Source organism: Planomonospora parontospora (genome assembly GCA_014647935.1).
Taxonomy (GTDB): Bacteria; Actinomycetota; Actinomycetes; order Streptosporangiales; family Streptosporangiaceae; genus Planomonospora; species Planomonospora parontospora.
Genome location: BMQD01000001.1, coordinates 508996 through 565406 on the forward strand (window position 1 = coordinate 508996; position 56411 = coordinate 565406).

General features: G+C 72.6%; 53 protein-coding genes and 1 tRNA gene (2 of these 54 only partly in view). 43 read left to right on the top strand and 11 right to left on the bottom strand.

Annotation, left to right across the window (positions count from 1 at the left end):
• Together IEZ07_RS02295 and murA are read right to left on the bottom strand one after the other, a co-directional pair.
• A protein-coding gene (locus IEZ07_RS02295; RefSeq protein ID WP_204054221.1) for a transglycosylase domain-containing protein crosses the window boundary here: on the bottom strand, nt 1–1451 show its 5' portion. 886 nt of this gene lie to the left of the window's left edge; only the first 1451 of its 2337 coding nucleotides appear in the window; its start codon is at nt 1449–1451; its stop codon lies beyond the left edge, outside the window.
• A 53-nt stretch (nt 1452–1504) separates the two neighbouring features.
• Nucleotides 1505–2821 (bottom strand): UDP-N-acetylglucosamine 1-carboxyvinyltransferase, encoded by a 1317-nt coding sequence (murA, locus tag IEZ07_RS02300; protein WP_068894132.1) that lies wholly within the window; start codon nt 2819–2821, stop codon nt 1505–1507.
• Nucleotides 2822–2939: 118 nt separating this feature from the next.
• Between murA and IEZ07_RS02305 the strand changes: the two genes are divergently transcribed.
• Nucleotides 2940–3500, top strand: coding sequence for a hypothetical protein (locus IEZ07_RS02305; RefSeq protein WP_191893226.1), 561 nt, complete (start codon nt 2940–2942; stop codon nt 3498–3500).
• A 49-nt stretch (nt 3501–3549) separates the two neighbouring features.
• On the opposite strand, the gene IEZ07_RS02310 is transcribed toward IEZ07_RS02305, so the two are convergent.
• Nucleotides 3550–4944 carry an amidase gene (locus tag IEZ07_RS02310; protein WP_191893396.1) on the bottom strand — a complete coding sequence of 465 codons (1395 nt, stop codon included), beginning with the start codon at nt 4942–4944 and terminating at the stop codon, nt 3550–3552.
• Nucleotides 4944–5444, bottom strand: a complete 501-nt coding sequence (gene ybaK / locus IEZ07_RS02315) for a Cys-tRNA(Pro) deacylase (protein WP_191893227.1) — start codon at nt 5442–5444, stop codon at nt 4944–4946. Before ybaK ends, IEZ07_RS02310 begins: the two co-directional genes overlap by 1 nt.
• Before the next feature lie 100 nt (nt 5445–5544).
• On the opposite strand from ybaK, the gene hisD reads away from it, so the two are divergent.
• From hisD to IEZ07_RS02365, 10 genes are all read left to right on the top strand, one after another.
• Nucleotides 5545–6879, top strand: coding sequence for a histidinol dehydrogenase (hisD, locus tag IEZ07_RS02320; protein ID WP_191893228.1), 1335 nt, complete (start codon nt 5545–5547; stop codon nt 6877–6879).
• A 110-nt stretch (nt 6880–6989) separates the two neighbouring features.
• The gene (locus IEZ07_RS02325) at nt 6990–8063 is read left to right on the top strand and encodes a histidinol-phosphate transaminase (protein WP_191893397.1); all 1074 of its coding nucleotides are present in this window, start codon (nt 6990–6992) and stop codon (nt 8061–8063) included.
• Nucleotides 8060–8701: an imidazoleglycerol-phosphate dehydratase HisB gene (gene hisB, locus IEZ07_RS02330; protein ID WP_191893229.1), complete on the top strand. Its 642-nt coding sequence runs from the start codon at nt 8060–8062 to the stop codon at nt 8699–8701. Before IEZ07_RS02325 ends, hisB begins: the two co-directional genes overlap by 4 nt.
• Before the next feature lie 6 nt (nt 8702–8707).
• The gene (locus IEZ07_RS02335) at nt 8708–8863 is read left to right on the top strand and encodes a CG2302 family histidine operon protein (protein ID WP_191893230.1); all 156 of its coding nucleotides are present in this window, start codon (nt 8708–8710) and stop codon (nt 8861–8863) included.
• Nucleotides 8864–8870: 7 nt separating this feature from the next.
• Nucleotides 8871–9506, top strand: a complete 636-nt coding sequence (gene hisH / locus IEZ07_RS02340) for an imidazole glycerol phosphate synthase subunit HisH (RefSeq protein WP_191893231.1) — start codon at nt 8871–8873, stop codon at nt 9504–9506.
• Nucleotides 9507–9525: 19 nt separating this feature from the next.
• Nucleotides 9526–9879: a hypothetical protein gene (locus tag IEZ07_RS02345; RefSeq protein ID WP_191893232.1), complete on the top strand. Its 354-nt coding sequence runs from the start codon at nt 9526–9528 to the stop codon at nt 9877–9879.
• Between the two features lie 5 nt (nt 9880–9884).
• Nucleotides 9885–10604 carry a bifunctional 1-(5-phosphoribosyl)-5-((5-phosphoribosylamino)methylideneamino)imidazole-4-carboxamide isomerase/phosphoribosylanthranilate isomerase PriA gene (gene priA / locus IEZ07_RS02350; RefSeq protein WP_191893233.1) on the top strand — a complete coding sequence of 240 codons (720 nt, stop codon included), beginning with the start codon at nt 9885–9887 and terminating at the stop codon, nt 10602–10604.
• Nucleotides 10605–10650: 46 nt separating this feature from the next.
• Nucleotides 10651–11421: an imidazole glycerol phosphate synthase subunit HisF gene (gene hisF / locus IEZ07_RS02355; protein ID WP_068894123.1), complete on the top strand. Its 771-nt coding sequence runs from the start codon at nt 10651–10653 to the stop codon at nt 11419–11421.
• Nucleotides 11422–11574: 153 nt separating this feature from the next.
• Nucleotides 11575–13638: a sensor histidine kinase gene (locus tag IEZ07_RS02360; protein ID WP_191893234.1), complete on the top strand. Its 2064-nt coding sequence runs from the start codon at nt 11575–11577 to the stop codon at nt 13636–13638.
• 192 nt (nt 13639–13830) lie between these two features.
• Complete coding sequence (locus tag IEZ07_RS02365; RefSeq protein ID WP_068894121.1) at nt 13831–14013, top strand: hypothetical protein; 183 nt, start codon at nt 13831–13833, stop codon at nt 14011–14013.
• A 97-nt stretch (nt 14014–14110) separates the two neighbouring features.
• On the opposite strand, the gene IEZ07_RS02370 is transcribed toward IEZ07_RS02365, so the two are convergent.
• On the bottom strand, nt 14111–14293 hold the full coding sequence (locus tag IEZ07_RS02370; protein WP_153054047.1) for a hypothetical protein: 183 nt from the start codon (nt 14291–14293) through the stop codon (nt 14111–14113).
• 494 nt (nt 14294–14787) lie between these two features.
• Nucleotides 14788–15420, bottom strand: a complete 633-nt coding sequence (locus IEZ07_RS02375; RefSeq protein WP_191893235.1) for a TIGR03085 family metal-binding protein — start codon at nt 15418–15420, stop codon at nt 14788–14790.
• 175 nt (nt 15421–15595) lie between these two features.
• Between IEZ07_RS02375 and IEZ07_RS02380 the strand changes: the two genes are divergently transcribed.
• The 16 genes from IEZ07_RS02380 (at nt 15596) to IEZ07_RS02455 (ending at nt 31409) form a co-directional block, all read left to right on the top strand.
• Nucleotides 15596–17449: an ABC transporter ATP-binding protein gene (locus IEZ07_RS02380; RefSeq protein WP_191893398.1), complete on the top strand. Its 1854-nt coding sequence runs from the start codon at nt 15596–15598 to the stop codon at nt 17447–17449.
• Nucleotides 17446–19245: an ABC transporter ATP-binding protein gene (locus IEZ07_RS02385; protein WP_191893236.1), complete on the top strand. Its 1800-nt coding sequence runs from the start codon at nt 17446–17448 to the stop codon at nt 19243–19245. Before IEZ07_RS02380 ends, IEZ07_RS02385 begins: the two co-directional genes overlap by 4 nt.
• Before the next feature lie 95 nt (nt 19246–19340).
• Nucleotides 19341–20270, top strand: coding sequence for a polyphosphate kinase 2 (gene ppk2 / locus IEZ07_RS02390; protein ID WP_191893237.1), 930 nt, complete (start codon nt 19341–19343; stop codon nt 20268–20270).
• A 138-nt stretch (nt 20271–20408) separates the two neighbouring features.
• Nucleotides 20409–20756: a phosphoribosyl-AMP cyclohydrolase gene (hisI, locus tag IEZ07_RS02395; RefSeq protein ID WP_191893238.1), complete on the top strand. Its 348-nt coding sequence runs from the start codon at nt 20409–20411 to the stop codon at nt 20754–20756.
• Nucleotides 20753–21514, top strand: a complete 762-nt coding sequence (locus IEZ07_RS02400; RefSeq protein WP_191893239.1) for a Trp biosynthesis-associated membrane protein — start codon at nt 20753–20755, stop codon at nt 21512–21514. The genes hisI and IEZ07_RS02400 overlap by 4 nt, the downstream gene beginning before the upstream one ends.
• A 185-nt stretch (nt 21515–21699) precedes the next feature.
• Complete coding sequence (locus IEZ07_RS02405) at nt 21700–22095, top strand: DUF4190 domain-containing protein (protein ID WP_191893240.1); 396 nt, start codon at nt 21700–21702, stop codon at nt 22093–22095.
• A gap of 133 nt (nt 22096–22228) precedes the next feature.
• A complete protein-coding gene (locus IEZ07_RS02410) occupies nt 22229–22657 on the top strand; it encodes a DUF2752 domain-containing protein (protein ID WP_239319317.1) in 429 nt (142 codons plus the stop codon).
• A gap of 227 nt (nt 22658–22884) precedes the next feature.
• The gene (trpC, locus tag IEZ07_RS02415; RefSeq protein WP_068894115.1) at nt 22885–23694 is read left to right on the top strand and encodes an indole-3-glycerol phosphate synthase TrpC; all 810 of its coding nucleotides are present in this window, start codon (nt 22885–22887) and stop codon (nt 23692–23694) included.
• A gap of 44 nt (nt 23695–23738) precedes the next feature.
• Nucleotides 23739–24947 (top strand): tryptophan synthase subunit beta, encoded by a 1209-nt coding sequence (gene trpB / locus IEZ07_RS02420; protein ID WP_239319374.1) that lies wholly within the window; start codon nt 23739–23741, stop codon nt 24945–24947.
• Nucleotides 24948–25017: 70 nt separating this feature from the next.
• Nucleotides 25018–25812: a tryptophan synthase subunit alpha gene (gene trpA / locus IEZ07_RS02425; RefSeq protein WP_068894114.1), complete on the top strand. Its 795-nt coding sequence runs from the start codon at nt 25018–25020 to the stop codon at nt 25810–25812.
• A gap of 407 nt (nt 25813–26219) precedes the next feature.
• Nucleotides 26220–26774: a MauE/DoxX family redox-associated membrane protein gene (locus IEZ07_RS02430; RefSeq protein WP_239319319.1), complete on the top strand. Its 555-nt coding sequence runs from the start codon at nt 26220–26222 to the stop codon at nt 26772–26774.
• The gene (locus IEZ07_RS02435) at nt 26774–27523 is read left to right on the top strand and encodes a DsbA family protein (RefSeq protein WP_191893243.1); all 750 of its coding nucleotides are present in this window, start codon (nt 26774–26776) and stop codon (nt 27521–27523) included. The genes IEZ07_RS02430 and IEZ07_RS02435 overlap by 1 nt, the downstream gene beginning before the upstream one ends.
• A 26-nt stretch (nt 27524–27549) precedes the next feature.
• Entirely contained in the window at nt 27550–28698 is a 1149-nt protein-coding gene (gene lgt, locus IEZ07_RS02440; RefSeq protein ID WP_191893244.1) for a prolipoprotein diacylglyceryl transferase, read from the top strand.
• Complete coding sequence (locus IEZ07_RS02445) at nt 28695–29414, top strand: VIT1/CCC1 transporter family protein (protein WP_204054223.1); 720 nt, start codon at nt 28695–28697, stop codon at nt 29412–29414. Before lgt ends, IEZ07_RS02445 begins: the two co-directional genes overlap by 4 nt.
• The gene (locus IEZ07_RS02450) at nt 29411–30565 is read left to right on the top strand and encodes a hypothetical protein (protein ID WP_191893245.1); all 1155 of its coding nucleotides are present in this window, start codon (nt 29411–29413) and stop codon (nt 30563–30565) included. Before IEZ07_RS02445 ends, IEZ07_RS02450 begins: the two co-directional genes overlap by 4 nt.
• Before the next feature lie 226 nt (nt 30566–30791).
• Nucleotides 30792–31409: a hypothetical protein gene (locus tag IEZ07_RS02455; protein WP_191893246.1), complete on the top strand. Its 618-nt coding sequence runs from the start codon at nt 30792–30794 to the stop codon at nt 31407–31409.
• A 34-nt stretch (nt 31410–31443) separates the two neighbouring features.
• Here IEZ07_RS02455 and IEZ07_RS02460 read toward each other — a convergent pair whose 3' ends face one another.
• Nucleotides 31444–33018: a bis-aminopropyl spermidine synthase family protein gene (locus IEZ07_RS02460; protein ID WP_191893247.1), complete on the bottom strand. Its 1575-nt coding sequence runs from the start codon at nt 33016–33018 to the stop codon at nt 31444–31446.
• A gap of 274 nt (nt 33019–33292) precedes the next feature.
• Here IEZ07_RS02460 and gltB point away from each other — a divergent pair, with 274 nt between their 5' ends.
• The 6 genes from gltB (at nt 33293) to IEZ07_RS02490 (ending at nt 43755) form a co-directional block, all read left to right on the top strand.
• On the top strand, nt 33293–37810 hold the full coding sequence (gltB, locus tag IEZ07_RS02465) for a glutamate synthase large subunit (RefSeq protein WP_191893248.1): 4518 nt from the start codon (nt 33293–33295) through the stop codon (nt 37808–37810).
• Nucleotides 37811–37824: 14 nt separating this feature from the next.
• Nucleotides 37825–39303 (top strand): glutamate synthase subunit beta, encoded by a 1479-nt coding sequence (locus tag IEZ07_RS02470; protein WP_191893249.1) that lies wholly within the window; start codon nt 37825–37827, stop codon nt 39301–39303.
• A 122-nt stretch (nt 39304–39425) separates the two neighbouring features.
• A complete protein-coding gene (locus tag IEZ07_RS02475; RefSeq protein ID WP_191893250.1) occupies nt 39426–41207 on the top strand; it encodes a S8 family peptidase in 1782 nt (593 codons plus the stop codon).
• Nucleotides 41208–41354: 147 nt separating this feature from the next.
• Nucleotides 41355–41774 carry a DUF2784 domain-containing protein gene (locus IEZ07_RS02480; protein WP_191893251.1) on the top strand — a complete coding sequence of 140 codons (420 nt, stop codon included), beginning with the start codon at nt 41355–41357 and terminating at the stop codon, nt 41772–41774.
• Nucleotides 41775–41863: 89 nt separating this feature from the next.
• A complete protein-coding gene (gene pyk, locus IEZ07_RS02485) occupies nt 41864–43282 on the top strand; it encodes a pyruvate kinase (RefSeq protein WP_068894103.1) in 1419 nt (472 codons plus the stop codon).
• 167 nt (nt 43283–43449) lie between these two features.
• Nucleotides 43450–43755, top strand: coding sequence for a DUF6401 family natural product biosynthesis protein (locus tag IEZ07_RS02490; protein WP_191893252.1), 306 nt, complete (start codon nt 43450–43452; stop codon nt 43753–43755).
• Nucleotides 43756–43855: 100 nt separating this feature from the next.
• On the opposite strand, the gene IEZ07_RS02495 is transcribed toward IEZ07_RS02490, so the two are convergent.
• Together IEZ07_RS02495 and IEZ07_RS02500 are read right to left on the bottom strand one after the other, a co-directional pair.
• Nucleotides 43856–44695, bottom strand: coding sequence for a mechanosensitive ion channel family protein (locus tag IEZ07_RS02495; protein WP_204054232.1), 840 nt, complete (start codon nt 44693–44695; stop codon nt 43856–43858).
• A 216-nt stretch (nt 44696–44911) separates the two neighbouring features.
• Nucleotides 44912–44984 (bottom strand) — tRNA-Leu (locus IEZ07_RS02500).
• 114 nt (nt 44985–45098) lie between these two features.
• On the opposite strand from IEZ07_RS02500, the gene IEZ07_RS02505 reads away from it, so the two are divergent.
• From IEZ07_RS02505 to IEZ07_RS02530, 6 genes are all read left to right on the top strand, one after another.
• Nucleotides 45099–45716, top strand: a complete 618-nt coding sequence (locus tag IEZ07_RS02505; RefSeq protein ID WP_275413742.1) for an ANTAR domain-containing response regulator — start codon at nt 45099–45101, stop codon at nt 45714–45716.
• Nucleotides 45717–46087: 371 nt separating this feature from the next.
• Nucleotides 46088–47242 (top strand): branched-chain amino acid ABC transporter substrate-binding protein, encoded by a 1155-nt coding sequence (locus IEZ07_RS02510; protein WP_191893254.1) that lies wholly within the window; start codon nt 46088–46090, stop codon nt 47240–47242.
• 159 nt (nt 47243–47401) lie between these two features.
• On the top strand, nt 47402–48370 hold the full coding sequence (locus IEZ07_RS02515; RefSeq protein ID WP_191893255.1) for a branched-chain amino acid ABC transporter permease: 969 nt from the start codon (nt 47402–47404) through the stop codon (nt 48368–48370).
• Nucleotides 48367–49515 (top strand): branched-chain amino acid ABC transporter permease, encoded by a 1149-nt coding sequence (locus tag IEZ07_RS02520; RefSeq protein ID WP_191893256.1) that lies wholly within the window; start codon nt 48367–48369, stop codon nt 49513–49515. Before IEZ07_RS02515 ends, IEZ07_RS02520 begins: the two co-directional genes overlap by 4 nt.
• Nucleotides 49512–50324, top strand: coding sequence for an ABC transporter ATP-binding protein (locus IEZ07_RS02525; RefSeq protein WP_301549297.1), 813 nt, complete (start codon nt 49512–49514; stop codon nt 50322–50324). Before IEZ07_RS02520 ends, IEZ07_RS02525 begins: the two co-directional genes overlap by 4 nt.
• Complete coding sequence (locus tag IEZ07_RS02530) at nt 50314–51078, top strand: ABC transporter ATP-binding protein (protein ID WP_191893257.1); 765 nt, start codon at nt 50314–50316, stop codon at nt 51076–51078. The genes IEZ07_RS02525 and IEZ07_RS02530 overlap by 11 nt, the downstream gene beginning before the upstream one ends.
• A 60-nt stretch (nt 51079–51138) precedes the next feature.
• Here the strand turns inward: IEZ07_RS02530 and IEZ07_RS02535 are convergent, their stop codons facing one another.
• The gene (locus IEZ07_RS02535; protein WP_191893258.1) at nt 51139–51699 is read right to left on the bottom strand and encodes a DUF4352 domain-containing protein; all 561 of its coding nucleotides are present in this window, start codon (nt 51697–51699) and stop codon (nt 51139–51141) included.
• Nucleotides 51700–51840: 141 nt separating this feature from the next.
• On the opposite strand from IEZ07_RS02535, the gene IEZ07_RS02540 reads away from it, so the two are divergent.
• From IEZ07_RS02540 to IEZ07_RS02550, 3 genes are read left to right on the top strand one after another with little or no spacing between them, the layout of a single operon-like run.
• Nucleotides 51841–52713, top strand: coding sequence for an ABC transporter substrate-binding protein (locus IEZ07_RS02540; protein ID WP_301549298.1), 873 nt, complete (start codon nt 51841–51843; stop codon nt 52711–52713).
• Between the two features lie 4 nt (nt 52714–52717).
• Nucleotides 52718–53575, top strand: a complete 858-nt coding sequence (locus IEZ07_RS02545; RefSeq protein WP_153054044.1) for an amino acid ABC transporter permease — start codon at nt 52718–52720, stop codon at nt 53573–53575.
• 5 nt (nt 53576–53580) lie between these two features.
• Entirely contained in the window at nt 53581–54333 is a 753-nt protein-coding gene (locus tag IEZ07_RS02550) for an amino acid ABC transporter ATP-binding protein (RefSeq protein WP_191893260.1), read from the top strand.
• Nucleotides 54334–54679: 346 nt separating this feature from the next.
• On the opposite strand, the gene IEZ07_RS02555 is transcribed toward IEZ07_RS02550, so the two are convergent.
• Entirely contained in the window at nt 54680–55027 is a 348-nt protein-coding gene (locus IEZ07_RS02555) for a PaaI family thioesterase (RefSeq protein ID WP_230881618.1), read from the bottom strand.
• A gap of 143 nt (nt 55028–55170) precedes the next feature.
• Between IEZ07_RS02555 and polA the strand changes: the two genes are divergently transcribed.
• Nucleotides 55171–56411, top strand: the beginning of a protein-coding gene (gene polA, locus IEZ07_RS02560; protein WP_191893261.1) for a DNA polymerase I. The gene runs 1489 nt beyond the window's last position; 1241 of the gene's 2730 nt are visible here — the first part of the coding sequence; its start codon is at nt 55171–55173; its stop codon lies off the right edge, out of view.

Genomic DNA, 56411 nt, shown 5'->3' on the forward strand with positions numbered 1-56411 from the left:
CCGGTGGAGAGGCTGAACGCCCCGCCCCGCCCGCCGCCGTCGGCGTTGAAGATCCTGGCGCCGGGGTCGTTGACCGGCCGGCCCCGGCAGTCGGCGAACCCCTGGCGGGGCACGAACCGGCCCGGGGTCACGAAGCCCCGGCCGAACCTCCAGCCCTGGCGCAGCGCGGTGGCCAGGGTGAACACCTTGAACGTGGAGCCGGCCTGCAGGCCCATCCCGCCGCCGTGGACCACGTCGGCGGGCAGGTTGAAGGTGGTGCGGGGGCCGTTCCTGCGGTCGCCGGGATTGCGGCCGTACTCCTTGCTCGCCGCCAGCGCCCGGATCCGCCCGGTGCCCGGCTCGACCATGGCCTCGGCCGCCACCTCGGTGTCGCGCGGGGAGACCCGCGCGCGGATGGCCCGCTCCGCCGCCCGCTGGGCGACCGGGTCCAGGGTGGTGCGGAGCACCAGTCCGCCCCGGGCCAGGCGGCGCTCGCGCTCGGCGCGGGTGTGCCCGAAAGCCGGGTTGGTCAGCAGCTCCCGGTGGACGTAGACGCAGAAGTAGGGGTAGGCGCTCGCGGCGCAGCCGCCCGGCTCCGGCCGCAGGCGGATGCCCAGCGGGGCCCTGCGGGCCGCGCGGGCCGCGGCCGGGGTGACGGCCCCGACCTCGGCCATCCGGTCGAGCACCAGGTCCCTGCGCTGCTTGAGCCGCCGCCGCTGCCGCTCGCCCAGCGACGGGTCCGTCCCGTACGGCGTGCGGACCGCCCCGGCCAGCGCCGCCGCCTGCGGCAGGGTCAGCCGGGAGGCCGGGACCGAGAAGAACCGCCGGGCGGCGGCCTCCACCCCGAACGCCCCCGCGCCGAAGTAGGCGATGTTGAGGTAGCGCTCCAGGATCTCCGGCTTGGTGTACTTCTTCTCCAGCGCCAGCGCGTACCGCAGTTCGGTGATCTTCCGCCGCAGGTTCGGCGCCTGGGCGCGGGCCCGCTCGGCGTCCGTCTCGGCGTTCGCGACCAGGATGTTCTTCACCAGCTGCTGGGTGAGGGAGGAGCCGCCCTGCCGCACCCCGCCCGCCTGGGTGTTGGTGATCAGCGCGCGCAGGGTGCCCTTGACGTCCAGGCCGCCGTGCTCGAAGAACCGGGCGTCCTCGACGGCCACGATCGCCTTGCGCATCACGGGCGCCACGGCGTCCAGGCCCACGACCGTCCGGTTCTCCGTGTAGAACTGGGCGAACGGGCGGCCGCGTGAGTCCAGGAGCACGGTGCGCTCCGGGAGCGGGTCCTCGCGCGGCCCGGACGGCAGGTCGGCGAAGACGCCCGCCGCCTGCTCCGCCGCGAGGTCCGCGGCGCCGACCAGGGGCAGCGCCGCCGCCGTCGTCAGCAGCCCCGCGAGCAGCCCGCAGACCGCCAGGACGCACAGGCACGCGACGGGGCCGCGCCTGGCGTCGTCGTCTCTCCGGTCACGTCGCGATGTCACAGAGAGTAAGGTGCGATCGGACGATCACCCCCAAACCCCCCGATCGCGAATCCTTACCCGCTCTGCACCTTCTCTCGACTGATCTGCAGTCCCAGCGAGGCGAACTGCTCGAACGGCCGGTGGTAGCCGCGCTCGATGTGGTGGACGCCGCGCAGCGTGGAGGTGCCCTCCGCGGCCGCGGCGGCGAGGACGGCGGAGAAGCCGGCCCGGATGTCGGGCAGCGTCACGTCGGCGCCGCGCAGCTTGGACACGCCCCGCACGACCGCCGAGTGCTTGGCGTTGGTGTCGTGGTAGCGGCACGCCGGGCCGCCCAGGCACACGTCGAAGACCTCGATCTCGCAGCCCATCTTCTGCAGCGCCGGCACGTACACCAGCCGGTTCTCGAAGACCGTCTCGTGCAGCACCGACATGCCCCTGGCCTGCGTGAAAAGCACCATCAGCGGGGTCTGCCAGTCGGTCATGAAACCGGGGTGGGTGTCGGTCTGCACCGCGGCCGCGCGCAGCCCGTCGGGGGCCGAGGCCGACAGGTAGTCGTCGGTGATGTCCAGCTGGGCGCCCATCCTGGCCAGCGTGGTGATCGCGGTGACCAGCCGGTCCTGCGGGCAGCCGTGCACCCGGACCTGGCCGCCGGTGATCAGGCCGGCCGCGAGGTAGGAGAACGCCTCGATCCGGTCGCCGTTGAGCCAGGTGGAGGCGCCGTGCAGCTTCTCCACGCCCTCGATCACGATGCGCCGGTCCGGGCTGAGCTCGATGAGCGCGCCCATGCGCTGCAGGAACAGGGCGAGCTCGACGACCTCCGGCTCGGTGGCCGCGCCCTTGAGCACGGTCTTGCCCTCGGCCAGCACGGCCGACATCAGGATCGTCTCGGTGGCGCCGACGCTCGGGTACGGCAGCTCGATCCGGGTCCCGCGCAGCCGCTTGGCCTTGGCGTGGATGCCGGTGTCGCTCACCTCGATCTCGGCGCCCATCGCGCGCAGCGCCTCGACGTGGAAGTCGACCGGCCGCCGCCCGATGGGGTCGCCGCCGACCAGCGGCACGAACGCCTCGCCGGCCAGGTGCAGCAGCGGGCCGAGCATCAGGATGGGGATCCGGTTGAGACCGGTGAACGCCGCGGGCACGTGCGGGTTGATCTCGGCCCCGGGGGCGATGACGATCTCGCGCGGGGTGATCTCCACCTCGATGCCGAGCGCCCGCAGCATCTGCGCGGTGATGCCGACCTCGCCCACGTCGGGGGCGTTCTGGATCATGCTCTCGCCGGCCCCCAGCATGGCGGCCACCATGTGCTTGGAGACGCCGTTCTTGGACCCGCGGACCTCGACGTCACCGCGGAGCGGGCCGGAGGGCTCGATCAGCCATACCTCTTCGTTCACCTGGACAGAGTAACGGGATTCGAACCGGTGCTTTGGTCTAGACAACTGGATGACTCTGGATGACCCCGGATGACTGGGTAACATCGGGCAGAGCATCACATAGTGGGGGAGGTGCGGATTGCGCCACGCGCGCGACTTCGCCGTCACCGTGCTGGCCCTGGCGGCGCTGGGAGTCGTCGCCGGCGTCCTGTGGTCGATCCTCGCCCCGCGCCCGCCGTACGTCGTGACCGGGCGGGGCCCGGTCCTGGCCGACCCGTCCACCCAGGCGCTCATCGCGGCCGACGGCTGGTTCGCCGTCGTCACCGGCGCGTTCGGGCTGGCCTGCGGCGCCGCGGGCTACAGCCTCTCACGCCGGGGCCGTCCGCTGGCCGTGGTGGCCGGCCTGGCGGCGGGCGGGCTGCTGGCCGGACACCTCGCGACGGTGGTCGGCGGGGCGGTGAACCTCGGCGCGGTGAGCGTGGCCGCCGCCGGGCGGAACCTGCCGACGGTCGCCGGGCCGCTGGAGCTGACCGCGCAGGGCGTGCTGGTGGCCTGGCCGATGCTGGCCGCCGGGGTCTTCGCCGCGCTGGAGGGCCTGGCGGGCTACCGGGACTCGCCGCTGCGCCGCCCCTTCGGCGGCCGGGACCCCTACGGGCCGATCTCCTCCTACGACATCAGCGGCGGCGGGCCGGCGCGGTAGGAGCCCCCGCCGCCGGGCGTCGACGCCCGGCGGCGGCCGCCAGCGGCCGTCAGCGGCAGTCCGGCCTGCGCGACCCGTGCCCGGTGGCCTGCTCGAAGGCGTGCGCCAGCCGGAGCACCCGCAGGTCGGCGAAGGGCCGCCCGACGATCTGCACGCCGACCGGGAGCCCGCCGGAGGTGAACCCGCACGGCACCGAGGCGGCCGGGGCGTGCAGCACGCTGACCCAGTAGGCCGAGCGCATCCACGCCAGGTAGTCGGGGAGCGGCTCGCCGCCGATCTCCGTGACGTACGGCGCGTCCACCGGGAACGGGGGCACCTGGCTGACCGGCGCGAGCAGGAAGTCGTAGGCGTCGAAGAACGCGCTCATCCGCTGGTACAGGCGGCTGCGCAGCCGCTCGGCGCGGGCCAGGTCCGCCCCGGTCACCTCGCGGCCCCGCTCGACGTTCCAGCGCACGTTGCCGCCCAGCCGCTCGGCCGGCAGGTCGCCGTAGGAGAGCAGGTAGTACCAGGCGCGGTAGGTGCGGAACGCCTCCTCGGCGCCGGACAGGTCGAGGTCGACTCGCTCGACGCGCGCGCCCAGCCCCTCCAGCACCGCCGGGGCCGTCGCGGTGACCCGCGCGGTCTCGGCGTCCACCGGAAGGCCGCCCAGGTCCGGGCTCCAGGCCACCCGCAGCCCGGTCAGGTCCAGCAGGTCCAGCGGCTCGGTGAAGACCGCGCCGCTCTCGGCGACCGACAGGGGCGAGGCGGGGTCGAACCCGGCCACCACGCTCATCAGCAGCGTCAGGTCGGCGACGGTCCTGGCCATCGGCCCCGACACGCCCAGGGTGAACCAGGCGGCCGTCGGGGACGGCGACGGCACCCGTCCCGGCGTCGGCCGCAGCCCCACCACGTTGCAGAACGAGGCCGGGTTGCGCAGCGAGCCGCCCATGTCGGAGCCGTCGGCCAGCGGGACCATCCCGCAGGCCAGCGCGGCGGCGGCCCCGCCGCTGCTCCCGCCGGCCGACCGCGACAGGTCGTAGGGGTTGCGGGTGGCGCCGAAGACCTCGTTGACCGTGTGCGAGCCGGTGCCGAACTCGGGGGTGTTGGTCTTGCCGATCGTGATCGCCCCGGCCTCGCGCATCCGCCGCACGATCAGCGCGTCGTGCGCGGGCACGTGGCCCGCGAAGATCGGCGAGCCGTACGTGGTGCGGATCCCCGCGGTGTCGGTCAGGTCCTTGTGCGCGACCGGCAGCCCGTGCAGCGACCCGCGCCAGACCCCGCGCGCCAGGTCGCGGTCGGCGGCCTCGGCCTCGGCGCGGGCGCGCTCGGCCGCCAGCGTGACGATCGCGTTGACCGCCGGGTTGACCTCCTCGATCCGCCGCAGGTGGGCCTCGAGCAGCTCCACCGCGCTGACCTGCCGGGCGCGCAGCAGCTCCAGCATCTCGACGGCGGTCAGGTAGTGCATCATCCACTCCTGCCGATGGGGGCGGTGACCGCCTGCGTCAGCCGTACCAGCTCGGCGGGGGCGGTCTCGATCTGCAGCCCGCGCCGCCCGGCGGAGAAGTAGACCGTCTCGAACCCGAGCGCCGAGGCGTCGACCACGGTCGGCAGCCGCCTGCGCTGCCCCAGCGGGCTGATCCCGCCCACCACGTAACCGGTCACCCGCTCGACCTTGGCCGCGTCGGCCATCGCGGCGCGCTTGCCGCCCAGCGCCGCCGCCAGCGCCTTGAGGTCCAGCTTGCCCGCCACCGGCACCACCGCGACCGCCAGGCCGCCGTCGACCTCGGCCACCAGCGTCTTGAAGATGCGGCCGTACGGCACGCCGAGCGCGTCGGCGGCCTCCTCGCCGTAGGCCTGCGCTCCCGCGTCGTGCTCGTAGGGGTGCAGGGTGAAATCCACTCCGGCCTGGCTCAGCGCCACCGTCGCCGGGGTGCCCTGGCCTCTGGCGTTCTTCGGCTTGCCCATGGCGGGAAGCGTAGCGACTCAGCGGAATCTACAGCGTAAAGGTCGTCCGCATGGTGGAATGCGGACGGGAGCGGGTCCCGGGGCTCCGTAGACTGTTCAGGTGATTTCCCGTACCGACCTGCGCGGTGCCCTCCCCGAGGACCTGCGCCACGTGCTGCCCCGTGCCGAACTCGACGTCGAAGCCGCCCTGGAGAAGGTCCGGCCCATCTGCGAGGACGTGCATCATCGCGGGGTCGCGGCGGTGCGGGAGTGGACGGCCCGGTTCGACGGCGTGGAGCTCGGCTCCACCCGGGTGCCCGCCGAGGCGGTCTCCCACGCGCTGGCCGGGCTCGACCCCAGGGTCCGCGCGGCCCTGGAGGAGTCGATCCGCCGCGCCCGCCTGGTCCACCGCGACCAGCGCCGCACCGACGTCACCACCCGGGTCGTGCCCGGCGGCACCGTCACCGAGCGCTGGGTCCCCGTCGAGCGCGTGGGACTCTACGTCCCCGGCGGCCAGGCGGTCTACCCCTCCAGCGTCGTGATGAACGTGGTGCCCGCCCAGGAGGCCGGCGTCGCCTCGCTGGCGGTCACCTCGCCCGCGCAGAAAGAGTTCGGCGGGCTGCCGCACCCGGCGATCCTGGCCGCCTGCGCGCTGCTCGGCGTCGACGAGGTCTACGCCGTGGGCGGTGCCCAGGCCGTGGCGATGTTCGCCTACGGCACCGAGGAGTGCGCCCCGGTGAACCTGGTCACCGGTCCCGGCAACATCTGGGTCGCCGCGGCCAAGCGGCTGCTCAAGGGCCGCATCGGCATCGACTCCGAGGCCGGGCCCACCGAGATCGCCATCCTCGCCGACGCCACCGCCGACCCGGCGCACGTCGCCGCCGACCTGATCAGCCAGGCCGAGCACGACCAGATCGCCGCGGCGGTCCTGGTCACCGACTCGCCCGAGCTCGCCGACGCCGTGGAGAAGGAGCTGCCGGGGCAGGTCGCCGCGACCAAGCACTCGGCGCGCATCGCCGAGGCGCTGTCCGGCCGCCAGTCCGGCATCCTCCTCGTCGACGACCTGGAGGCCGGCCTGCGCGTCGTGGACGCCTACGCCGCCGAGCACCTGGAGATCCACACCGCCGACGCCGCGGCGCTCGCCGCCCGGGTCCGCAACGCCGGGGCGATCTTCGTCGGCCCCTACGCGCCGGTCTCGCTCGGCGACTACCTCGCCGGCTCCAACCACGTGCTGCCCACCGGGGGCTGCGCCTGCCACTCCTCCGGGCTGTCGGTGCAGACCTTCCTGCGCGGCATCCACGTGGTCGAGTACGACCGCGAGGCGCTGGCCGGGGCCGCCGCCCACGTCTCCGTGCTCGCCGACGCCGAGGACCTGCCCGCGCACGGCGCCGCCGTCCGCGCCCGCTTCGCCCCGGGCGAGCTGCCCGCGCTCACCGACTGGGAGACCCCCGCATGAGGCCCGACGACGCGACCGGCACGCCGACCGGTGGTCCCGGCACGAGGCCCGGCGACGCATCGGGCGCGGGGCCCGGCGACGCTCCCGGCGCGGGATCCGGCGGTCCCCGCGTGACGCTGGCCGACCTGCCCGTCCGCGACGACCTGCGGGGCCGCACGCCGTACGGCGCCCCGCAGATCGACGTCCCGGTCCGGCTGAACACCAACGAGAACCCCTACGGGCCCTCCGCGTCCCTGGTCGCCGGCCTCGCCGAGGCCGTACGGCACGGCGCGGCCGACCTCAACCGCTACCCCGACCGCGACGCGGTCGCCCTGCGCGAGGACCTGGCCGCCTACCTCGGCCACGGCCTGACCGCCGAGCGGGTGTGGGCCGCCAACGGCTCCAACGAGGTGCTCCAGCAGATCCTGCAGGCCTTCGGCGGGCCCGGCCGCAGCGCGCTGGGCTTCGAGCCGTCCTACTCGATGCACCCGATCATCACCACCGGCGCCTCGACCGAGTGGATCCCCGGGGCGCGCGAGGACGACTTCGGGATCGACCCGGGCAAGGCCGTCGCGGCGATCGAGGAGCACCGGCCCGACGTCGTCTTCCTGACCTCGCCCAACAACCCGACCGGCACCGCCCTCGACCCGGCGGTGATCGCCCGGATCGTCGAGGCGGCGCCCGGCATGGTCGTGGTGGACGAGGCCTACTTCGAGTTCGCCCGCACCGGCACGCCGTCCGCGCTGACCCTGCTGCCCGACCACCCGCGGCTGATCGTCACCCGGACCATGTCCAAGGCCTTCGCCATGGCGGGCACCCGGCTCGGCTACCTCGCCGCCCATCCGGCGGTGATCGAGGCGCTGCTGCTGGTGCGCCTGCCGTACCACCTGTCCACGCTCACCCAGGCGGCGGCGCGCGTCGCGCTCGCGCACCGGGCCGAGCTGCTCGGCACCGTCGACACGCTGCGCACCGAGCGGGACGCGACCGTGGAGTGGCTGCGCGGGCACGGGCTGAAGGTGGCCGACTCGGACGCCAACTTCGTGCTCTTCGGCGTCTTCGACGACCGCCGCGCGGTCTGGGAGGGCCTGCTGGAGCGGGGGGTGCTGATCCGCGAGGTCGGCCCGCCCGGGTGGCTGAGGGTGTCCATCGGAACGGCCGAGGAGATGGCGGCGTTCCGCGCCGCCCTGGAAGGAATTCTGCGATGAGTCTCACCGAAGACCGACCCGGCGGTCTCGCCGGAGGCGAGCGCGGGCAGCGCCGCGGTCGCGTCGAGCGCTCCACCAAGGAGACCTCGGTGCTGGTCGAGGTGAACCTCGACGGCACCGGGATCGTCGACGTCTCCACCGGCGTGGGGTTCTACGACCACATGCTGAACCAGCTCGGCAAGCACGGCCTGTTCGACCTCACCGTGAAGACCGAGGGCGACCTGCACATCGACTCGCACCACACGATCGAGGACACCGCGATCGCGCTGGGCGTGGCGTTCCGCGAGGCGCTGGGTGACAAGTCGGGCATCCGGCGGTTCGGCAGCGCGTCCTGCCCGCTGGACGAGTCCCTCGCACAGGTGACCGTGGACCTGTCCGGCCGGCCGTACCTCGTGCACAGCGAGCCGGAGACCATGGCCCCCATGATCGGCCCCGACTACGACACGACGCTGACCCGGCACATCCTGGAGTCGTTCGTCGCGCACGCGGCGATCTGCCTGCACGTGCACGTGCCGTACGGCCGCAACGCCCACCACATCGTGGAGGCCCAGTTCAAGGCGCTCGCGCGGGCGCTGCGCGAGGCTTCCGAGCCGGACCCCCGCTCCACCGGGGTGCCCAGCACCAAGGGCGTCCTGTGAGGGGCGATGACCGATAACTGGACGGCCGTTGCGATGGCCTTCGCCGCCCTCTTCCTGGTGGGCGGCATCGTCTCCTTCCTCAAACAGGGACTGAAGAAGGGCGCGCTCCTGCTGGCCGCCCTCGCGGCCCTGGCGACCACAGCGGCGGTGCTCTGGTGGTGAAGCTCTGGTGAGCAAGAACGTCACGGTCCTCGACTACGGCTCGGGCAACCTGCGCTCCGCGGAGCGCGCCCTGGCCCGGGTCGGCGCGGACGTCACGGTGACCTCCGACTACCAGGCGGCGATGGAGGCCGACGGCCTCGTCGTCCCCGGCGTCGGCGCGTTCGCCGCCTGCATGGCCGGGCTGAAGTCGGTGGTCGGCGACCGGATCGTCGCCCGCCGCCTGTCGGCCGGCCGGCCGGTGCTCGGCATCTGCGTCGGCATGCAGATCCTGTTCGAGACGGGGGTGGAGCACGGGGTGACGACCTCCGGCTGCGGCGAGTGGCCCGGCACGGTCGAGCGCCTCGACGCCCCGGTCCTGCCGCACATGGGATGGAACACCGTCAAGGCCCCCGAGGGCACGGTGCTGTTCGACGGGATCGACGCCGACGAGCGGTTCTACTTCGTGCACTCCTACGGCGTGCGCTCCTGGGAGCTGCAGGCCGGTCCGGGCTTCACCGACCCGCTGGTGACCTGGGCCGAGCACGGCGTGCCGTTCGTCGCTGCGGTGGAGAACGGGCCGCTCACGGCGACCCAGTTCCATCCCGAGAAGTCGGGCGACGCCGGGGCCCGCCTGCTGGCCAACTGGCTCGGCACACTCGGATGAACGTTCCGGCGGGCGCCCCGTGAGCAAGGAGCGGGCCCGGCGCCGGGCCGAGCGGGAGGCCGAGCAGACCCGGCAGGCCGCGCTGCGCGCCGAGCGGCAGGCCCGGCTCGCCCGCCGGCGGCGGCTGCTGGAGAGGGTGACGGCCCCCGCCGCCGCGCTGCTGCCGCGCCGGCCCGTGCGGATCGCCGGACAGCGCGGCATCATCGCCCGCCGCCGCCGCACGCAGAACGGCGTGGTGGCGGTGCTGTTCCTCATCGTCCAGGTGATCGCATGGCTGCTCTGGTCCTCGTGGGCCGCGAGGCTCGGTGCGCTCCTGCTGTCCCTGTTGCTCGTCCCGGTGCTCGTCACCGTCGTATTCGACCGGAGGTCCTGAACAAGATGTCGCTAGAGCTGCTGCCCGCCGTGGACGTCGCCGACGGCCGGGCGGTCCGCCTGGTCCAGGGCGAGGCCGGAACCGAGACGTCCTACGGCGACCCGCTCTCGGCCGCGCTCGCCTGGCAGGAGGCCGGGGCCGAGTGGATCCACCTGGTCGACCTCGACGCTGCCTTCGGCCGGGGCTCCAACCGGGAGCTGCTCGCCTCCGTGGTCAAGGCGGTCGACGTCAAGGTCGAGATGTCCGGCGGCATCCGCGACGACGCCTCGCTGGAGCTCGCCCTGGCCACCGGCTGCCGCCGCGTCAACATCGGCACCGCGGCCCTGGAGAACCCCGCCTGGTGCTCGAAGATCATCGCCGAGTACGGCGACCGCGTCGCGATCGGCCTGGACGTGCGCGGCACCACCCTGGCCGGCCGCGGCTGGACCAAGGAGGGCGGCGACCTGTGGGAGGTGCTGGAGCGGCTGGAGGCCGACGGCTGCTCCCGCTACGTCGTCACCGACGTCACCAAGGACGGCACCCTGACCGGCCCCAACCTCGGCCTGCTGCGCGAGGTCTGCTCCCGCACCGCCAAGCCGGTCGTCGCCAGCGGCGGCGTCTCCTCCCTCGACGACCTGCGCGCCCTGGCGTCGCTGGTCCCGGCGGGGGTGGAGGGCGCGATCGTCGGCAAGGCCCTGTACGCCGGGGCGTTCACCCTCGAGGAAGCCCTGGCCGCGGTCTCCTGAGACCCCTCGGTCTCTCCGGGGACCCTCTAGCGAAAGGAGCCCGCGCGTGAGCGTCGCGGTGCGAGTGATCCCCTGCCTGGACGTGGACGCCGGGCGGGTGGTCAAGGGCGTCAACTTCGAGAACCTGCGCGACGCCGGCGACCCGGTCGAGCTGGCCCGGCGCTACGACGCCGAGGGAGCCGACGAGCTGACGTTCCTGGACATCACCGCGTCCAGCTCCGACCGGTCCACGATGTACGACGTGGTGCGCCGTACGGCCGAGCAGGTGTTCATCCCGCTGACCGTCGGCGGAGGGGTGCGCGCGGTCGAGGACGTCGACCGGCTGCTGCGCGCCGGGGCGGACAAGGTCTCGCTGAACACCGCCGCCATCGCCCGGCCGGAGCTGCTGACCGAGGCCTCGCGGCGGTACGGCGCGCAGTGCGTCGTGCTCTCGGTGGACGCGCGCCGGGTCGTCGACGGCCCGCCCACCCCGTCCGGGTTCGAGGTGACCACGCACGGCGGCCGCCGGGGTACCGGCATCGACGCGGTCGAGTGGGCGCGGCGGGGCGAGGAACTGGGCGTGGGGGAGATCCTGCTCAACTCCATGGACGGCGACGGCACCCGTGACGGCTACGACCTGGAGATGATCCGGGCCGTGCGGGCGGCGGTCTCCGTCCCGGTCATTGCCAGCGGCGGGGCCGGGACCGTGGAGCACTTCGCCCCGGCGGTGGAGGCGGGGGCGGACGCGGTCCTGGCGGCCTCGGTGTTCCACTTCGGCCAGCTCAAGATCGCCGATGTGAAGGACGCCCTCCGCACCGCGGGCCACCCCGTCCGCTGACGGGGCCACCGGGTCGGCCTCGGTGGATATCGGACATCGAGTCGGATAGCACCCCGCCTCAGCGGGGATGAGACGTCTGTGACGACGTTGACGGTGCGGCGGCCGGTGCGGTGGCGCCGGTCGTGAGGGACCCGCATCGCGGACGGCCCGCTGATGTCCGGTAGGGGCGCGGCGCTGCGCCGTACCGCGGGGTTCGCCGTGCTGCACGTGGTCGCGATGCTGGCCGGGCGGCTGGAGCTGGCCGGCGGGGAGGTCTTCGGCCTGGTGTGGCCGGCGGCCGGGGTGGGGGCGCTGTGGCTGCTGGTGCAGCGGCACGAGCGGTCCCGGTGGCTGGACGCGCTGACCATGGTGGCGATCTTCCTCGTCGTCAACCTGCTGACCGGCGCGGCCCTCCCGTCCGCCGTCTTCTTCACCGCGGTGAACCTGGCGCAGATCCTGGTGTTCCTGAAGGTGATCATCTCGGCCTGCCCGGATCTGCGGACCTCCCGCCCGTGGGGAGGTTTCGAGCGGGTGCGGCATCTGTGGGGCCTGCTGGCGGCCGCGGCCGCCGGGGCGGCGGTCGGCGCGCTGGTGGTCCCCACCGTCCTGGGGGTGCTCACCGGCCGGTGGTCGGTCCCGGGCGCCGTGGCGTGGTGGGCGCGCAACGTCGTGAGCATGACGGCGATCCCCGCGCTGGGCCTGTGCCTGGGGCGGCTGCTCGACCGGCGGGCCCGCGCCCGGCGGCGGGCCGCACCGTGGCGGGCGGTGCGGGAGGCGGCGGACCGGGCCGGCGGCCGGCGGATCGCCGAGTGCTGCGTCCTGCCGGCGGCATCGGCGGCGGCCTACCTCGTGACGTTCGGTGTCAGCCACGATCTGCCGCTGGCGTTCCTGCTGATCGCGGTGACGGTCTGGGCCGCCGTGCGCTTCAGTACCGCTCTCGTGGCCCTGCACAGCCTGGTCACCGGCACGGTGGCGATCGTCTTCACCGTGTACGGCAGCGGTCCGTTCACCACGGCCGCCTCGCCGGTGGCCCGGGTGCTGGTGGCGCAGGTCTTCGTCGGGGTGATCACCGTGGTCGGCCTGGCGCTGGCACTCGGCCGGGACGAACGCGACGAGCTGGAACGGCAGCGGGCCGCAGCCGAGAAAGAGGTGATCGCCCAGGCCGGGATGCTCTCGGCGATCGTCGAGTCGATGCACGACGGACTGGCGGTCGTCGACGAGGCCGGGCGGTTCGTCATGAGCAACCCGGCCGCCCGGTGGCTGCTGGGCGCCGGCGGCCCCTTGACCGTCGCCGACGCCTGCGAGCTGCTGCATCCCGACGGCACGCCCGTCGGCAGGCGGCAGCTGCCGTACAGGCTGGCCCTGGCCGGGCACGAGGTCCGCGGCATGGACGTGCTGCTCCGCCTCCCGGGCGCGGCCGGGAACCGCATGCTCAACGTCAGCGCCACCCGGCTGCCCTCCGATCCGCCGCGGGCGGTCGTGGTCTTCCACGACGTCACAGACGAGCGGCGGCACCGCGACGAGCTGGCGGCCTTCGCCGGGGTGGTGGCCCACGATCTGCTCAACCCGCTGGGCACCATCGACGGCTGGGCGGAGATCCTGGCCGACGCCGCCGAGGCGGCCCCCGGAGGCGTCGCGCCGGACGGGGCCGGTGACGGCGTCGCCCGCATCCGGCAGGCTTCGGCGCGGATGCGGGAGCTGATCCAGGACCTGCTGGCGCACACCGCCGCGCGGGACGCGCCCATCACCCCCGTCCCGGTCGACCTCGGGCGCGCCGTGCGGGAGGTGGCCGCGGCCCGCGGCGACCTCCCGGAGGCGGCGGCCCGGGGGCGGGCCCCGGTGTTCCACATCGGCGAGCTGGCCGCGGTCCGGGCCGATCGGGTGCTGCTGCGCCAGCTGCTGGACAACCTGATCGGCAACGCGGTGAAGTACACCGCCCCGGGCGAGCGGCCGGAGATCACCGTCACCTCCGCGGTCGAGCGGCCGGGCTGGGTCCGCGTCGAGATCGCCGACCGGGGCATCGGGATCCCGCCGGGACAGCACGAGGCGATCTTCCAGAGCTTCCGCCGGGCCCACGAGGGCCGCTCCTACAGCGGCAGCGGGCTCGGCCTGGCCATCTGCAAGCGCATCGTCGAGCGGCACGGCGGCACGATAGGGGTGCAGGACGACCCGGGCGGGGGGTCGCGGTTCCACTTCACGCTGCCCGCCGCCGACGTCCCCGATGAGACGGCCGGGTGAGCCGGGCCGTCCCGCCGGTCGGCATCCGGTCGGCATCCGGTCGGCAGGGTCACGCTGCCGGTGGCCGCCGCAGGAGCGCAGGGCCGCGGCGAGGCCGGTGTTTGATCGTCGGCGGCACGGGGAGAGGTTCACGCACGGCGCGGCGGTGCGCCGCGTGAGACGACGGAGAGTGAGATGACCAGGAGGTCGGGAATGCTCGGAACATCTGCCCGGCGGACGGCGGCGGCCGCACTGGCGATGGCCGCCCTCACCGGACTGCTCGGTGGTTGCGGCGGCGGTGGTGATGACGACGGTGACAGCCCCGACGTGGTCGAGACCTCGGCGCCCGGCGTCGAGAACGACGGCGAGACGGACAACGACGGGGACGGCGACTGACGTCACGGGGTTCGGGGTGCCGCGCTCCCGGATGGAACCGTTCGGGAGCGCGGGGAGGAGCGAAAAGGATCGGGGCGAAGCGGACCTTCGCCGGCGGTCAGCTCAGTACGTTCGTGAAGAACAGGGCCAACCGGTCGGCCCCCTCGATGATGCCGTCGAAGACCCCGCTGACCGCTGCGGCGGCCTCGGCGGGTCGGCTGAACAGATAAAAGGCCACGAACGCCACCGCTGCGTAGGTGGCGATCTTCTTGACCTGCATGGGGGCCTCCTGCAGTTCCATTCCCAGCCGTATATACCCTGATTTTAAGGATCTCTGGCATCTTCGGCCCGGGTGGCTCCCGGATCTTGATGATCATACCTGGCGCGCCGGGGCGAGCCATGGCCGGATCGCAGGATTGGCATGGTCGGTCCCCTCCCCGTCATGGTGCGCAGGGAGCGCCGCCGTTGTCCAACCCGGAGTGCAAGGTATGGCGGAAGGGCGACCGGCGGCGGCGGGATCGCGAAGCCGGGGCCGGTGCCGTGACCAGCGGACGGATCTCCGGCTCGGGTCGCGGGAACGGGGTCGGCCGTCCGGTTCCGGACAGCGGGCCGGCGGCCCGGAACGGCGCCGGGCCCGCGGGTCACGGCAGGAGCGGGCTCCGGGCCCGGCACCCGGTGGCTACGGGTCCCCGCCCGCCGGGTCCGGGCCCGGGGCCCGGTGATTCCGGGTCCCCGGCCGCGGGGTCCGGGGGAGGCGGTCCGGCGGATCCGGGTCCCCCGCCGCGGGGAGGCCGTTCAGACGCCCAGGGAGGCGTCCATCAGGCGGGCCACGGAGCCCTCGTCGCCGTTGAGGCTCACCCTGGCGTGGGCCTGCCTGCCGAAGCAGAACAGCAGCAGCTCGCTGGCCGGGCCGGTCACCTCGACCTTCGGACCCTCATTGGCGCCGCCGAGGGCGACGCCGCCGCCGATCCGGTGCAGGACGACGCCGACCGGGGCCCTGCGCAGGAACAGCCCCCGGCCGGCCCGGACCCGCTTCCAGAACAGCTCCTCCAGGTCGGCGGGGAGCTCGCGGGGCTCCCACACGCGCTGCGCCCGGCGCAGGTCCTCGTGGTGGACGAACATCTCCATGGTGTTCACGGCGGAGTCCAGGCCGGGGACCAGCCCGTAGACGCCGCCGGGCCCGGAGCGGACGAGCTCGACCAGCCCGCCGAAGCCGTGATCGGCCTTGAGCGACCCCTGCACCCGGGCGGTGTACCCCGCCAGCGGGGCCAGGGCGATGCCGGGGGCGGCGTCGAGGCGGCGCTCCCGCAGCACGAGGTGGGCGGCGAGGTCGAAGGCGGTCCAGCCCTCGCAGAGCGTGGGGGCGTCCGGGCCGAGCCGGACGAGCAGGTCGCTGAGCTCAGCGCGTTCGGCACGGGCGTGGTTCATGGTGTGATCCTAACAAGGCCGTTGCGCGAGCAACGGGCGAGGAGCCGACCCGCCGATCATGGAAGGGCGGCTGCGGCGGGAATAACGTGTCGGTCCGGCGTGATAGTCACATAGGTAACGACATCTCCAGCGAAAGGACACCCTCCGAGTGGCGAGCAAGGTGACGTCCGCCGTCATGCGCAAAGGGCTCCGCGTTCTGGGGGTGGCCATCCGGGCGGAGAAGGCGGTCTTCACCGCCGCGGTGCTGGCCAGCTCCGTCTACGGCGCGATGACGGTCGCGTCGGCGTGGGCACTGGGCTGGGCCACCGAGAACGTCGTGCTGCCCGCGTTCCGCCAGGGCGAGGTCGGCACCGGCACGCTCGTGGCGGGCGTGCTCCTCATCGTCGGCACCGCGCTGCTCAAGGCGCTGGGCGTGGCCGGCCGCCGGTTCTTCGCCGGCGTCATGCAGTACCGCATGCAGGCCCGCTCCCGGCGGGACGTCACCCGCCAGTACCTCAGGCTCCCGCTGGCCTGGCACCACCGGCATCCGACCGGTCAGCTGCTCTCCAACGCCAGCGCCGACGCCGAGGCCGCCTGGGCGCCGCTGGCCCCGCTGCCGATGGCCGTCGGCGTGGTCGTCATGCTGGTCACCGCCGCGGTCGCGCTCGTCCTGACCGACCTGCCGCTCGCCCTCGTCGGCTTCCTGGTCTTCCCGGCCATCGCCCTGCTCAACCTGGTCTACCAGCGCAGGCTCAGCCCGCTGGCCACCCGCGCCCAGCAGCTGCGCGCCGAGGTCAGCGAGATCGCGCACGAGAGCTTCGACGGGGCGCTGGTCGTCAAGACCCTCGGCCGGGAGGACGCCGAGACCGCCAGGTTCCGGGCCAGGGCCGAGCGGCTGCGCGACGCCAACATCGCGGTGGGGCGCGTGCGGGGGCTGTTCGACCCGATGCTGGAGGCCCTGCCCACCCTCGGCGTGCTGGCCGTGCTGCTGGTCGGCGCGGCCCGGCTGGAGGGCGGCGCGATCACCGCCGGGACCCTGGTCCAGGTCGCCTACCTGTTCACCCTGCTGGCCTTCCCGATCCGCGCCCTCGGCTGGGTGCTCGCCGAGCTGCCCCGCGCAGTCGTCGGCTACGAGCGGGTCCAGGAGGTGCTGTCGGCCACCGGTTCCATGGAGTACGGCACCGCCGTCCTGGCCGGGGACGCCCCGGCCAGGCTGGAGGTGCGCGGCCTCGGCTACGCCTACGGGGACGTCCCGGTCCTGTCGGGGGTGGACTTCGAGGTCGAGCCGGGCCGTACGACCGCCCTGGTCGGACCCACCGGCTCCGGCAAGTCCACGCTCGTGCAGACCTTCGTCCGGCTCGTCGACCCGGCGGAGGGGGCCGTGCTCGTCGACGGCACGGACCTGCGCGAGGCGGCGCGCGGCGCGGTCAGCGACGTGGTGGCGCTGGTGCCGCAGCAGACGTTCCTGTTCGACGACACGGTCCGCGGCAACATCACCCTGGGGCTGCCGGTCGACGACCAGGAGGTCTGGGCGGCGTTGCGCCTGGCCCAGGCCGAGGGCTTCGTCAGCGCCCTGCCCGCCGGGCTCGACACCAAGGTCGGAGAGCGCGGCACCACCCTGTCGGGCGGCCAGCGCCAGCGCCTGGCGCTGGCCCGCGCGCTGGTCCGCCGCCCGAGGCTGCTCGTCCTGGACGACGCGACTTCCAGCGTCGACCCCCAGGTGGAGGCGAAGATCCTGTACGGCCTGCGGGACGCCGCCGCCACGTCGGCGGCCTCGACCGTGGTGGTCGTGGCCTACCGGATGGCCACCATCGCCCTGGCCGACGAGGTCGTCTACCTCGAGCACGGCCGCGTCGTCGACCGCGGCCCGCACGACGAGCTGCTGGCCCGCTGCGCGGGATACCGCAACCTGGTCACCGCCTACGAGCGCGAGGAGGCCGAGCGGGAGGCGCTCGGAGCCGACGAGGAGACCGGCGGGGAGGCCGCCGGGAGGCCCGGCGGGGACCTCGGCGCCGACGAGATCAGCACCGACGAGGAGATCAGCGCGTGACGACACTCCAGGAGACCCCCGGGACCCAGGGCCTGCGGGGCGTCGAGCGGTCCGCGATCGCGACCGTGCGGCACGGGCTGTCCCTCACCCCCGAGATCCGCAAGGGACTGGGCGGCACGTTCGCGCTCGCGGTGCTCGCCACGGTCGGCAAGGTGATCGTGCCGATCGCCGTGCAGCAGACCATGGACAGGGGCCTGGAGGGCCCCGTGCCCGACGTGGCGTACATCCGCGCCGTCGTGGCGGTCTGCGCCGCGGCGGTGCTGCTCACCGCGTTCTGCGGCTACCTGATGAACGTCCGCCTCTACAAGGCGACCGAGTCCTCGCTGGCCACGCTCCGGGTGCGCGGCTTCCGGCACGTGCACGACCTGTCGGTGCTCACCCAGAACTCCGAGCGGCGCGGCGCGCTGGTCTCGCGGGTCACCGGGGACGTCGACCAGATCAGCGCCTTCATGCAGTGGGGCGGCCTGATGATCATCGTCGCGCTGGGCCAGCTGCTCGTGGCCAGCGTGCTGATGTTCGTCTACTCCTGGCAGCTCGGACTGCTGGTCTGGTTCTGCTTCCTGCCGCTCATGGCCGCGATGCCGCGCTTCCAGCGGTGGCTGTCGGCCGCCTACACCCGCGTCCGCGAGCGGACCGGCGACATGCTCTCCGCGGTCGGCGAGTCGGTCGTCGGCGCGGCGGTGATCCGCGCCTACGGCGCCGAGACCCGCACGTCCGAGCGGCTGGACACCGCGATCGAGGCCAACAAGACCGCCCAGGCCCGCACCCAGAAGATCGTCGCGACCGTCTTCCCGCTGACCGAGATCGTGGCCGCCGTGGCGGTGGCCGGAGTGGTGCTGCTCGGCGTGCGGCTCGGCGTGGACGGCGACATCTCCGAGGGGCGGCTGGTCGCCTTCCTCTTCCTGATCACGCTGTTCATCTCCCCGCTGCAGATCGCGACCGAGGTGCTCAACGAGGCGCAGAACGCGATCGCCGGCTGGCGGCGGATCCTGGGCGTGCTCGACACCCCGCCCGACGTCGCCGACCCGGGAGAGGACGGCGTCGACCTGCCGCGCGGGCCCATCTCCGTCTCCTTCCAGGAGGTCGGCTTCACCTACCCCGGCGGGCCCGCGGTGCTGAGCGACGTCTCGGTCGACATCCCGCCGCGCTCGCGGATCGCGGTGGTGGGGGAGACCGGCTCCGGCAAGACGACCTTCGCCAAACTGCTCACCCGGTTGATGGACCCCGTCTCCGGGCGGGTGACCGTGGACGGCGAGGACCTGCGGAGGGTGCGCTTCTCCTCGCTGCGCGAGCGGATCGTCATGGTCCCGCAGGACGGCTTCCTGTTCGACGGCACGCTGGCCGACAACATCCGCTTCGGCCGCCCGCCGGCGACCGACGAGGAGATCCGGCTTGCCCTGACCGAGCTGGGCCTGACCGACTGGCTGGAAGGACTGCCCGCGGGCCTGGACACCCCGGTCGGCCAGCGCGGTGAGTCGCTCTCGGCGGGCGAGCGCCAGCTCGTCGCGCTGGCCCGCGCCTACCTCGCCGACCCCGACCTGCTCCTGCTGGACGAGGCCACCTCCGCGGTGGACCCGGCGACGGAGGTACGGCTGGCCCGCGCGCTGGAGGGCGTCACGCGGGGCCGTACCGCGGTCTCCATCGCGCACCGGCTGTCCACCGCGGAGGCGGCCGACGAGGTGCTGGTCTTCGACCGGGGCCGGATCGTCCAGCGCGGGCCGCACGCCGAGCTGGTGGCGCGGCCCGGGGTCTACGCCGACCTGCACGCGTCCTGGGTGTCGGCCGCCCGGTCGTGAACCGGCGGCCGTACGGCGGGCGGCCAGCGAAATAAACCCCCATAAAAGGGACATATCTCAGGGTTAAAGCGTGCTTCTGGTGGCAGAGGGCGGGTATGGACGCGAACCTGCTGCCCCCGGGAGTGCGCTCGGCCGTGGCCGAAAGTGATCTGATGGACGACCTGGACGACTTCCTGGTCGACGACGATGACGACGACGATCCCGTGCTGAGGCGGCGGGACGGCAGTCCCGTGGACACCTGGCGGGAGCACTACCCCTACGACGAGCGCATGACCCGGGACGAGTACGACCGGGTCAAACGGCTGCTCCAGATCGAGCTGCTCAAACTGCAGTACTGGATCAAGGACACCGGCGGCCGGCTGGTGATCCTGTTCGAGGGACGCGACGCGGCGGGCAAGGGCGGCACGATCAAGCGGTTCATGGAGCACCTCAACCCGCGCGGCGCGCGCGTGGTCGCGCTGGAGAAGCCCAGCGAGCGCGAGAGCACCCAGTGGTACTTCCAGCGCTACGTCGCCCACCTGCCCGCCGCGGGGGAGATGGTCTTCTTCGACCGCTCCTGGTACAACCGCGCCGGGGTGGAGCGGGTAATGGGCTTCGCGAGCCCGGAGCAGTACCTCGAGTTCATGCGGCAGACCCCCGAGCTGGAGCGCATGCTGGTCCGCGACGGCGTCCACCTGGTGAAGTTCTGGTTCTCGGTGTCGCGCAAGGAGCAGCGGACCCGCTTCCTGATCCGCCAGGTCGACCCGGTCCGGCAGTGGAAGCTCTCGCCGATGGACCTGGAGTCGCTGGACAAGTGGGACGGGTACACCGAGGCCAAGGAGGACATGTTCCTGCACACCGACACGGACGAGGCGCCGTGGACGGTGGTCAAGAGCAACGACAAGAAGCGGGCCAGGATCGAGGCCATGCGGCACGTGCTGAGCCTGTTCGAGTACGAGAACAAGGACCACGAGATCGTCGGGACCCCCGACCCGAAGATCGTGGTCAAGGCCGCCGACGTGCTGGACGACGACCGCGTGCGCTAGGCGGCCGCCCGGTGCGGCGGACGGGTGGGCGGTCGGCCGTTCCGGTCGGGCCGGGCGGGCCGTTCCGGGGTGGCGGACGGACCGTCCGGCGGTGATGCGCGGGCCGCCGCACGCTCCCGGCTGCGGCACAATTGCCGCATGTCCCTTGACCCCGCCATCGCCGCCCGGCTGAAGCGCACCGCCGACGGGCTGGTGCCCGCCATCGTCCAGCAGTACGACACCGGCGAGGTGCTGATGCTCGCCTGGATGGACGACGAGGCCCTGCACCGCACGCTCACCACCGGCCGGGCCACCTACTGGTCGCGCAGCCGCGGTTCCTACTGGGTCAAGGGCGACACCTCCGGCCACGTCCAGCACGTCAGGTCCGCGGCCCTGGACTGCGACGGGGACACGATCCTGCTCAAGGTCGACCAGGTGGGCGCGGCGTGCCACACCGGCGACCGCACCTGCTTCGACGCGGACGAGCTGACGGTGGCCCCGGCGTGAACGCCAGGCGGGAGCTGTGGACCTGGGCGGCCGTGAGCGCGGCGGCCGCGGGCCTGGTCCTGCCGGTCACCGCGCAGGACTGGGCCACCCGGGACGTCGGCGGCGTCCCGGGTGCCGGCCCCGAGACGCTCGCCCTGCCGGGTGGCGAACTCGCGCCCTTCCTGAGCCCGGTGGCGCTGGCCGCCCTCGCCGCGGTGGTCTCCGTGCTCGCCACGCGAGGCGCGCTGCGCGCGGTCATCGGAGCGGTCATCTCCCTCTGCGGGGCGGGCGCGGCCGCGGGCGCCCTGCTGGCGACAGGGGAGGAGGCGCTCGCCGCCGCGTCGGAGGGGAAGGCGGTCGTCGGCGGGGGCGCCGGCGCCCTGGCCGCCTCGGCCTCCTGGACCGTCCACTGGATCTGGCCGCTGACGGCGGCGGCGGGCGGGCTGGTCCTGGTGGCCGCCGGAGCGGCGGCCGCGCTGCGCGGCCGCCGGTGGCCCGGCATGTCCGACCGGTACGACCGCCCGGCGCCCGGTACGGCGGGCCCCGCCGCGGGCCCGGTCACCGAGCGGGCGCTGTGGGACGCGATCGACCGCGGGACCGACCCGACCGACGGCCCGACCGACGGCCCTGCCGGCGCCCGGCCGGACGACCGGGCCGGTGATCCGTCCGGCGACTCTGCCGGCGACCCTGTCTGCGACGCGTCCGGAGACCCGGTCGCGGGATCGTCCGCCAGCGCCGGCCGGGACCCGGCCGAGGAGCCCGTGCCCGGGAAGCGCTGACCGCGGCCGTCCGAATCGCCTGTCGGCGCAGGTCGGCGAGCCCGTGCGCGGGGAGCGCTGACCGGGGCCGTCCGGATCGCCCCGATCGCCGGATCACAACTTGCCCACAGGGCGGCCGTACCCGCCTGGAACAGGTACGTTGTCGCTAGGTTGCCGCCTGCAACTCGGATAAAGGGGAGTGATTCATGAGCTACGGGAATCAGTCGGGCGGTTACGGGCCTCCCGGAGGATACGGTCCTCCCGGCGGCTACGGCGGGCCGCCGCCCGGAGGCGGTTACGACCCCTACGGCTACGGCGGGCCGCCCCCGCCCCGCGGGAACAACGGCATGGCGATCGCCTCACTGATCATGGGCATCATCGGGCTCTTCACCTGCGGCGTCACCTCGCTGGTGGGCATCGTGCTCGGGCACGTCTCGCTGAACCAGATCAAGCGGACCGGCGAGGAGGGGCGCGGCCTGGGCATCGCCGGCCTGATCCTGTCCTATTTCGGCATCGTCGGGTGGCTCCTCCTGCTCGTCTTCGCGCTGATGCTCGGCTGGTGGGGGCTGGGAGTCGCCGCCACCTCGGGTTACGGCCTCTGACGGACATCCTCGTGCACGGACACCCGCGTGTGCTGACGGGTGTCCCCGCGCGCGTTGAGTATCGTGACCGGGTGACGGACGGCGGCCGGCGGAGGACCCGGGCGGGCCGGGACGGCGGGGAGGCCGGGGCGGGGTGACTGAGGAGACGGCGGGCGCGCGGCGGTCCGGGGTGCGGGCCCTGGCGGCGCCCCTGGGCGCGGCGCTGGCGGCGGGGGCCGCGTTCGCCCTGGTGGGCGCGGTCGACCCGAACGAGCCCGGACACTACCCCTCCTGCCCCTTCCTGACGCTGACGGGGCTCTACTGCCCCGGCTGCGGCGGCCTGCGGGCCGTGCACGCGCTCGCCCACGGCGATCCCGCCGCGGCCCTCGGCCTCAACCCGCTCCTCGTGGCCGCGGCGCCGCTCCTGGCCGCACTCTGGGTGCGCTGGGCGGTGCGGTCCTGGCGGGGCCTGCCGTTCGGCGCGGCGGGGCTCCGTCCCGTGCACGCGTGGTGGCTGCTCGGCGTGATGATCGTTTTTTGGATAGGACGAAATCTACCTTTCGGGGACTTCCTGGCGCCATAGCGACCACGCCCGTCACCCGGTGGCGGGGTGACCTCGGCAAGGCCGATAGCATCGGCAGGACAAGGGCAATCGATCGGGAGGGACCTGACCCGTGAGCGAGCGGAGCGAGCGAGCCACCAGACGCAGCAGCTTGCGAACGAGGGCGACGGAGGGGGCCCGGTGAGCGAGTGGACCACGGGTGCGGGGATGATCACGGACGTGGCCTCCGGGCCTCACGGGGAGGCCTCATGAGCGTTCTGGACGAGATCATCGACGGCGTCCGCGCCGATCTGGCCGAACGGCAGCAGGCCGTGGCCCTGTCCGAGCTCAAGGCGCGGGCCGAGCGGGCGCCGGCGCCCCGCGACGCCTACAAGGCGCTCGGCGGCGACCAGGTGGCCGTCATCGCGGAGGTGAAACGCTCCAGTCCCTCGAAGGGCGCGCTGGCCGCGATCGCCGACCCGGCCGCCCTGGCCGCCGACTACGAGGCCGGCGGCGCGCACGTCATCAGCGTGCTGACCGAGAAGCGCCGCTTCGGCGGCAGCCTCGACGACCTGGCCGCCGTGCGCGCCGTCGTCGACATCCCGGTGCTGCGCAAGGACTTCATCGTCACCTCCTACCAGCTCTGGGAGGCCCGTGCCCACGGTGCCGACCTGGCGCTGCTGATCGTGGCCGCGCTGGACCAGAACGCGCTGGTCTCCCTCATCGAGCGGGCCGAGTCGATCGGCCTGGCCCCGCTGGTGGAGGTGCACACCGCCGAGGAGCTCGACCGGGCGCTGGACGCCGGAGCCCGGATCATCGGCATCAACGCGCGCAACCTCAAGACCCTCGAGGTCGACCGGGAGGTGTTCGCCAAGCTGGCGCCGGAGATCCCCGACGGCATCATCAAGATCGCCGAATCGGGTGTGCGCGGCCCCCACGACCTGCTCGCCTACGCCCGGGCCGGCGCCGACGCCGTCCTGGTCGGGGAGAGCCTGGTGACCGGCAAGGACCCCCGGGCCGCCGTCGTGGACCTGGTCACCGCCGGAGCCCACCCCGCATCCCGACCCGAGGGGCAGTAAGACAAGTGACAGCGACGCAAGAGCCCATCCTCACCGCGGCGGACCTGGCAGGCCACGGCGTCCACGGCGACGACCCGGACGCCCAGGGCAAGTTCGGCATCTTCGGCGGCCGCTACGTGCCCGAGGCGCTCATCCCGGCGCTGGACGAGGTCGCCGCCGAGTACGACCGGGCCAGGAACGACCCCGCCTTCCTGCGCGAGTTCGACCATCTGCTGCGCACCTACGCCGGACGGCCGACCACCCTCACCGAGGTGCCGCGCTTCGCCGAGCAGGCGGGCGGCGCCCGGATCATCCTCAAGCGCGAGGACCTGACCCACACCGGCGCACACAAGATCAACAATGTGCTCGGCCAGGCCCTGCTCACCAAGCGCCTGGGCAAGACGCGGGTGATCGCCGAGACCGGCGCCGGTCAGCACGGCGTCGCCACCGCGACCGCCGCCGCCCTGATGGGCCTGGAGTGCGTCATCTACATGGGCGCCGTCGACTGCGAGCGCCAGGCGCTGAACGTGGCGCGGATGAAGCTGCTCGGCGCCACGGTCGTCCCGGTCACCAACGGCAGCCAGACCCTCAAGGACGCCATCAACGAGGCGTTCCGCGACTGGGTCACCAACGTCGACCGCACCCACTACCTGTTCGGCACGATCGCCGGTCCGCACCCGTTCCCCGAGATCGTGCGCGACTTCGCCCGCATCATCGGGGTCGAGGCCCGCCGCCAGATGCTGGAGCTGACCGGCGCCCTGCCGGACGCCGTCTGCGCGGCCGTCGGCGGCGGCTCGAACGCGATCGGCATCTTCCACGCCTTCATCGAGGACTCCGGCCTCGTCGCGCTGCACGGCTACGAGGCCGGAGGCCGGGGCCTGGAGACCGGAGAGCACGCGCTCACGCTCACCGCGGGCTCGGTCGGCGTGCTGCACGGCTCGCGCACCTACGTCCTGCAGGACGAGGAGGGGCAGACGATCGAGTCGCACTCGATCTCCGCCGGGCTCGACTACCCGGGCGTCGGCCCCGAGCACGCCTGGCTGAAGGACAGCGGTCGCGCCGTCTACCACGGCGTCACCGACGCCGAGGCGATGGAGGCCTTCGCGCTCCTGGCCCGCACCGAGGGCATCATCCCGGCGATCGAGTCCTCCCACGCCCTGGCCGGAGCCCTCAAGCTCGGCCGCGAGCTGGGCCCCGAGGCGACCATCCTGGTCAACCTCTCGGGCCGCGGCGACAAGGACATGGGCACCGCCATGAAGTACTTCGACCTCTGACGACCGACCCGCCTCCCCTCCGGCCCGGTCCGGAGGGGGCCCAGGGCCCCGATCCGCAACGGAACCCAACATGACGACTCTCCAGACGGTGTTCGCCAAGGCGAAGGCGGACGACCGCGCAGCCCTCGTCGGATACCTCCCCGCCGGATTCCCGACGAAGGACGGCGCGATCGCGGCCGCCACCGCCATGGTGGAGGCGGGCTGCGACGTGATCGAGATCGGCCTGCCCTACTCCGACCCGCTCATGGACGGTCCGACCATCCAGGACGCGGTGCACCGGGCGCTGAGCAACGGCACCCGCATCGCCGACGTGCTGCGCACGGTCGAGGGCGTGGCCAAGACGGGCGCGGCCACCCTCGTCATGACCTACTGGAATCCGATCGACCGCTACGGGGCCGAGCGGTTCGCCCGTGACCTGGCGAGTGCGGGCGGCGTGGGCACCATCACCCCGGACCTGACCCCGGAGGAGGCCGGTCCCTGGCGGGAGGCCAGTGCCGCCGCCGGGATCGACACCGTCTTCCTGGTCGCGCCCAGCTCCACCGACGAGCGCATCAAGGCCGTCGTCGAGTGCTGCACCGGTTTCGTCTACGCGGCCTCGCTGATGGGCGTCACCGGTGCCCGCGAGTCGGTCAGCTCGTCGGCGCAGGGCCTGGTCGAGCGGACCCGCGCCCACACCGACCTGCCGGTCTGCGTGGGGCTGGGGGTCGGCAACGGCCGGCAGGCCGCAGAGGTCGCGGCCTACGCCGACGGCGTGATCGTGGGTTCGGCGTTCATCCGCCGCCTCCTGGACGCCGCCGACGAGGCCTCGGGCCTGGCGGCGGTCCGCGAGCTCGGCGCCGAACTCGCGGCGGGCGTGCGCGGCTGACCCGTCCGGGAGTCTCCGGCCCGCAAGAGCGGCCGTCCGCCGGGACGGCCGCTTTTCCGCGTCCGCCGTGGCTCGCCCGACGCGGTGCGTCCGGCCCCGGCGTGTTCTGAACCTCCTGGTCCGGCACGGCGCGTCCGGCGCCTCCCGGACGGGAGACCGGGGCGTCCGGACCCACCGGTCCCGATCGCCAGCCCGGGACCGGAGCCGCTCGGGGCAGGGCCCGCGATCAAGGCGATGTCCAGGACTTATACAGTGCTTATGGAGCTCATGATGGGCTTTCCCGGGACATCCGGAAGATCCGTGGAGGACCGTCACGGCGGAACCCGGAATAGGAGACGATGGTGCTCGTGACTTCTGACAAGACCGCGTCCCCAGGGCCGCGTGCCGTCCGTTCGGCGCTACCCTGGGTGACGACCGCCTCGCGGCTGGTGCTGGGAGGTGTGCTGATCGTCGCCGGTTGGGGGAAGATCGGCACGCCTGTCCTGTCGGTCCAGGCGGTCAAGGCGTACGACCTGCTTCCGGAATCGCTCGCCACGGTGGTCGGCTACGGCCTGCCCATCATGGAGATCGTCGTCGGGGTGCTGCTGGTCGTCGGGCTGCTCACGCGGGTCGCGGGAGTCATCTCCGCGCTGCTCATGCTGGCCTTCGTGATCGGCATCGCCTCCGCCTGGGCGCGCGGGCTGCGGATCGACTGCGGCTGCTTCGGCGGCGGCGGCCAGCTCGCGGCCGGCGTGGAGCCCAGCTACCTCGTCGACATCCTGCGGGACTTCGGCCTGTTCGCGCTCGGCGTGGTCATCGCCTGGTTCCCGCCGGGCCGGTTCGCGCTGGACTCCGTGCTCGGGGTCACCTCCGCGCGGGAGCCCGATTCGTACGACACCGATGACACCGACGACACCGACGGCGCCGAGGGCGACGGCATCGAGGGCGACGACGGCGAACCCCTGCAGAAGGAGAACCACTGATGGGCAAGGCCGCACGGGACCAGTCGGCCCGTGACCGGATCAAGGCGCAGCGCGAGGCGGAGCGGAAGCAGGAGCAGCGCAAGCGCATGACGACCATCGCGACCGTGGTGGTCGTCGCGCTGGCCGCCGTCGGCGCGGGCTGGTGGTACTCCATCCAGAGCGGTCAATCCGAGGAGACCACGACGGCGCTGGCTCCGATCACCGTCCAGAGCGACGGATCGGTCGTCATGGCCAAGGCCGGCGTGGACAAGCCGGTGCTGGACGTCTACGAGGACTTCCAGTGCCCGATCTGCCGGGAGCTGGACAAGACCAGCGGCCCGACCGTCAAGAACCTGGCGGCCGAGGGCAAGGTCAAGGTGGTGTACCACCCCATCACGATCTTCGGTGAGGGCGTCGTCCGGGACAACTCCGTCCGCGCCGGGGCCGCGGCCCGCTGCGTGCCCGACGGCAGGCAGTGGATGGCCTACCACGACAAGCTCTTCGAGGAGCAGCCCCCGGAGACGGTCGAGGGCTTCAAGACCGGCGAACTGGTCGAGTGGGGCAAGGAGGCCGGGGTCACCGCCCCGGGCTTCGAGCAGTGCGTCACCTCGCAGCAGCACGCCAAGGCGCACGCCGACTACTCGAACGCGCAGATCGAGAGCGCGCAGATCCAGGGGACGCCGACGCTGAAGCTCAACGGGACGGCGCTCGGCAACGAGGCGTTCAACCCGTCGCAGCTGCGCCAGGCGATCCTCGATGCCGCCAAGTAGCGCGTGACACGGTAACGTCACCTGACATGCCCCTCGCCTCGATTCCCAGCCCCTCCCAGGGGGTCTGGCACCTCGGCGTAATCCCGATCCGGGCCTACGCACTGTGCATCGTGCTCGGCGTCATCGTCGCCGTCATCATGAGCGAACGCCGCTGGCGCGCCCGTGGCGGCGAGCCCGGCACAATGGTGGACCTCGCCGTCTGGGCCGTGCCGTTCGGCCTGGTCGGCGGGCGCCTCTACCACGTCATCACCGACTGGCAGCTCTACTTCGCGCCGGACGCGCCCAATGAGCCGATCGAGGCGCTGTTCATCTGGAACGGCGGGCTGGGCATCTGGGGCGCGGTCGCGCTCGGCGCCCTGGGCGTGTGGTTCGGCTGCCGCGGCAGGGGGATCTCCCTGACCGCGGTGGCCGACACCGTCGCCCCCGGCATCGCGGTGGCCCAGGCCATCGGGCGCTGGGGCAACTACTTCAACCAGGAGCTGTTCGGCAGCCCCACCGACCTGCCGTGGGGCCTGGAGATCGACCCCGACCGGCCGGGCACGGTGCCGGGTGAGGACACCTACCACCCCACGTTCCTGTACGAGTCGATCTGGGACCTCGGCCTGGCCCTCGTGCTGATCTGGGCGGGCCGGAGGTTCGCCCTACGGCACGGCCGGGTGTTCGCGCTCTACGTGGCGGGCTACACCGTCGGCCGCTTCTGGATCGAGGGCCTGCGGGTCGACACCGCCCACCACATCCTGGGTCTGCGGCTCAACCAGTGGACCTCGATCGTCCTGTTCCTCGCCGCGCTCGCCTACTTCTGGTGGGCCCGGAACAGGACCGACGAGGAGCTGGTCGGGACCGGGGCCGGAGCGGACGCGGAGGCCGCGGCGGCCGGTGGGGAGCCGGCGGACCCGGCGCACCCGTCCGACGAGGCCGACGAGGACGGCGGTTCCGCCGGCGATCCGGCGGAGCGGGCCGATCTCGCGACGGCGTCGGGAGAGCGGGACGGGTCCGAGGACCCGGAGGACCCGGTCGACCCGGCGCACCCCTCCGACCAGGCCGACGAGGACGAGGAGAGCGGCGGGACGCAGAAGCCCGGGAGGTCCCCGGCGGCGCCGGTCACCGGCCACACCGCCGAAGAGGCGGCCGGGGAGTCCGGCGGGGAGGCCGGCCGGGAGAAAGAGAAATCGTGAGCGGCGACGGCTCGCGCAAGCGCGCCGAGATCCACCACGAGCACCGCGACGTCAACGGCGGCTGGCTCCGGCCGTCGGTGTTCGGCGTGATGGACGGGCTCGTCTCCAACTTCGCCCTCATCGCGGGGGTGGCCGGCGGCAGCGACGACACGGGGGTCGTCATCCTGGCCGGGATCGCCGGACTGGCGGCGGGCGCGTTCTCCATGGCGGGAGGGGAGTACGTCTCCGTGGCCAGCCAGCGGGAGCTCGCCCTCGCCGAGATCGACGTCGAGCGGCGCGAGCTCCAGCGCCATCCCGAGGCCGAGGAGGAGGAGCTCGCGCAGATGTACGAGGCGCAGGGGATCGACCCCGAGCTCGCCGCACAGGTGGCCCGGCAGGTCTCACGCGACCCCGGCAGGGCGCTGGTGGTGCACACCCGCGCCGAGCTGGGCGTCGTCCCGGACGACCTGCCGTCACCGTGGGTCGCCGCCGTCTCGTCGTTCCTGTCCTTCGCCGTGGGCGCGCTCCTGCCGCTCCTGCCGTACCTCCTGGGGGTCACCAGCCTGGTGGTCTCGGCGGTGGTCTCCTGCCTGGCCCTGTTCGGCGCGGGCGTTCTGGTCTCGCGGGTCACCGCCCGCAGCTGGTGGTACAGCGGACTGCGCCAGTTCGCGGTGGGCTCGATCGCCGCGGCGCTGACGTTCGGCCTGGGCAACCTCCTGGGGGGGATGGCACTGTGACGACTCCGGCTCCCGGCCGCAAGCGCCGCCGCACCTCCGGCCGCCGCGCCCCCGGCGAGCACCCCCCTGCCGAGCACCCCCCCGCCGGGCAGCGTCCCGCGGGGCCTCCCGCGGCGCCTCCAGCGGAGCGGCGCCCTCCGGCCGCGCCGTTCCCGCAGGGGGAGCGGTTCCCCGCCGCGGGACCGTACTCCCCGGCCGCACCGTATCCGGCGGAGCAGTACCCCGCCGCCGGACACGCCCCGGTGGAACCCGCCCCCGCCCCCGCCGAGCCCGCCTCGGCCGAGCCGGGCACCGCCGAACGAGCCTCCGGGCGGCGCTCCTCGGCGATGCGCTCGGCGAAGCGGTCCGCCAAGCCGTCCCCGAGACGCGACTCCGCCGAGGAGCCGGAGGGGATCCTCGGCCGGCTGGAGGCCTGGGGCCTGAGTCCCGTCCAGCAGAAGCTGGTGCTGGGCGGCGCCTGGACGGCGGCCGCGGCGGCGGTCATCGGCGCGCTGCTGCTCGCCATCGCCGCCATCGGCAACGACTACGTGCCCGAGCCGCCCGCCGCCGACACCGGGACCGCCGCGTCCCAGCCCAGGCCCGCCGCCTACCGGGGCTGGCCCTCCTCGAAGGTGTTCGCGCCGATCGCGCAGAGCAAGGCCGACCCGCTGCTGCTGCCCCTGAAGGACGTCTTCGCCGAGAAGACCCTGACGGAGGGGCGGATCACGCTGAGGCTGACGGGCACCAAGCTCGACGTCGCCTGCGCCGAGGCGGTGTGGGGACGGACCCTGACGGACCGGCTGGCCCAGGCGGGGTGCACCCAGGCCCTGCGGGGGACCTACACCAGCGCGGACCGGCGCTACGTCGCCCAGTACACCCTGTTCAAGCTCCGGGACGCCGCCTCCGCCGACGGGCTGGTGAGCTCTCTGGCCACCCTGCACCGGGGCGGCTGGGTCCGGCCGGTGGATCCGGCCCGGCCGCTCTTCACGGCGGACGGGCACAGCGAGGGCAGCGGCCACGCGATGGGGCACTACGCCGGGCTGGTCTGGATCGGGCGTGCGGACGGCGCCGAACCCGACGCCAAGGACGACTTCGTCTCCCTGTCCCTGGCGGTAAGGGGCGCGGAGAAGGCCGTGTTCCGGCGCGTCGTCGCGGTGGCGCCGACTCCCTGACGGCGCGTCGTCGCGGTGGGCCGGCCCCCGCCGCCGCAGCGGTCGCGGTGGCGCCTGCTTCCCGACGGCGCATCGTCGCGACGGCTCCGGCCTCCCGTCGCCGCAGCGGTCGCGGTGGGCCAGCCTCTCGCGGCACGGCGAGCGGACGGGCCCGCCGGCGGCCCGGTCCGGAGGCGTCCGCGGACCGCCGCCGCAGGCCGCCCGCACCCCGGTAAGCTCGGTGCCCATGCGCAAGTGGATCGCCGTGGCCGCCGCAGCCGTCGTCGCCGCCGCCGGGACGGCGTCCTGGTGGCTGCTGCGCGAGGAGGCCGGCGTGCGGCCGACGACCTTCCGGAGCGAGCTGAACACCGCCCACTACGCCCCGATCGCCACCCGCGCGCTCGACCCGGAGCCGCTGACCGCCGCCGAGGTCTTCCCCGCCGGGCAGGTCGCCTCCGGCGGGATCACACTGGCGGGCGGAAGCCCCGAGTCCCTGGCCGACTGCGCCTCGGCCGTGTGGGGGAGCGCCGAGGCGGCCGTCGCCGGATGCACCCAGGCACTGCGGGCCGGTTACACCTCGGCGGACGGCCGGATCGCCGGGCAGTTCCTCATCTTCAACCTGGCCGACTCCGCCGCCGCCGACCGGCTCGTCACAGCGCTCGGCCGCGACGGCTTCGTCCGGCCGGCGTCCGGCCTCCCCGAGGCGTTCGACGGCGCCCGGGGCTGGGCCCAGGCCAGGGCCCTGGGCCACTACGTCACCGTGAGCTGGGTCGCGCCCGCGGGACCGGGGGCCGGAGTGGACCTGACCCACCCGCAACTGGCCGTCGACGGCCTCGGCTTCGCGGTCCAGCAGCGGCTGGTGTGATCCTGCCGTCCCGCCTGCGGGGCCGGCGGCGGTCTCAGCGCTGCGGTCCGTCGGCGGCCGGTGCGGCGAGGGAGGCCGCCACCGCGGCGGGCAGCCCGGCCAGGCGGCAGGCGGGCAGCTCCAGCACGGTGACGTCCGCGGACCAGGGAGCGGCCTCCGCGACGACGGCCTTCGCCTGCTTCTTGGTCAGGTCGCCCCGCTCCCTGATGAGGGCCTCGCGCCAGGTGTTGGCGAGCTTGCCGTGGGCGTTGTCGAGGATCCGGCGCAGGACCCGCTCCTGCGCGGACCCGGGGAGCGGACGCCGTACGGCGTCGACGGTCCGGCCCGTCACGGTCAGCTCGTAGACGCAGGACAGCGGCCCGGCGGGCGGGTCCTCCGCGGGCGCGGCCGTCCAGGCCCGGACGCGGCGGGCCCGGGTGGCGAGCAGGAGGCGGGGGAGCGCGGACTCCATCCCGGCCGGTACGGCCACCGCGACCTCGGCGGGATCGGCGGCGTATGGCTTGGCGAGCCAGGTCGAGAGGCGGGCCCGGGGGATCCGCGGCAGGGTGTCCCGCGGCCACTCCCCGACGAGCACGGCGGGGGAGAACCCTGCGGGCCCGTCCGCGGTCAGGTCGGGGGCGACGTCGGCGGGCCGGGACTCGACGGACTGGGGGCCGTGGGTGTAGATGGCCGCGCCGAGCCCGTCGACGCGGGCGGCCACGGCGGGCCACGTCTTCGTCGTGGGGCGCAGGACGTACAGGTCGGCGGCGGAGCCGATGGCCTCGGCGCCGTGGTAGCGGTTGAAGTCCGGGTAGATCGCCTCGCTGACCAGGTTGAGGGCCGAGAGCGCCTGCTGCACCTTCAGCGCCAGCGCCGGGGTGCGCTCGCCGGCGCCGTACGCCAGCAGGATGCGGCCGTGCTCCCGGTCGGCGATCCCCTCGGCGGCGCGGGCGGCGAACAGGCCGATGCCCTCCGGCGTGTACGGCGGGTCGGTGACGGCCAGGTCGGCCCAGCCCTGCACGGAGGCGGGCAGTCCCAGGCGCAGGTCGGCCCAGCGGGTGCGGACCTGCACCCCGAGCCGCTCGGCCTGCCCGGCGATGTAAGCCAGGATGCGCTCGTCGACGTCCACCACGGCCACCTCGGCGTCCGGGCGCAGCAGCGCGGTCGCCAGCGAGGTCAGGTCGTGGTCGCCCACGCACAGGATCCGCGCCCCGGGCAGCCAGAACCGGGCGTCCAGCAGCAGCGCCCGCCGGACCACGGTCTCGGCGGTCGCGGCCACGTGGTCCAGCGCCTGGCGGCCCCGGGGGGCCTCGGCGACCAGCTCTTCCATCCGGGCCAGGAGTTCGGTGTGCCCGCTGAGCAGGTGGGCCACCGGGTCGGCGGGACCGTGCGGGGCGGCGGACAGGCCGGGGAGCGGCTCGCGGAGCCGGAACCGGTCGCCGGAGCGTTCCAGCCCGGCCTCGGCCTCGGTCTCGCGGAGCAGGGCCTCGATCGCCCGCCGGGACGTCGCGGTCTCGCGGACCAGGTCGGCCAGCGTCCACCACCTGCCGTCGCCGAGCAGCGCCAGCGCCGTCCGCAGCCGCCTGCCGTCCACGCCCGCGTGCCGGAGCAGCTCCTCGATCCCGTTCATGGTCCCCCACCCTAGAGGAACGCCCGCCTGACGGACGGTGACGAGGGGGCCGGGCCGGGAGAGGTCTGGACCACTGCCTCCCGGCGGGCAGGAATACCGGCTCCGACCTGCTCGTTAGGCGAAAAGGATTAATCCGCAGCAAATAGCTGCGACCTGGACCGGGTAGGCAGGTTTCCGACAGGGTACGGTAACCTCTACTCACCACGCAGCAGGGCCAACGTCGTCCCTTTGCTTGTTTCCACACGAAGCAGAAGAAGACGACGGGAGGGATTCAATGCCTGCTGCCCACCTCGGTTTTCCCGAGCCCCAGGGCCTCTACGACCCCGCGCACGAGCACGACGCCTGCGGTGTCGCCATGGTGGCGGACGTCGCCGGACGACGCAGCCACGACATCGTCGCCAAGGCTCTGACGGCGCTGTGCAATCTCGATCACCGGGGGGCCCAGGGTAGCGAACCGGACACCGGTGACGGTGCCGGCATCCTGACGCAGATTCCTGACACGTTCCTGCGCGCGGTGGCCGCCGAAGCCGGTCTCCGCGAGCTGCCCCCCGCGGGTTCCTACGCCGCCGGCACGGCCTTCCTGCCGACCGACGCCGAGGCACGCGAGACCGCCGAGCGGATGATCGAGGAGATCGCCGCGGAGGAGGGCCTGACCGTCCTCGGCTGGCGCGACGTCCCGGTCGACCCGACCCTCCCGGGCCCCAGCGCCCGCGCGGTGATGCCGTTCTTCCGCCAGCTCTTCGTCTCCTCCCCGGGCGGCGAGTCCGGCCTGGAGCTCGACCGGCTGGCCTTCTGCCTGCGCAAGCGGGCCGAGCACGAGGCGGACGTCTACTTCCCCTCGCTGTCGTCGCGCACGATCGTCTACAAGGGCATGCTCACCCCCGGCCAGGTCGAGCCGTTCTTCCCCGACCTGAGCGACGAGCGCTACGAGACCGCGATCTCCCTGGTCCACTCGCGCTTCTCCACCAACACGTTCCCGTCGTGGCCGCTGGCGCACCCCTACCGCTACGTCGCCCACAACGGCGAGATCAACACGGTCAAGGGCAACCGCAACTGGATGCGCGCCCGCGAGGCGATGCTGGAGACCGCTAACCTCCCCGGCGACCTGGCGCGGCTGTTCCCCATCTGCGACCCCGACAGCTCCGACACCGGCTCCTTCGACGAGGCGCTGGAGCTGCTCCACCTCGCGGGCCGTACGCTGCCGCACGCGGTGCTGATGATGATCCCCGAGGCGTGGGAGAACCACACCGAGATGGACCCCGCGCGGCGGGCGTTCTACGAGTTCCACTCCTCGCTGATGGAGGCCTGGGACGGCCCGGCCTCGATCACCTTCTCCGACGGCACGCTGGTCGGCGCGGTCCTCGACCGCAACGGCCTGCGCCCCGGCCGGTTCTGGGTCACCGACGACGGCCTCGTCGTGCTGGCCTCCGAGGCCGGCGTGCTCGACATCGAGCCCGAGCGGGTCGTCCGCAAGGGCCGCCTGCAGCCGGGCCGGATGTTCCTGATCGACACCGCCCGCGGCAAGATCATCGAGGACGACGAGATCAAGGCGGAGCTCGCCGCCGAGCTGCCCTACGCCGAGTGGCTCCACGCCGGCCTGGTCCGCTTCGAGGAGCTGCCCGCCCGCTCCCGCGAGATCCCGACCCACGAGGCGCTCGTCAAGCGGCAGCAGACCTTCGGCTACACCGAGGAGGAGCTGCGGATCATCCTGTCGCCGATGGCGAGGACCGGCGCCGAGCCGATCGGCTCGATGGGCACCGACACCCCCGTCGCCGTGCTCAGCGAGAAGCCCCGGCTGCTGTTCGACTACTTCAGCCAGCTGTTCGCGCAGGTCACCAACCCGCCGCTGGACGCCATCCGCGAGGAGCTCGTCACCTCCCTGGCCAGCACGATCGGTCCCGAGGGCAACCTGCTCGACCCGGGCCCGGCCTCCTGCCGCCAGCTGGTCCTGCCGTACCCGGTGATCGACAACGACGAGCTCGCCAAGATCATCCACATCAACGACGAGGGCGCCCTCCCCGGCTTCCAGCCGTACGTCGTCTCCGGCCTGTACGAGGTCGCGGGCGGCGGCCAGGCGCTGGTCCGGCGCCTGACCGAGATCCGGGCCGAGGTCTCCGCGGCCATCGCCGGCGGCGCGCGGATCATCGTGCTGTCCGACCGGGGATCCTCCGCGGAGCTCGCCCCGATCCCGTCGCTGATGCTCACCGGCGCGGTCCACCACCACCTGATCGCCGAGAAGACCCGGACCCGGGTGGGCCTGGTCATCGAGACCGGCGAGGCCCGCGAGTGCCACCACATGGCGCTGCTGATCGGGTACGGCGCCGGGGCGGTCAACCCCTACCTCGCCATCGAGACCGTCGAGGACATGGTCGACACCGGCGTGCTGAAGGTCGACCGGCACAAGGCCGTGCGCAACCTGATCAAGGCGTACGGCAAGGGCGTGCTGAAGGTCATGTCCAAGATGGGCGTGTCCACCGTCGCCTCCTACACCGGCGCGCAGATCTTCGAGGCGCTCGGGCTCGGCCAGGAGGTCGTCGACACCTGCTTCGCCGGGACCACCTCCCGCCTGGGCGGCGTCGGCTTCGACGTCCTGGCGCGCGAGACCGCCGAGCGGCACCTGCGGGCCTACCCGCGTGTGGAGAACGCCCACCGCCGGCTGGAGGTCGGCGGCGAGTACCAGTGGCGCCGCGAGGGCGAGCCGCACCTGTTCAACCCCGAGACCGTCTTCAAGCTGCAGCACGCCACCCGCACCCGCCGCTACGAGATCTTCAAGGAGTACACGGGACTCGTGGACTCCCAGGCGGAGCGGCTGATGACGCTGCGCGGGCTGTTCCGGTTCAGGGACGGCGTACGCGAGCCGGTCCCCATCGACGAGGTCGAGCCGGTCAGCGAGATCGTCAAGCGGTTCTCCACCGGCGCGATGTCGTACGGCTCCATCTCCGCCGAGGCGCACGAGACGCTGGCGATCGCGATGAACCGGCTGGGCGGCAAGTCCAACACGGGTGAGGGCGGCGAGGACCCCGAGCGCCTCTACGACCCGGCCCGCCGCTCCTCGATCAAGCAGGTGGCCTCCGGCCGCTTCGGCGTCACCAGCGAGTACCTCGTCAACGCCGACGACATCCAGATCAAGATGGCCCAGGGCGCCAAGCCCGGCGAGGGCGGCCAGCTGCCCGGCCACAAGGTCTACCCGTGGATCGCCAAGACCCGGCACTCCACCCCCGGCGTCGGCCTCATCTCGCCGCCGCCGCACCACGACATCTACTCCATCGAGGACCTCGCCCAGCTCATCCACGACCTGAAGAACGCCAACCCGGTCGCCCGCGTGCACGTCAAGCTCGTGGCCGAGGTCGGCGTCGGCACGGTCGCGGCGGGCGTGAGCAAGGCCCACGCCGACGTCGTGCTCATCTCCGGCCACGACGGCGGCACCGGCGCGTCCCCGCTGACCTCGCTCAAGCACGCCGGCGCCCCCTGGGAGCTGGGCCTGGCCGAGACCCAGCAGACGCTGCTGCTCAACGGACTGCGCGACCGGATCACGGTCCAGGTCGACGGCCAGCTCAAGACCGGCCGCGACGTGGTCATCGCCGCGCTGCTCGGCGCCGAGGAGTACGGCTTCGCCACCGCGCCGCTGGTCGTCTCCGGCTGCGTCATGATGCGCGTCTGCCACCTGGACACCTGCCCGGTCGGCGTCGCCACCCAGAACCCCGAGCTGCGCCGGCGCTTCACCGGCAGGCCCGAGTTCGTGGTCAACTTCTTCGAGTTCATCGCCGAGGAGATCCGCGAGTACCTCGCCCAGCTGGGCTTCCGCTCGCTGGAGGAGGCCATCGGCCACGCCGAGCTGCTCGACACCGCCTCGGCGGAGGACCACTGGAAGGCGGCCGGCCTGGACCTCGGGCCGATCCTGCACCAGCCGGAACTGTCCGAGGGCGCCGCGGTGCGCAAGGTGCGCGAGCAGGACCACGGCCTGGACGCCGCCCTGGACAACACCCTCATCCAGCTGGCCGAGGGCGCCCTGGCGGACGGCACCCCGGTCACGCTGGACCTGCCCATCCGCAACGTCAACCGCACGGTCGGCACCATGCTCGGCCACGAGGTGACCAAGCGGTACGGCGGCGCGGGCCTGCCCGACGGCACCATCGACGTCCGGTTCACCGGCTCGGCGGGCAACTCCTTCGGCGCCTTCGTCCCACGCGGCATCACGCTGCGCCTGACCGGCGACGCCAACGACTACCTCGGCAAGGGCCTGTCCGGCGGCCGGGTCATCGTCCGGCCGCACGAGGCCGCCCCGCTCGACGGCCACATCATCGCCGGCAACGTCGGCCTGTACGGCGCGACCTCCGGTGAGGCGTTCGTCCGCGGCGTCATGGGCGAGCGGTTCTGCGTCCGCAACTCCGGCGCCACCGCGGTCGTCGAGGGCGTCGGCGACCACGGCTGCGAGTACATGACCGGCGGGCGGGTCGTCGTGCTCGGCCCGACCGGCCGCAACTTCGCGGCCGGCATGTCCGGCGGCATCGCCTACCTGCTCGACCTCGACCCCGCGCGGGTCAACCGCGAGATGGTGGAGATCGAACCTCTCGGCGAGGCCGACTCCGAGGAGCTGCGGAAGATCGTCGAAGCGCACCTGGCGGAGACGGGCTCCCCGGTCGCCAGGGAGCTGCTGGCCGACTGGGACCCGGCGCGCTTCAGCAAGATCATGCCGACCGACTACAAGCGGGTCCTGCGCGCCGCCGAGGCCGCACGGCTCGAGGGCAGGGACATCGACGAGGCGGTCATGACGGCCGCGGTCCAGGGATAAGGGGGGTAACACCGATGGCTGACCCGAAGGGTTTCCTGAACCACGGGCGCGAGCTGCCGGCGCGCCGCCCGGTGGACGTCCGCATCCGCGACTGGCGGGAGGTCTACCAGGACTTCCCCGCCGAGAAGCTGACGAAGCAGGCGTCCCGCTGCATGGACTGCGGCATCCCGTTCTGCCACAACGGCTGCCCGCTCGGCAACCTCATCCCCGAGTGGAACGACCTGGTCTACCGGGACGACTGGCGCGAGGCGATCGAGCGGCTGCACGCCACCAACAACTTCCCGGAGTTCACCGGCCGCCTGTGCCCGGCTCCGTGTGAGGCGGCGTGCGTGCTGGGCATCAACTCCGACCCGGTCGCGATCAAGCGGGTCGAGGTCGAGATCATCGACCGCGCCTTCGACGAGGGCTGGGTCGTCCCGCAGGTCCCGCCGGTCAGGACCGGCAAGCGGGTGGCGGTCGTCGGTTCGGGCCCCGCGGGCCTGGCCGCCGCCCAGCAGCTCACCCGCGCCGGGCACGACGTGGTGGTCTTCGAGCGGGCCGACCGGATCGGCGGCCTGCTCCGCTACGGCATCCCCGAGTTCAAGATGGAGAAGCGCCACATCGACCGGCGGCTGGAGCAGATGCGGGCCGAGGGCACCGAGTTCCGCACCGGCGTGAACGTCGGCGTGGACGTCACCGCCGCGCAGCTGCGCGCGGAGTTCGACGCGGTGGTCCTGGCCGGGGGCGCGACCCAGTGGCGGGACCTGCCCGTCGCCGGGCGCGACCTGGGCGGCATCCACCAGGCGATGGAGTACCTCCCGCCGGCCAACAGGGTCCAGGAGGGCGACTTCCCCGAGTCCCCGATCTCGGCGAAGGGCAAGCACGTCGTGGTGATCGGCGGCGGCGACACCGGCGCCGACTGCATCGGCACCGCGATCCGGCAGGGCGCCGCCTCGGTGACCCAGCTGGAGATCATGCCGCAGCCGCCGGCCGCCCGGCCGGGCAGCCAGCCGTGGCCCACCTTCCCCATCCTGTTCAAGATGGAGAGCGCCCACGAGGAGCTGGCCGACGGCGACGGGGCCCGCGTCTACGCGGTCTCCACCACCGAGTTCGTCGGCGACGCCGACGGCAACGTCCGGGGGCTGCGCCTGGTCGAGGTGGAGGGGCCGGCGAAGGGCTTCGCGCCGGTCCCCGGCACCGAGCGGGAGATCCCGGCGGAGCTGGTCACCCTGGCGATGGGTTTCACCGGCCCGGAGAAGGGCGCCCTGCTGGCTGACCTGGCCGCCGAGGGCGGCGAGGGCTTCTACGACGCCCGGGGCAACGTCGCCCGCGACAAGGGCTACATGTCCGCCGTCGAGGGTGTGTTCGTGGCCGGCGACATGGGCCGCGGCCAGTCGCTGATCGTCTGGGCGATCGCCGAGGGCCGTTCGGCCGCCGCGGCGGCCGACCGCCACCTCACCGGGAAGACGGCTCTGCCGGTCGCGATCCCGCCGACCGCGCGGCCGCTCGTCTGACGTCCCGGGCCGCGGGGCCCGCACACCGTGCGGACCCCGCGGCCCGGCCGGTCGCCGAGTTGCTTTACCGGATACATGCCTGAAAGATGCTGGTTCTAGGTCTTTGCGGGCATGGAGGGTGAATGGAACACGGGAGAGGGCTCCTGACGGCCGCGGTGCTGGCCGCGGCCGTCACCCTGGCGGGCGCCCCCGCCGCGGGGGCCGCCGGTACGGCCTCCTCCACAGCCTTCGCCCCGGCCTCCGCGGCCTCCACCGGGCAGGCCCGTGACCACCTGGTCTTCTACACCCCGGGCGGGCGCGCCCGGGCGCTGCGGGCCGTCGCCGCGGCCGGCGGCGAGGTCCTGTCCACCGAGCCGAAGCTCGGCTACGTCGTCGCCAGGGCCGCCGGGGGCGCCGGGGGCTCCGCCGCGCGCTTCATCGAGGAACTCGCCGGGGACCCCGCCGTCGCGGGCGTCTCCTCCGACCGCAGGATCGGCGCCGCCACCGCGCGCCCCGCGGCCCCGGCCCGGGGTACGGCGACAAGGCTCCGCCCCGCAGGGCCCGCGGTCCGGGAGTCGGGCGCGTCCTTCCCCGAGGCGGGCGCGTTCTCCCGGAGCGAGACCGGAGGCGAGCCGCTCGCCGGACGCCAGTGGGACATGAGGATGATCGGCGCCACCGCCGCCGGCTCCCACGCCACCGCCCCCGGTGACCGGAAGGTCCTGGTGGGCGTCATCGACACCGGCGTCGACGGCAGGCACCCCGACATCGCGCCCAACTTCGACCGCGAGCGCAGCCGCAACTTCGTCACCGACCTGCCGGAGGACCCCACCGGCGCGGAGCTCGACGGGCCGTGCGAGTTCAAAGGCTGCAAGGACCCCGCCGACTGGGACGACGACGGCCACGGCACCCACGTCGCCAGCACCATCGCCTCCCCGGTCAACGGACTCGGCATCGCCGGGGTCGCCCCCGGCGTGACCCTGGTCAACCTCCGGGCGGGGCAGGACTCCGGCCTGTTCTTCCTCAAGCCCAGCCTCGACGCGCTCACCTACGCCGCCGACACCGGCATCGACGTGGTCAACATGAGCTACTACGTCGACCCGTGGCTGTTCAACTGCGCGGCCAACCCCGCCGACTCCAAGGCCGAGCAGCTGGAGCAGCGCGGCGTCATCACCGGCATGCAGCGGGCCCTCGACTACGCCCGCAAGCGCGGCGTCACGCTCATCAGCGCCATCGGCAACGGCTCCACCGACCTCGGGCGGCCGAAGACCGACACGACGAGCCCCGACTACCCGGCCGAGGCCGCGCGCGTCCGCAAGGTCGACAACTCCTGCCTCAACGTGCCGGCCGAGTCCAGGGGTGTCGTCTCGGTCTCCGCGGTCGGCCCGAGCGGGCGCAAGGCCTACTACTCCGACTACGGCACCGAGCAGACCGACCTGGCGGCGCCCGGCGGCGACGAGTACGACGGCGGCACGGGGTTCGACGTCACCAGGACGGTCCTGGCCGCCGTCCCCGAGCACGTCGTCCGCGCCCAGGGCCTGCTCGCCAAGGACGGCAGGCCCACCAGCACGAGCGTGGTGCGCGACTGCCAGGGCGGGACCTGCGCCTACTACCAGTACCTCGCGGGCACCTCCATGGCCGCCCCGCACGCCACCGGCGTCGCCGCGATCCTGGTGAGCCGCTTCGGCGAGCCCGGCCGCTTCCGCGAGGGAGCGGGCTGGGACGAGCTCACCATGCCCCCCGCCGACGTCGAGCGCCTGCTGTACGCCAGCGCGGTGAAGAAGGCGTGCCCCTCGCCCCGCACGTACGTCTACCGCTACGAGCAGGCGAAGGAGCGGCACACCTGCCAGGGCGGGAAGGCCTGCAACGGCTTCTACGGCCGCGGCGTCGTCAGCGCGGCCCGCGCCGCCGCCGTCGACCACCACTGACCCGTCTCATGCCGGCCCGCGGGGCCGGGGGCCGGTCGCGCCCTTCGGCTTCACCGGGGCGCGACCGGCCCCGCATGGTCCACGCCCGCCGGGTGCCGGCGTCGGAAGCGCGGGTGCCCCGGTGCCCGGGGCGGCTTATCGTGAACCATGGCGTATCTCCTCATCGGGGAAGCCGCGATGGTGGTGCACTTCCTCTTCCTCGTCTTCATGGCGGTCGGCGGGTTCCTCGCCTGGCGCCGGCCCCGCCTCATCGGAGCCCACCTCGCCGTCGCCGCCTGGGGGGTGTTCTCCGTCACCACCGGGGCCGAGTGCCCGCTGACGGTCGTCGAGGACTGGGGCAGGCGCAACGCGGGGGAGCGGGGGCTCGCGCCGGGAGGCTTCATCGACCACTACATCGAAGGGGCGGTCTACCCCGAGGAGTACGCCGACCTGGCCCGTCTCGCCGTCGCCGTCCTCGTCGCCGTCTCCTGGACCGGCTTCCTCCTGCTGGCCCGCCGCCGGAGGGCGCGGACACGGCACGGACACGGCGGCCCGGACACGGAGGGGCCGGTTCACCACCTCCCGTAGCCCAGGGGTAGCGTTATGTCACCGATTATTTCTCCGACGCTATGGCCACTGTCACATCCGAGTGGTCTGTACCAATTAGGCTAGGACCCGTGACTCGTCGCGCGAAAATCGTCTGCACTCTCGGCCCCGCCACCTCCTCTCCCGAACGCCTTCGCGAGCTCATCGCCGCCGGCATGGACGTGGCCCGCTTCAACCTCAGCCACGGCAGCCACGAGCTGCACAAAGAGGTCTACGACAGAGTGAGGGAGGCTGCCGCCGAGCTCGGCCGCGGCGTGGGCGTGCTCGCCGACCTGCAGGGGCCCAAGATCCGCGTCGGCAGATTCGAGGACGGCCCCGTCCGTCTGGGCTTCGGCGACGTCTTCACCATCACCACCGAAGACGTCCCCGGCGACCGGGAGCAGGTCTCCACCACCTACCTCGGCCTGCCCAAGGACGTCCGCCCCGGCGACAGCATCCTGGTCGACGACGGCCGGGTCCACCTCGAGGTCACCCGGGTGGAGGGCCCGCGCGTCACCACCCGGGTCGTCATCGGCGGCATGATCTCCGACAACAAGGGCCTCAACCTGCCCGGCGTCGACGTCAGCGCCCCCGCCCTCACCGACAAGGACGAGGCCGACCTCCGGTGGGCCCTGCGCACCGGGTTCGACATGATCGCGCTCTCCTTCGTGCGCCGGCCCTCCGACGCCCACGTCGTGCGCAACATCATGGAGCAGGAGGCGGTCCGGCTCCCGCTGCTGGCCAAGATCGAGAAGCCGCAGGCGGTCGACCTCCTGCCCGAGATCGTCGAGGCCTTCGACGGCATCATGGTCGCCCGCGGCGACCTCGGCGTGGAGCTCCCCCTGGAGGACGTGCCGATCGTGCAGAAGCGCGCGATCGAGCTCTGCCGGGAGAAGGCCCGCCCGGTCATCGTCGCCACCCAGATGCTGGACTCGATGATGAGCGCCCCGCGCCCCACCCGGGCCGAGGCCTCCGACGTCGCCTACGCCGTGATGGACGGCGCCGACGCGGTCATGCTCTCCGGCGAGACCTCGGTCGGGACCTACCCGATCGAGTCCGTCGAGACGATGAGCCGCATCGCCAGCGCCGCCGAGCGCTCCGTGCTGGAGGCCACCCACAGCCTGCACCGCCTCCCGGAGACCACCGGCGGGGCCATCGCCAGGGCCGCGGCCGAGGTGGGCGCCATCGTCGGGGCCAAGGCGCTGGTGGCCTTCACCATGTCCGGTGAGACCGCCCGCCGCCTGGCCCGCTACCGCTCGCCGATCCCGCTGCTGGCCTTCACCTCCGCCTCGCACGTGCGCAACCAGCTCGCCCTGGTCTGGGGCGTGGAGACCTTCGAGGTCCCCTTCGTCCACCACACCGACGACATGGTCCGCCAGGTCGAGGCCGCCCTGCTCACCCAGGCCCGGCTGGAGAAGGGCGACAAGGTCGTCATCGTCGCGGGCTCCCCTCCCGGCCACGCCGGCACCACCAACGCCCTGCGGGTCCACACCATCGGCGCCGCGGTCTGACGCGCCCCGCCCGCACCCGCCGGACGCGCGACCGCGTGCCCGGCGGGGAGCCCGGCCGGGTGCAGTAGTGGTGCATGACACCCGATGAGGGGGCGAAATAGTCGTTTCCCTTCCCCGGGCGGCTTATCGTGACTGCCGTACCGGCAGCACACACCCAGGGAACGACCGTGTCCGAACGATCATGGCCCGCCCGGCTCCGCGCGGAGTTCGCCCAGCGGGTGCTCGACCTACGCGCCCAGCACCCGGGGGTCGGCGCGGCGCTCGACCAGCACGCCGCCGAGGTGCGGCAGGCCATCGTCTCCCTCGGCCAGCAGGTCGGGCCGGTCTCGCTGCTCGGCTACCTCATCGGCTTCTGGGACGGCGCCCACGAGATGGGCTGGCGGGCGCCCGGCCCGGACCAGCCACTCGACTTCGCGGCGCTGCGGCTCAGCGCGGTCTGCCTGATGCTCGATCCGGCGCCCGCCGCGGCCTGAAGCCTCCCGCGCGGACGGCCCCGTACGGCGGGCCGTACGCCCGTCCCCGGGCGGGATGCACCCCGGCCGGGGAGGAGCGCGGGCCCGCGGCGGCTCCGGCTCATGCCCGCGGCGGCGGCGTCTCCCCGGGCCGGGAGTGGGGCCCCGGAGCGGAGTGCAGCACGCCCTCGCCGGAGGGCTGCGGTGTGGCGCCCGGAGCCGGCGGGTGCACGGTCCCGGGTGCTCCCACGGACGACCTCGCGTCCGTGCGCCCCCGGTCGTAGGCGGCCGCCTGGCCGCGCAGGGCGTCGGTCTCGCTCTCGGCCCGGTCCAGCCATCCCTCCCAGCGCCGCTGCATCGGGCGGATCAGGCCGCCGCCGACGCCGACGACGAGGATGCCCGCGACGGTGGCCAGGAAGGCCACCAGCACCGGCGTGGTCACCGTGGTGGCCACCTCTATCTGGTTCAGCGCGGCGATCACGCCGAGGCCGATGATGAACACCGCGGCGATGTTCGCCAGGACCCGGCCGTAGGACAGGCCGCCCAGCGCACCGGAGACGATGTCCTTCACCGCGTTGGCGATGGCCGCGGCGACCACAACGATCACGATCGCCACGGCGGCCTTCGGCAGCCAGGCCACCACGCCGCCGAGCAGGGCGCTGATCGGGTTCGGGCCGAAGACGGAGAAGCCGATCTGCAGGGTGATCAGCAGCACCGCGTAGTAGATGAGCTTGGCGATCAGATCCGAGGCGTCGTAGCGGCTGCGCTCCAGCGCGCGGCCGATCCCGCCCCGTTCGACCCACCGGTCGAACCCGACCCTCTCCAGGACGGCGTCGACCGCCTTGTACAGGAGTTTGGCGATCACCCAGCCCACCAGCAGGATCACCAGGAAGGCGACGAACCGGGGGACGAAGGCGACGACCGACGCCCAGGCGTCGGACACGCCCCTGCCGAGATCGATGGGAGCGGCCATGGGGGCCTCCTCGTTGACGTACGGCACAGGCCCACCGAGACAGTGGGTCTCCCAATGTGGATAAATGCCCCAACTGCTGATTTTTATCCACAAAACCGGCATACCGTACGTGTCCGGTGAGGGAGCGGCGGAGGCCGGAGGGCGGCGCAGGGACGGGAAAGCGGAGGAGCCACCCCGCGCTAGGCCGGGTGGCTCCGGGTGAGGTGCCCCGAGTGGGATTCGAACCCACACTCGATGGTGTTTGAGACCATTTCCTCTGCCGTTGGGATATCGGGGCCCGTTCCCGGTCCGGTGGGGACCGCGGCTGCCGGCTGTGATCTTAACCCAGGGGCGGATCGATCACGGGCACCGGCGTGGTTCCAATCTAGCGGACGTCGGTACTCTCTTGCTCGTGAGTACGCAGCGGCGAGTGGTGATCGCGGAAGACGAGGCGCTGATCCGCCTCGACCTCAAGGAGATGCTGGAAGAGGACGGGTATGCCGTCGTCGGCGAGGCCGGGGACGGGGAGAGCGCGGTCAGGCTGGCGTCCGAGCTCAGGCCCGACCTGGTGATCCTGGACGTGAAGATGCCCGTCCTGGACGGGATCTCGGCCGCCGAGCAGATCGTGTCGCAGCGGATCGCGCCGTGCCTGATCCTGACCGCCTTCTCGCAGCGGGACCTGGTCGAGCGGGCCAGGGACGCCGGGGCGATGGCCTACCTGGTGAAGCCGTTCACGAAGTCGGACCTGGTGCCGGCGATCGAGATGGCGGTGAGCCGGCACGAGGAGATCGCGGCGCTGGAGCGGGAGGTCGGCACCCTCTCGGAGCGCCTGGAGACGCGCAAGCTCGTGGAGCGGGCCAAGGGGCTGCTCATGGCCGAGCACGGGTGGAGCGAGCCGCAGGCGTTCCGGTGGATCCAGAAGGCCTCCATGGACCGGCGGCTGAGCATGCGCGAGGTGGCGCAGATCGTGGTGGGCGGGACGCCCGCACCGGAGGCGGACGGCGGGGGCGGTGAGGCCGCGGGAGCCTGACGGCGGCCGCCCGGCCCGGCGTCCCGCCGCGCGGCGGGACGATCTTTCGCGGTGAGCCCGCGCGCCCTCCGGAAACGGGGGGTGCGCGGGCTCTCGCGTGTCCGAAAGGTGGGACGGGAAAGATCGCAGGTCGGGGGTGCTGGCGGCCTTTGCGCTGGTAGATGAATAGGATCGGTGTAATAACGAAGCGGTAACGGCAGGCGTTCCTGTACCGACCTGTGACATCCGCTGGCTGTACTAACCGACACAACCTCCTGACCACCCCGTCAGGGGAGGGCATCTGTGAACTCGGTCCCGACGAAGGGCCGGGTGAAAGGAAGGCAACCTTGCGGCCTAAGACTGCTCGCCTCGGTGGAGTGCTTGCCGCCGGCATGGCGCTCGCCCTCGGTCTCGCTGCCTGCGGCAACGGCGGCTCGGAGACCACGCCGGCGGACGGCGGCTCCAACGCTGCCGCCCCGGGCACCGTCAAGATCGGCTTCATGGGTGACCTGACCGGTGCGAACGCCGGCATCGTCATCCCGCCGCGGAACGGTGCGAAGCTCGCCATCGACCAGTACAACAAGACCAATCCCGCGGTGAAGATCGAGCTGGTCGAGTACGACAGCCAGGCCGACCCGTCCAAGGCCGTCGCCCTGGCCCAGCAGGCCATCAAGACCGACAAGATCGTGGGTCTGGTGGGCCCGGCGTTCTCCGGTGAGTCGGCCCAGGTCGGCCCGGTCCTGGAGGAGGCGAAGCTCCCGAGCATCTCGGCCTCGGCCACGAACGTGAAGCTCGCCGAGAACGGCTGGAAGTACTGGCACCGCGTGCTGCCGAACGACGGCGTCCAGGGCCCCGGCATCGCGGACTTCATCGCGGGCGGCGCCGCCGCGAAGAACGTGTTCGTCATCGACGACAAGTCCGAGTACGGCAAGCCGCTGGCCGACGCGGTCCGCGCCCAGCTGGCCACCAAGGGCGTCAAGGTGACCAACGACTCGCTCGACCCGGCGGAGAGCGACTTCTCCTCGGTCGCGAACAAGGTCGCCGCGGCCAAGCCGGACGCGATCTTCTTCGGCGGCTACTACGCCGCCGGCGGCAACCTGCTCAAGCAGCTCCGCGACAAGAACGTGGACGCCAAGTTCCTCTCCGGCGACGGTTCGCTGGACAAGGGCCTGATCGAGGGTGCCGGCGCGGACAACGCCGAGGGCGCGCTCATCGGCTGCCCCTGCTACATCGCCACCCCGGACGTCACGGACGCCAAGGTGAAGGGCTTCGCCGACGCCTACAAGGCCGCCTACAACGCCGACCCGGCGATCTACGCCTCCGAGGGCTTCGACGCCGCGACGGTCTTCATCGAGGCGGTCAAGGCCGGCAAGACCACGCCCGAGGACATCAACCAGTTCATCTCCACGGTGGACATCGCGGGCGTCTCCAAGCAGGTGAAGTTCGCCCCGAACGGTGAGGTCGAGGCCAAGGACATCTACATCTACCAGGTCAAGGGCGGCGCCATCACGCTGCTCGGCAAGGCCGCGGAGGCGAAGCTGGGCTGAGTCCGCAGGCTCCGAGGAGAGTTGGTAGTCGGCGCGGGGAGCGGGATGGCCGCGGTGCGGTCCCCGCTCTCCGCGCACTTCCGGAAGGTTCACGAGATCCGCTGGAAGCGGCGGCTACCGGACAGTGCAGGCGATCCCCGCTAGAAGTGGTAATCCTCAGTGTTCAATGACTTCATCAATCAGTTCTGGCCGTCGACGGTCGACGGCCTGGCCTTCGGGTCGATCTACGCCCTGATCGCGCTCGGCTACACGATGGTGTACGGCGTGCTCAGGCTGATCAACTTCGCGCACTCCGAAGTGTTCATGATCGGCACCTTCGGCGCGATGTTCGTGCCGTTCGTGCTGGGCATCAACTCGGCGCTCACCGGCCTCGCGCTGGTCGGCGTGATCGTCTTGATGATCCTGGCCGGCATGCTGGCCTCCGCGGGCACGGCGGTGGCGCTGGAGCGCATCGCCTACCGGCCGCTGCGCCGCCGCGGCGCGTCGCGCCTGGCGGCCCTCATCTCCGCGATCGGCGCCTCGATCTTCCTCCAGGAGCTGTTCGCGCTCATCGTGATCCCGAACGTCTTCGACCGCCCCCAGCAGGGCCGGATCCAGATGGCCCTGCCCCAGATCATGGAGCGGACGGACCTGTTCTCGATCGCCGGTCACCCGGTCAAGCTGCACCAGGTGGTGGTCGTCGTGGCGGCCGTCGGCATGATGATCGTGCTGGACCGGCTGGTGAACGGCACGAAGATCGGCCGCGGCATCCGCGCCACCGCGCAGAACCCCGAGGCCGCGGTCCTGATGGGCGTCAACATCGACTCCGTCGTGCGGATGACGTTCCTCATCGGCGGCGGCATGGCCGGCGTGGCCGGCGCGCTGTACCTGATCGCTTATGAGAACACGAACTACTACATCGGCTTCCTCTTCGGCATCAAGGCGTTCACCGCGGCCGTCCTGGGCGGCATCGGCAACCTGCGGGGCGCCCTGGTCGGCGGAGTCACGCTCGGTCTGGTGGAGAACTACGGAGCGATCTTCTTCGGCTCCGACTGGAAGCACGTGATCTCCTTCACCATCCTCGTCTTGGTCCTGATGTTCCGCCCCACCGGCATCCTCGGTGAATCACTCCAGCAGGCGCGCGCATGAACGACAAGCAGACTTCCGTGGCAGGTTTCCGCCGGCGGCTGGGTCATGCCGGCGACGTGGTGCACGACCGCTGGCAGCAGGCCCCCGGCTGGCAGCGCTGGGCCGTCTACCTGCTCCTGATCGTGGCGGCGCTGCTGCTGCCGTCCGAGACCATCGGCAGCTTCATGTCGCCCGACACCGACTGGGCGACGATCCTGTTCTTCCCGATCGGCACCTACGTGCTGCTGGCCATCGGCCTGAACGTCGTGGTGGGCCAGGCGGGCCTGCTCGACCTGGGCTTCGTCGCGTTCTACGCCGTCGGCGGCTACGCGATGGCGCTGCTCGGCACCCGGATGGGCTGGAACTTCTGGGTCATCATGGTGGCCGGCATCCTGATCTGCGCGCTGTCGGGCCTTACTCTGGGCGCCCCGACGCTGCGGCTGCGCGGCGACTACCTGGCGATCGTCACGCTGGGCTTCGGTGAGATCATCCGCATCACCGCCCGGAACACCGATGAGATCGGCGGCCCGAACGGCATCCGCGGCATCCCGCACCCGCCGAGCATCGAGGGCATCTACATCGGCGACGTCGAGATCTTCAAGTACGGCGTGCTCGACCCGCGGCCCTACTACTACCTGCTGGTGGCCCTCGCCGTCGTGGTGATCATCCTGGTCAAGCGCTGGGAGAAGAGCCGGGTGGGACGCGCCTGGGCGGCGATCCGGGAGGACGAGGACGCGGCCGAGGTCATGGGCGTGCCGACCTTCCGCTTCAAGATGCTGGCCTTCGCCATCGGCGCCTCGATCGGTGGCGCGATGGGCGTGCTGTGGGCGGCCAAGTCCATCTCGATCAACCCGAACGACTTCCAGTTCCTGCTCTCGGCGACGATCCTGGCCGCGGTGGTCATGGGCGGCGCGGGCAACCTGCCGGGCGTCATGCTGGGCGCGTTCATCGTGGCGTGGCTGCCCGAGCGCTTCCGCGGCCTGCAGGAGTACCGCATGCTGATCTTCGGTGCGGTGCTCGTCGCACTGATGATCTTCCGTCCGGAGGGCCTGCTGCCGTCGCGCCAGCGAAAAGCGGAGCTGAAAGAGGGATCAGGCGGGATGGGTACGCTCGGTGCAGAGGTGCCCGGGCCGGAGTCGCACGGTGAGGAGGTGGCCTCCAAGTGAGCACCGAAGCGAGTGCTGCGGGCCAGGCGCGCGGTGGCCGCGCGATGCTGGAGCTGAAGGACCTCGTCATGCGGTTCGGCGGCGTCACGGCGCTGAACGACGTGAACCTGACGGTCAACGAGGGCGAGATCTTCGCGCTCATCGGTCCGAACGGCGCCGGCAAGACCACGGTGTTCAACGTGGTGACCGGCGTCTACCGGCCGACCCAGGGCGAGGTCCGCTTCCTGGGCGAGAAGATCAGCGGGACCAAGCGTTTCAAGATCACCCGTAAGGGCGTGGCCCGGACGTTCCAGAACATCCGGCTGTTCCACAACATGACGGCGGTCGAGAACATCATGGTGGGCGCGGACGCCCACCACCGGTCCGGCATGGTGAGCGTGGCGCTCGGCCTGCCCTGGCACCGCCAGGCGGAGCGGGACGGCCGGAAGCTGGCGATGGAGCTGCTGGAGTTCGTCGGCATCCCGCACCGCGCGCACGACCACGCCAAGAACCTGCCCTACGGCGACCAGCGGCGCCTGGAGATCGCCCGGGCACTGGCGACCGACCCGAAGCTGCTGCTGCTGGACGAGCCCGCCGCGGGCATGAACCCGGCGGAGAAGGTGGCGCTGCAGCAGCTCATCCGCGACATCCGGGACGCCGGGCGGACGATTCTGATCATCGAGCACGACATGAGCCTCATCATGGGCATCAGCGACCGCATCGCGGTGCTGGACTTCGGCCAGAAGATCGCCGACGGTCTGCCTGACGAGGTGCGGAACGACCCCCGGGTCGTCGAGGCGTATTTGGGGGCACCGGCAGATGCTTCTTGAGATCAAGGACATCCACGTCCACTACGGCAAGATCGCGGCGCTCAAGGGCATCTCGGTCGAGGTGAACGAGGGCGAGATCGTCACGCTCATCGGAGCGAACGGGGCGGGCAAGACGACCACCCTGAAGACGATCTCCGGGCTGCGCGGCCTGACGTCGGGGAGCATCGTCTTCGACGGCCAGGACATCAGCAAGATGCCCGGTCACAAGCGCGTGATGGCGGGTCTGGGGCAGGCCCCCGAGGGCCGCGGCATCTTCCCTGGCATGACGGTCCACGACAACCTGCTGATGGGCGCCTACACCCGCTCGGGTGACTTCGGCGCCGAGCTCGCCGAGGCCTACGAGCTGTTCCCGCGGCTGGCCGAGCGTCGCAACCAGGCGGCCGGCACGATGTCCGGCGGCGAGCAGCAGATGCTCGCCATCGGCCGGGCGCTGATGGCCAAGCCGAAGGTGCTGCTGCTGGACGAGCCGTCCATGGGCCTGGCCCCGCTGCTGGTCCAGCAGATCTTCGACATCATCGAGGAGATCAACCGGCGCGGCGTCACGGTGCTGCTGGTGGAGCAGAACGCCCAGCAGGCGCTGAAGCTCGCCCACCGGGCCTACGTGCTGGAGACCGGCAGGGTGGTCAAGAGCGCCCCCGCGGCGCAGCTGCTCGACGACCCCGACGTGCAGGCCGCCTACCTCGGCGGCGGTCTCGGGCACGACGCGCCCGCACCGGGGCCGGCCGCGGCCGAGCCGCCCGCGGGCGAGGCGTGAGCCGTACGGTGTGATCACGGGCGGACCCGCCGCGACGGCGGGTCCGCCCGTTCGCGCGGCTCAGCCCAGCGGCACCGTGACGCCGTCCGTGCGGGTGTAGCCCAGCGGCGGGTCGCCGTACAGCCGGATCCCGGTCACCGAGGCCTCCTCTGGGACGTCGAACCACAGGTCCATCTCGACCCGGACGCCGGCGCCCAGCAGGAAGACGTCCGGCTGCCGCTTGGTCGCCTGGGCGAACGCGTCGACCGGGTGGGCCGCGCCGTCGGAGGTGAGCAGCCGCTGCCTGCCGGCGTCGAAGCGGGAGTTGGTGCGCCCGGGGTTGTCGGCGACGATCCGCACCACCACGTACTGGCCCCTGGCCTGCCACTCGGCGTGGCTGGCGAAGAAGCCGCTGAGCCCCTTCTGCAGGCCGATCACCTGGAACCGGGTGTCGCCGTCCTGCACGGGGGCGGCCATGACGCGGATCTCGCCGGGCCTGACGGGACGGGGCGGGAGTTCGTACGTCGGCGTCGCGGCGGCCCGGCGGGCGGAGTCCGTCCGGGGCTCCGGGCGCCCGGAGCAGGCGGCGGCCGGCAGGAAGAGGAGTGCGGCGGCCGCGACGGCCACGGCGGTGCGGGGCATGAAGATCACGCTAGATCGGGGTACGCGGGAGTAATACGCACGGCTGAACTTGTTGTCCGAATCGTGTCACAGCGGTGACCTGCCCTGCCGTACCTGTGGGGCAGCATCACCCGCATTGAGGTATCCATGCAAAGAGCGACATTGACCGAGAAGGAGGCCGTCGTGGGCCTGAGTTTCATTCCCCGCCGGGCGCTCGCGGTGGGCGCCGTGGTCGTGGCCGGCGCGCTGAGCCTGTCGGCCTGCGGCGGTGGCGACTCCACCACCGCCAGCCCGAGCGCGGGTGCCTCGTCCAGCGCCCCGGCCGCCGACGGCCCCAAGCTGGTCACCCCCGGCAAGCTGACCACCTGCACGAGCCTGCCGTACCCGCCCTTCCAGTACAAGGAGGGCGACAAGGTCGTCGGCTTCGACGTCGACATCGTCGACCTGGCCGCCAAGAAGCTCGGTGTGACGCAGGAGATCGTCGACATCAAGTTCGACTCGATCAAGAGCGGTGCGGCGCTCAACGCCGGCAAGTGCGACGTGGCCGCCGCGGGCATGACCATCACCGAGGAGCGCAAGGCCAACCTCGACTTCTCCGACCCGTACTTCGACGAAGTGATCGCCTTCCTGTCGCCCAAGGGCAAGAAGATCAACACGATCGAGGAGGTCAAGGCGGGCAACCTGCGCTTCGGCGTGCAGGCGGCGACCACGAGCCTCGACTACGCCAAGAGCAAGGGCTTCGACCCCAAGCAGTTCGACGACGCGGGCAAGCAGATCGCCGCGCTGCAGGCAGGTCAGGTCGACGTGGTCCTGCAGGACCTGCCGGTCATCAACGACTGGCTGAAGAAGCCCGAGATCGCCGAGAAGTTCGAGCTGGGCGGCATCATCGAGACCGGCGCCCAGTACGGCGTGGCCGCCAAGAAGGGCAGCACCGAGCTGGTGAAGGCCCTGAACGACGCCATCTCCGCGGCCAAGGCGGACGGCAGCTACGACACCATCTACGAGAAGTGGTTCGGGAAGAAGCCGGGCGCCTGATTCCATGTCAGAACAGTCCACGATGACCGGGCCTCCGGTCGGCCCCTCCGGAGCGTCCTCCGGAGGGGCGGGGCTCAGTCCCCGTCAGCGGCGGAACATCAGCCGCGGCGTCCAGTACGCCGTCTTCGTCGTCCTCGCCGCCCTGGTGGTGAGCTGGGCCGATTGGGCGGCGATCCGCGAGCACTTCCTCGACATGAAGGTGGCGGAGAACCTCTTCCCGGAGATCTTCACCATCGCGCTGAAGAACACGGTGATCTACACGGTCTCCGGGTACGTCCTGGGCTTCTTCCTGGGACTGGTGGTCGCGCTCATGCGGCTGTCCTCCGCGGCGCCCAACCGGTGGATCGCACTCGTCTACATCGAGGTCTTCCGCGGCCTCCCGGCGGTGCTGGTCTTCATCCTGCTCGGACTGGCGGTCCCGACCGCGTTCCCGGGCATCCGGTTCCCCTTCGACGAGTACGGCGTCGTCGCGATCGCCCTCGGCCTGGTCTCGGCGGCCTACATGGCCGAGACGATCCGGGCGGGCCTGCAGGCGGTGCCGCGGGGCCAGATGGAGGCGGCGCGCTCGCTGGGCATGTCGTACTCCAGGGCCATGATCACGGTGGTGATCCCGCAGGCGCTGCGCATCGTGATCCCTCCGCTCACCAACGAGCTGATCCTGCTGTTCAAGGACTCCTCGCTGGTGTTCGCGATCGGTGTCACCTCGGCGACGAGCGAACTGACCAAGTTCGGCCAGGACATCGCCACCGAGTACGCCGACAGCACGCCGCTGCTGCTGGCCGGTGCGACCTACCTGCTCATCACGATCCCGCTGAGCATCGTGGTGCGGCGGCTCGAAGCACGCCAGGCTAAGGCGCGGTGAGGGACATGGCACACGCAGTAGAGATCAGGAACCTGCACAAGTCGTTCGGTGCGCTGCAGGTCCTCAAGGGCATCGACTTCACCGTCGACCCCGGCCAGGTGGTCTGCGTCATCGGACCGTCGGGTTCCGGCAAGTCCACGCTGCTGCGCTGCGTGAACCTGCTGGAGGAGCCCACCTCGGGCCAGGTGGTGGTGGACGGGGTCGAGCTGACCCACCGTGACGTCGACATCGACGCCGCCCGCCGCCGGGTCGGCATGGTCTTCCAGCAGTTCAACCTCTTCCCGCACATGACCGCGCTGGAGAACGTCATGATCGCCCAGCGCCGCGTGCTCAAGCGCGGCAGGGCGGAGGCGGAGCGCATCGCCGTGGAGAACCTGGAGAAGGTGGGCGTCGCCGACAAACGCGACTCCTATCCGGCGCAGCTCTCCGGCGGCCAGCAGCAGCGGGTGGCGATCGCCCGGGCGCTGGCGATGAGCCCGGCGCTGATGCTCTTCGACGAGCCCACCTCGGCGCTCGACCCGGAGCTGGTCGGCGACGTGCTCACGGTCATGCGCAAGCTGGCCGAGGAGGGCATGACCATGCTGGTGGTCACCCACGAGATGGCGTTCGCCCGAGATGTGGCGGACCGGGTGGTCTTCATGGACGGCGGCGTCATCGTCGAGGACGGCCCGGCCGAGCAGGTCATCGGCGCGCCGCGGCACGAGCGCACCAAGTCCTTCCTGCGCCGGGTGCTGGACCCGACCCACACCGACGTCTGAGCCCTCCGGAGGGTTCGCAGACCGTGGCCCGTCCCCCTTCCCCGGGGGTGCGGGCCACCGGCGCGTCCGGGGCAGGCGGCGAGAACGCCGGGGAGGGGTGCGGGTGCCCTGCGCCTGCGGGGCGCGAGAACGCCGGGGAGGGGCACGAGGACGCCAGAGGGAGGGGTGCGGGTGCCCTGCGGGGCGCGAGCCCGCGGGGAGGCCTTTGGCGCCGTGTGGAGCTTCCCCGACTCCGCACGTTTTCTACTCGGCCCCCCGCGGGCGTCGCCGTCACCCACCGTAACCCCACCGGAGCCGACAGCGCAAAGATATGCGCCGCCCGCCCGGACTTCTTCGGACGCCGCCCTCAGGGGGCGTCGCGGAGCATGCAGGTGAGCCGGGAGGTGCACACGCGCCGGCCCTGCTCGTCGGTGATCTCGATGTCGTAGGTGGCGACCGTCCGGCCGCCGTGCAGGCGGGTGGCCACGCCGGTGACCAGGCCGGAGGTGGCCGAGCGGTGGTGGGTGGCGTTGATCTCGATGCCGACGGCGATGCGGCCGGGGCCGGCGTGGAGGGCCGAGCCGACGGAGCCGATGGTCTCGGCCAGGACGCAGGACGCGCCGCCGTGCAGCAGGCCGTACGGCTGGGTGTTGCCCTCGACGGGCATGGTGGCGACGACGCGCTCGGCGCTCGCCTCCAGGATCTCGATGCCCATCCGCTCGACCAGGGTGTTCCTGTGCGCGCCGCCCAGCAGTTCCTCGATGGGGGACGTCTCGTCGGGATCGGTCATGGTCAAGGGGTGACTCCTCGTCAGGCGGGACCAGGTTTTCTGTCGCATCAGGAGACTAGGCTTCTGCTGTGCCGAAGAGTGAAGCGACCCCTACTCGTCCGTGTCTCCTGCTGCTGGATGGGCATTCTCTGGCCTATCGGGCGTTCTACGCACTCCCTGAGGAGAACTTCTCCACCTCCACGGGGCAGAAGACCAACGCCATCTACGGGTTCACGTCGATGCTGGTCAACGTGCTCCGCGACGAGCGGCCGTCCCACGTGGCGGTCTGCTTCGACCGCTCGGAGCCGACGTTCCGGCACGAGGAGTACGCCGGCTACAAGGCCACCCGCAGCGCCAGCCCGGACAGCTTCCGCAGCCAGATGAGCCTGATCCACGAGATGCTCGACGCGCTGCGCGTCCCGCACCTGTCGCTGGCCGGCTACGAGGCCGACGACCTGATCGCCACGCTCGCCACCCGGGCCGCCGCGCAGGACATGGACGTGCTGGTGGTCACCGGCGACCGCGACGCGCTGCAGCTCGTCGACGAGCGGATCACGGTGCTGATGACCCGGGTCGGGATCAGCAACATGACGCGGTTCACCCCCGAGGCCGTGCTGGAGAAGTACGACCTCACCCCGGCTCAATACCCCGACTTCGCCGCCATCCGCGGCGACGTCAGCGACAACCTGCTGAACATCCCGGGCGTGGGGGAGAAGACCGCGGCCAAGTGGATCAGGGAGTTCGGCTCTCTGGAGGAGCTGGTCGACCGGGTCGACGAGGTCAAGGGCAAGGCCGGCGAGAAGCTCCGCGACCACCTCGACCAGGTCCTGATGAACCGCCGCCTGACCCAGCTGGTGCGCGACGTGCCGCTGGAGCAGGAGGTCGCCGGGCTGAGGGTCGGCGAGCTGGACCGCGCCGAGATCGACAAGATCCTCGACACCCTGGAGTTCCGGGGCGAGATCCGCGAGCGGCTCTTCAAGACCCTCGGCTCGGCGGAGTCCGGGTCCGAATCCGGCGCCGGGGACGGCTTCGAGGTCGACGTCGTCGTGCTCGGCCCCGGGGAGGTGGCCGGGTGGCTGGAAGCGCTGCCCGAGGGGCGGGCCGGCCTGGCCTTCACGGGGGCGTACGGCAGGGGCACCGGCCGGATCGACGGTGTGGCGATCGCCGCGCCGGCCGCCGGGCAGGAAGGCGGCGCGGGCGGCTCCCGGGCGGCGTTCGTCGACCCGTCCGGGCTGACCGAGGCGGACGAGGCGGCGCTGCGCGCCTGGCTGGCCGACGAGGCCAGGCCCAAGGCGGTGCACGACGCCAAGGGGTTCATGCTGGCGCTCTG

What these genes read in the sequence shown, in the direction of transcription:
- IEZ07_RS02310 (WP_191893396.1), bottom strand. Translation starts at nt 4,944, where the DNA reads ATGCACTACCTGACCGCCGTCGAGATGCTGGAGCTGCTGCGCGCCCGG.
- ybaK (WP_191893227.1), bottom strand. Translation starts at nt 5,444, where the DNA reads ATGGGCAAGCCGAAGAACGCCAGAGGCCAGGGCACCCCGGCGACGGTG.
- hisB (WP_191893229.1), top strand. Translation starts at nt 8,060, where the DNA reads ATGAGTCTCACCGAAGACCGACCCGGCGGTCTCGCCGGAGGCGAGCGC.
- IEZ07_RS02335 (WP_191893230.1), top strand. Translation starts at nt 8,708, where the DNA reads ATGACCGATAACTGGACGGCCGTTGCGATGGCCTTCGCCGCCCTCTTC.
- priA (WP_191893233.1), top strand. Translation starts at nt 9,885, where the DNA reads ATGTCGCTAGAGCTGCTGCCCGCCGTGGACGTCGCCGACGGCCGGGCG.
- IEZ07_RS02360 (WP_191893234.1), top strand. Translation starts at nt 11,575, where the DNA reads ATGTCCGGTAGGGGCGCGGCGCTGCGCCGTACCGCGGGGTTCGCCGTG.
- IEZ07_RS02365 (WP_068894121.1), top strand. Translation starts at nt 13,831, where the DNA reads ATGCTCGGAACATCTGCCCGGCGGACGGCGGCGGCCGCACTGGCGATG.
- IEZ07_RS02370 (WP_153054047.1), bottom strand. Translation starts at nt 14,293, where the DNA reads ATGGAACTGCAGGAGGCCCCCATGCAGGTCAAGAAGATCGCCACCTAC.
- IEZ07_RS02375 (WP_191893235.1), bottom strand. Translation starts at nt 15,420, where the DNA reads ATGAACCACGCCCGTGCCGAACGCGCTGAGCTCAGCGACCTGCTCGTC.
- IEZ07_RS02380 (WP_191893398.1), top strand. Translation starts at nt 15,596, where the DNA reads ATGCGCAAAGGGCTCCGCGTTCTGGGGGTGGCCATCCGGGCGGAGAAG.
- ppk2 (WP_191893237.1), top strand. Translation starts at nt 19,341, where the DNA reads ATGGACGCGAACCTGCTGCCCCCGGGAGTGCGCTCGGCCGTGGCCGAA.
- hisI (WP_191893238.1), top strand. Translation starts at nt 20,409, where the DNA reads ATGTCCCTTGACCCCGCCATCGCCGCCCGGCTGAAGCGCACCGCCGAC.
- IEZ07_RS02405 (WP_191893240.1), top strand. Translation starts at nt 21,700, where the DNA reads ATGAGCTACGGGAATCAGTCGGGCGGTTACGGGCCTCCCGGAGGATAC.
- trpC (WP_068894115.1), top strand. Translation starts at nt 22,885, where the DNA reads ATGAGCGTTCTGGACGAGATCATCGACGGCGTCCGCGCCGATCTGGCC.
- trpA (WP_068894114.1), top strand. Translation starts at nt 25,018, where the DNA reads ATGACGACTCTCCAGACGGTGTTCGCCAAGGCGAAGGCGGACGACCGC.
- IEZ07_RS02435 (WP_191893243.1), top strand. Translation starts at nt 26,774, where the DNA reads ATGGGCAAGGCCGCACGGGACCAGTCGGCCCGTGACCGGATCAAGGCG.
- lgt (WP_191893244.1), top strand. Translation starts at nt 27,550, where the DNA reads ATGCCCCTCGCCTCGATTCCCAGCCCCTCCCAGGGGGTCTGGCACCTC.
- IEZ07_RS02455 (WP_191893246.1), top strand. Translation starts at nt 30,792, where the DNA reads ATGCGCAAGTGGATCGCCGTGGCCGCCGCAGCCGTCGTCGCCGCCGCC.
- IEZ07_RS02460 (WP_191893247.1), bottom strand. Translation starts at nt 33,018, where the DNA reads ATGAACGGGATCGAGGAGCTGCTCCGGCACGCGGGCGTGGACGGCAGG.
- gltB (WP_191893248.1), top strand. Translation starts at nt 33,293, where the DNA reads ATGCCTGCTGCCCACCTCGGTTTTCCCGAGCCCCAGGGCCTCTACGAC.
- IEZ07_RS02470 (WP_191893249.1), top strand. Translation starts at nt 37,825, where the DNA reads ATGGCTGACCCGAAGGGTTTCCTGAACCACGGGCGCGAGCTGCCGGCG.
- IEZ07_RS02475 (WP_191893250.1), top strand. Translation starts at nt 39,426, where the DNA reads ATGGAACACGGGAGAGGGCTCCTGACGGCCGCGGTGCTGGCCGCGGCC.
- IEZ07_RS02480 (WP_191893251.1), top strand. Translation starts at nt 41,355, where the DNA reads ATGGCGTATCTCCTCATCGGGGAAGCCGCGATGGTGGTGCACTTCCTC.
- IEZ07_RS02510 (WP_191893254.1), top strand. Translation starts at nt 46,088, where the DNA reads ATGGCGCTCGCCCTCGGTCTCGCTGCCTGCGGCAACGGCGGCTCGGAG.
- IEZ07_RS02520 (WP_191893256.1), top strand. Translation starts at nt 48,367, where the DNA reads ATGAACGACAAGCAGACTTCCGTGGCAGGTTTCCGCCGGCGGCTGGGT.
- IEZ07_RS02530 (WP_191893257.1), top strand. Translation starts at nt 50,314, where the DNA reads ATGCTTCTTGAGATCAAGGACATCCACGTCCACTACGGCAAGATCGCG.
- IEZ07_RS02535 (WP_191893258.1), bottom strand. Translation starts at nt 51,699, where the DNA reads ATGCCCCGCACCGCCGTGGCCGTCGCGGCCGCCGCACTCCTCTTCCTG.
- IEZ07_RS02545 (WP_153054044.1), top strand. Translation starts at nt 52,718, where the DNA reads ATGTCAGAACAGTCCACGATGACCGGGCCTCCGGTCGGCCCCTCCGGA.
- IEZ07_RS02550 (WP_191893260.1), top strand. Translation starts at nt 53,581, where the DNA reads ATGGCACACGCAGTAGAGATCAGGAACCTGCACAAGTCGTTCGGTGCG.
- IEZ07_RS02555 (WP_230881618.1), bottom strand. Translation starts at nt 55,027, where the DNA reads ATGGGCATCGAGATCCTGGAGGCGAGCGCCGAGCGCGTCGTCGCCACC.